Source organism: Solirubrum puertoriconensis, from assembly GCF_001483135.1.
Taxonomy (GTDB): Bacteria; Bacteroidota; Bacteroidia; order Cytophagales; family Hymenobacteraceae; genus Solirubrum; species Solirubrum puertoriconensis.
Window position 1 is genome coordinate 1 of the sequence record NZ_LNAL01000007.1, and the last position, 57,671, is coordinate 57,671.

Sequence of the window (57,671 nt, forward strand, 5' to 3'; positions counted from 1 at the left end):
GTATAAGGCCTGACACCTGCCCGGTGCCGGAAGGTTAAGAGGGGGACTTAGCCGCAAGGCGAAGGTCTGAATCGAAGCCCCGGTAAACGGCGGCCGTAACTATAACGGTCCTAAGGTAGCGAAATTCCTTGTCGGGTAAGTTCCGACCTGCACGAATGGTGTAACGATCTGGGCGCTGTCTCAGCCGTGAGCTCGGTGAAATTGTAGTCTCGGTGAAGATGCCGAGTACCCGCCACGGGACGGAAAGACCCCGTGCACCTTTACTACAGCTTGACATTGACCCTGGGCACCGCATGTGTAGCATAGGTGGGAGGCGTTGAACCGGGGCCGCTAGGTCTCGGGGAGCCGACGTTGAAATACCACCCTTGCGTTGCTTGGGGCCTAATCTCGGACGACGGGAAACAGTGTCTGGTGGGTAGTTTGACTGGGGTGGTCGCCTCCAAAAGTGTATCGGAGGCTTTCAAAGGTCCGCTCAATCCGCTTGGTAACCGGATGCAGAGCGCAATAGCAGAAGCGGGCTTGACTGTGAGGCGTACAGGCCGAGCAGGGTCGAAAGACGGATATAGTGATCCGGTGGTTCCGCATGGAAGGGCCATCGCTCAAAGGATAAAAGGTACGCCGGGGATAACAGGCTGATCTCCCCCAAGAGCTCATATCGACGGGGAGGTTTGGCACCTCGATGTCGGCTCGTCACGTCCTGGGGCTGGAGAAGGTCCCAAGGGTTCGGCTGTTCGCCGATTAAAGTGGCACGCGAGCTGGGTTCAGAACGTCGTGAGACAGTTCGGTCCCTATCTGTGGCGGGCGTTGGAATGTTGACAGGACCTGACCTTAGTACGAGAGGACCGGGTTGGACCAGCCGCTGGTGTACCAGTTGTGCCGCCAGGTGCAGCGCTGGGTAGCTACGCTGGGTCGAGATAAGCGCTGAAAGCATCTAAGTGCGAAACTCACCTGAAGATGAGCATTCCGTTCAAGAAGGTCCGTGGTAGATCACCACGTCGATAGGCCGCAGGTCTTAAGCCGGAGACGGCCAGCCGAGCGGTACTAATGAACCGAACGCTTCCGAATACCGCCTCGTAATTTTTCCGCTGCGTTTGCTGGCCGTGCGTCACAAGCCCACGGCGCCCGCCGCTTCACCAGCCGGGATGTCCGCTACGACAATGGTGGCTTTAGCCCGGGTGTTCACCTCTTCCCATTCCGAACAGAGCCGTTAAGCCCCGGAGCGCCCATGGTACTGCCTTCGCCGGCGGGAGAGTCGGTCGCCGCCAACCTTGTCCCTTGCCCGAGGCCCCCCGCGGGTTCCTGCCCTCCAGGAACCGCCGCGGCGGGGCCTCGGCTGTTTGTACCGCCCCACCGCCCCCGCCCCGGGGCACCAAGACGGGGCGTCATATAATTACTTAGCTAAAAGAGAAATATTTAAGTGTGCAGGTGGGTGAACACAATTTGCTTCGCTCAAGCTGAGTGTTGGTCTATACTAAATGTTTGCGTCCTAATGCTTAAAATAAACTACTTATCTACGTCCCCAAAAGCTGCACAGATTTAAAGTAGGATGACACTTTGCAATGATTGGACGGTTAAGCACCAGCTTACGCCAACGTGTCCTTTCGATGTCGCGGCGCATATTACCAAAGCTTAGTAGGATACAGCTAGTGAAATCAGTGGATGATAGCAAAGTACTATCGAGTCGGTTTATCAGTACTGGGTATTATTTTGCCCATCAATCTAGAAAGTACTGTTGATTCTAAGATTATATATCATTTTAATTACTTCGGTTAATCAAGTTCTTTCCGCATTTCTACTAGAGTAAGTTCTCGATTAGCCACGCCAAACCGATCTTCAACAGGCAATGCTTGCGTATGGCCAGTTGCGCGGAAGCCATGCCGCTCGTACCAAGCAGCCAGTTCGGGGCGGGCTGAAAGCACTGTGATGGTAATGCTCAGGCAAGCATATCGTTTGGCATGCACTTCGGCGAAAGCTAGTAACTTTTTGCCGATGCCAGCGGCTTGGGCGGCGGGTTGCACTGCTAGTAAGCCTAAGTATAATGTACCCCGTTGGGGTTGTAAAAATATGCAGCCTTTTAGCTCTTGCGTTTCATCTCGATAGGTGAAGATGGTAGCAGCAGGTTTGGTAATCAATTCTTGCAAAGCAGCCGCATCGGTGCGCGGACCGCTAAGCAAGTGACCTTCGCTCGTCCAGCCGGCTTGTTCAGGAGAGCTGCGGTAAGCGCCATTAATTAGCTGCACAAGGTCTGGTATATCAGCGCTTGCGGCAGCGGCTATGACGTATGCTATATTCATCTCCAAATATAGCCGAGCGCTTGAAGTGAGGCTATGCCGAAGCACCGAATGGACCTTGACGGCTTAGGTTACGGACAAGCATAGATTCGTTTCCCACACTCTATTAGCTACGAGCCAGGACGTGCTTGGTTCAATGGTGTTGGGCAGCAACGAGAACAGCTCTTTGAGGTCAGTTCATGCTAGACAACCTGAACAAGCAAGAGAGGGGCAGTGCAGTTCGAGATTCTTTCGGTACAGAGAAAAATCGACACTCCCTTCTATATAACTCAACCACTATCGGAAAGCTTGGGACGTCGATTCAACTGCTTTTCGTGGCTATGAACACTTGGAAAGTAGGTTAGTGACAAAACGCCTGCCCCTCAGGGTTTTAGTTATTAGGTGTACTTAAAAACAGGTCCGGGGGAGCACTATTCATGAGTAGGCAAGCTCGGCAGTACCGCATACATTACTAAGCTCAAGTGTGGCACTTAATCTAGATGTATGTTACTTATCATAAAATAAGTAATAATTATTAAACGTTAAGTAATATCCTTTCCTTAAATTGCCCGTACTGAGGCCTAGTTAAGGACTCTGGCACCTCCTGATCCTTACGTCGCAACCACCTGCACCCGTAATTATGGAACGGTACCGCCACTACACCGATGCATCACGTCTAATCCTGCCAATTACCGATGTACTGCTCATATTTGGCGCCTTCCGTTGCGCCGGATATATAACGTCGGGCACTTGGGCTTTTGAGGGTATCTACCCCGCTTTGTTTGTAGTATTCGCACTGTTGTGGTGGATACTATCGGGGCAGTACGCCAACATTTACCGCGTCGATAAGCTCATTACGTACCCTGAAAAGCTGATGTACGTGGTGCGTACATTTTTACTGCACGCGGTGCTGCTACTTACCGGTGCCGTTTTGATGAAGCAATACTGGGTACCGGCGCGCTTCTTGTTTGCAGCCTACAGCTTGTCGCTGATGGCCGTGGTAACAGGGCGCTTTCTCCTCACTTTTGGTTACCGTCATTACCTCAAGCATGTGGCGCGCCCAATCAGCCGCTACGTAATTGTAGGTGCGGGAGAAAGTGGGCAAAGCCTTTACCGCTTCTTGGCCTCGCATGACCCAATTGCGAATGAATTCGCCGGGTTTTTCGCCGACGAGCCCGTGCCAGGCGGTCTGCGCAACCTTGTGCGCGGCAACGTAGCCGATCTGAAAACCTTTTGTGAACAAAACCGCATAGACGAAATCTACTTTGCCCTGCCTCTCGACCGCCGCGAATTGATCGAAGAGCTATCGGAGTTTGCCGACCAGCACTTCCTCTCGTTCCGTATCGTGCCCGATTTCCGAGGCACCGTGCGCAAGGATGTAAATGTGTACTTCTACGACCACATGCCCATCCTCACTATTCGGCACGAGCCCCTAGGTATTCGCACAAACCAAATGCTAAAACGCATCTTTGATATTGCCTTCTCGCTGGCAGTTATCCTGCTGGTGTTTCCGGTAATCATGCCCATTCTGGCACTGCTGATTAAGCTCGATTCTTCGGGGCCCATCTTCTTCAAGCAAATGCGCCCCGGCAAGCATAACCAATTGTTTCCGTGCTTCAAGCTACGTACCATGAGCGCCAATCATGGGCGTACGGAGCTGCAGGCTACCAAAAACGATCCGCGGGTAACTCGTGTGGGTGCTTACCTACGCAAGTACAACCTCGATGAGCTGCCGCAGTTCTTCAATGTGCTGCTGGGGCATATGTCGGTTGTGGGGCCGCGCCCCAACATGGTTTCGCAGCTCGAGGAGTACTCTAAACATATTACGCAATACCAGTTGCGGCATGCTGTAACGCCAGGAATTACGGGCTATGCCCAGGTAAATGGCTACCGCGGCGAAACCCGCGAACAAGGCACCATGGAAAAGCGGGTGGAGTACGACCTTAAGTACGTTGAGAACTGGTCGTTTGGCCTCGACATGAAGATCATTGGCCAGACCGTGTGGAACATGGTGCGCGGCGAGAAAAACGCTTACTAGCTAGCTGCCGTATTAGCACCGCCTACACCTAAGCTGCGCAGTAGTTTACTTCTGCTTACCCACTCATCCACCGCTTCTGTGCTACCACGTTACCCTGTCTTGAACACCTGGATTTCTACTGGTACGCCTACCGCCATGGTAGACACCATTCTGAAGCTGGGTGCGGCCCGTACATCCTCCTATGTGTGCTTCGCCAACGTGCACATGGTTGTAGAGGCCTACCGCCATCCTACGTTTCGCTCCGTTGTAAATAGAGCTGCGGTAGTAGCCCCCGATGGCAGCCCCGTGGCTGCGGCCGTGCGCTGGTTTGGCGGCCCCCGCCAACCGCGCGTTGCGGGCATGGATACCTTGCCAATGTTGCTCGAAGAAGCAGCGCGCCGCGGCCAATCGGTTTATTTCTACGGCACTACGGGCCAGGTTCTGCAAGCCATCGAGGACCGTATACGCCGCGAGCTGCCTTCGCTGCGTATTGCCGGAATGCATGCGCCGCCTTTCCGCCAACTCACGCAAGCGGAAGACGATGCAGATGTAGCTCGTATCAACGAGGCTAACCCCGATCTGGTGTTTGTAGCCCTAGGTTGCCCCCGACAAGAGCAGTGGATGGCCACGCACCAAGGCCGCGTTAAAGCATGCATGCTCGGCGTGGGGCAAGCCTTCATGACGTATGCTGGCCTGGAGCGCCGCTTGCCGGCTTGGGCGCGTAAGCTTTGGCTCGAGTGGGCTTACCGACTGTACTTGGAGCCACGCCGTTTGTGGCGCCGCTACCTCGTCACCAATTCTCGCTTTGTGTGGCTAATAACCAAAAAAGGAGTGCAACAAATTGTAGGGCGGCCCGCAGAGGCAGCCCCTTGGTAGGCAGTTGCTTACGTTGTCAGCGCTAGGTAGCGCCATTGGATATTTTGAAGCTATTTTATACTTTATAAAATTTATTGTTGTACCGGTAAGTGATAATTTATAATAAAAAATATCTTTAATCATATCGATTACGTTATTCTGCCTGCGCGTCACCTTGGGTAGGCGTGCGTAGCAGCTCAACCGCTACTCTCCACCAAACTTCACCTAATAATGAAAGCAGTTATCCTGGCGGGCGGCTACGGCACCCGCATCAGCGAGGAAAGCGGCGTCCGGCCTAAACCCATGGTTGAGGTTGGCGGCCGGCCCATTTTGTGGCACATCATGAAAATTTACGCCCACCACGGCATCACCGACTTTGTGGTGTGCTGCGGTTACAAGGGGCACATGATCAAGCAGTACTTTGCTGATTATTTTCTGCACAACGCTGATATCACCTTCCGCGTCGACCGCAACGAAATGCAGGTACACCGCCACAACGCCGAGCCCTGGACGGTAACGCTTGTTGATACGGGCCAAGAAACCATGACTGGCGGCCGCCTACGCCGCGTGCGCGAGTACCTCGGCAACGAAACGTTTTGCATGACCTACGGCGACGGCGTTGGCGATATTAATATCCGGGAGGCCGTGCGCTTCCACCGCGAGCAGGGTGCTACGGCTACCCTAACGGCTGTGCGCCAGCCCGGCCGCTTTGGAGTGTTCAACCTCAGCGAGAGCTCGGGCCGCATCGAAGCCTTCACCGAGAAGCCCGAAGGCGCCGAAACGCCCTGGATTAACGGCGGCTTCTTTGTACTGGAGCCGGGCGTGTTCGACTACATCGAAAACGACAGCACCGTGTGGGAAAAAGCGCCGCTGGAGCACCTTGCTGCGGAAGGCAAGCTGGCCGCGTACCGCCACACCGGTTTCTGGCAGCCCATGGACACGCTCCGCGATAAAAACCTGCTCGAAGATTTGTGGCAGCGCGGCACCGCCGCCTGGAAAGTATGGGGCGATGAACCCACCAAGGTTGCCGATCCGGTGATGGAAGAAATTTTGTCGGCGCCGGTCCAAGCCCCCATTGGCGAGCGAATTGCCGTGCCCACGATTCTGCCCATCGACTAACGCTTTACTGTTGCAATCGGCCAGCGCGCTACGCTGGGCCGGCGTTACTTCTTGTGCTGTGCTGGCCTTGTACCTGCCTAGGTGACGAGGCAGCGCCAGCACTACCCCAGCCCCAACAGCTGGTTTCTGATTTCGCCCGCTGCCTGCTGCCTAGCCTGTTGCAATACCCACTGTTATGATTTTCACCGAGACCGAGCTTCCCGGCGCTTTCATCATCGATGTGGAGCGTATAGCCGATGAGCGGGGCTTTTTCGCCCGCTCTTGGTGCGAAGACGAGTTTGCCGCGCACGGCATTGTCACGCCTCCTCTGCAAGCCAACCTTTCTTCCAATCCTCGCAAAGGCACATTGCGCGGGTTGCACTACCAAGCAGAGCCTTGCGCCGAAACGAAGCTGGTGCGCTGCACCCGCGGCGCGCTGTACGATGTCATCGTGGATTTGCGACCCGATTCGCCTACCTACGGCCAGTGGCTAGGTGTGGAGCTAACGGCCGAATCGTACCGGATGCTGTACGTACCGGCCGGTTTTGCCCACGGTTTCCTGACGCTCAAGGACGATACCGATATCAGCTACCAAGTGTCGGCTAAGTACTCGCCGGCCCACGAGCGGGGCATTCGCTGGAACGACCCGGCCTTTGGTATTGAGTGGCCGTTTGAGCCCGTGGTGGTATCTGCCCGCGACCAACAACAACCCAATTTCAATTTGCTCCGCACCAACAAGGCTGTGGTGGCTACTACCCTCTGAAGTACCGGCTGCAGGCTTGCCCTTCAGCATTATAAATACTGAGTAGGCCACCGTTCGCTAGCTACTATCAGTAATCGCACTCAATACACATTATTAGCCGCCTAGCAAGGTAGCAAGCCAAAGCCGGGGAGCTTTGGGCCGCTCAACCACTTCCACCTGATACGCCACAGCCTTTTCTTGAGCCATGAACTGCCGTCACTGTGAAACAGAACTACACCACGTTTTCGCTGACCTAGGCCACTGCCCGCCTTCCAACTCCATGCTGAATGCACAGCAGCTGGAAGAGCCAGAGCTGAATTATCCGCTCAAAACCTACGTCTGCCACAACTGCTTTTTGGTGCAAATAGGAGAGGTGAAAAAAGCCGTCGAGATTTTCGGCTCCGAATACACCTACTTCTCCTCGTACTCCACCAGCTGGCTCAACCACGCCAGGCGCTACGTGGACATGATGATGGAGCGCTTCGGCTACAACCAAGATTCGCTGGTTATCGAAGCGGCCTCCAACGACGGCTACCTGCTGCAGTACTTCCGCGAGCACGGTGTACCGGTGCTGGGTATCGACCCTACTGCCAACACCGCGCGCATTGCGGCCGGCAAGGGCATCCGCACGCTGGTCGACTTCTTCACCACCAAACTGGCCCGCGAGCTGGCCAGCTCCGATCAGAAAGCCGACCTTATCATCGGCAATAACGTGCTGGCCCACGTGCCCGACATCAACGACTTTGTGGGCGGCATGCACGTTGCCCTGAAACCCGGTGGCGTGGTAACGATGGAGTTTCCGCACTTGCTGAACCTGGTAGAGAAATGCCAGTTCGATACTATTTACCACGAGCACTACAGCTACCTGTCGCTGAGCACGGTAAATCGCATTTTTGCTTCGCAGGGCCTCACCGTGTTCGATGTGCAGGAGCTGCCGACGCACGGTGGTTCGTTGCGCATCTTTGCGCGTCACACCGCCGATACCACCAAGCCGGTGACCGAGGCAGTGCGCGATTTGCTGGCCCGCGAGCGGGAAGCCGGCATGCTCACGCTGGAGTACTACCAGGATTTTCAGCCCCGCATCGATACCGTGCGCACCGATTTCTTGGAGTTTTTGCTGGAGCAAAAGCGCCTAGGTAAGCGCGTGGCCGGCTACGGCGCGGCAGCTAAGGGCAATACCCTCATCAACTACTGCGGCATTCAGGGCACGGGGCTTATCGAGTTTGTAGCCGATGCCTCGCCCTACAAGCAGGATAAATACTTGCCAGGAAGCCACATTCCGGTACTTGCCCCGGAAATGATCCGGGAAGAAAAGCCCGACTACGTGGTGATTTTACCCTGGAATCTGCGCGAAGAAATTGCCGAGCACCTCGATTTCATCAACGAGTGGGGCGGACAGTTTGTAGTGGCTATTCCGCAGCTCGAGGTATTTAGCTATGCACCCAGCACCAACCGCGTCGCACAAGTCTGAGGAGGCTGCGGCCACCGCGTTGGCAGAGCCGCGTGCAACCGGCTCGGGCCGGGCTATGCACGCGCTGCTGCGCGAGCTGTATCCCATTTGCCGGAGCATCACCGGCGATGGGGTGCGCCAGACGCTGCACGTGCTGGAGCGGCACTTGCCGCCCGGCCTGCAGGTGCACGAGGTTGCCAGCGGCACGCCCGTTTTCGACTGGGCAGTACCCGCGGAGTGGAACATCCGCGACGCCTACATTGCCGACCGGCAGGGGAGGCGAGTGGTTGATTTTCGGGAGCACAGCCTGCACGTGGTAAGCTACAGCACGCCGGTGCACCGCTGGGTAAGCCGTGCCGAGCTTGAGGAGCACCTGCACTCTTTGCCCGAACAGCCCGATCTGATACCCTACCGCACAAGCTACTACAACCCCACGTGGGGCTTTTGCTTGGCGCACAACCAACGCCAGCAGTTGCTCGACGATGAGTACGAAGTGTGCATCGACTCGACGCTCGATGCCAATGGTTCGCTTACTTATGGGCAACTCGTGTTGCACGGCGAGTCGGAGGAAGAGGTGTTGTTTTCGTGCCACATCTGCCACCCCTCGCTTGCCAACGATAACCTGGCGAGCCTGGTAGTGGCAGCCGAGCTAGCGCAATGGCTGGCCGCCCGCCCCAGGCGGCGCTACACCTACCGCTTTGTGTTTGTGCCCGTAACCGTTGGAGCCATTACCTGGCTACACGAGCACCAGCACACGGCAGTACCGCGCATCCGGCACGGGTTGGTGTTGTCGCTCCTAGGTGGCCCAGGCAACTTCACCTACAAAAGCTCGCGGCAGGCGCAAACCACCATCGACCGAGCTGTGGCCGTGGCCTTGCGCGATGCCGACCTAGGCGGCTTCGAGCAGCGCGCGTTTTCGCCCTACGGCTACGACGAGCGGCAGTACTGTTCGCCGGGCTTCAACCTGCCGGTGGGCTGCCTTACCCGCACGCCCTTCGGCGAGTTTCCGGAGTATCACACCTCGGCCGACAACCCCGATTTTGTGCAGCCGCGCCAGCTGAAAGAATCGTGGCGGGTGCTGCGGCGGGTGTGCCAGGTGCTCGAACACAACTACGCCTACCAAAACCTAAGCCCTTTTGGCGAACCGCAGCTGGGCCGCCGCGGGCTGTATAAGCACCTAGGGGGCGGACTCGATGGCCAGCAATGGCAAATGGCTTTGCTCTGGGTGCTCAATCAATCCGATGGGCAGCACACGCTGCTCGACGTAGCCGAACGCTCGGGCCTCGAGTTTCGGCTGCTGAACAAGGCTGCTCGGGCCCTGCGCCAAGTCGGGCTGTTGACCAAAGCCTGATAAAACGCTTCTCTCCACCTACTTCTCTCTCCACTGGCATATGGAACCCCAAGTATTAACGGAAGCTCCCCCGCGAGTGGCTGCCAGCAAGCCCTGTATGGTTTGCGGCACCAACGATTGCGAGATATTCTACGAGGTGCACGGGGTGCCTACCCAAACGGGTATTCTGTGGCCCACACATGAGGCGGCCCTCCATGCCCCCTTTACCGACGTGCGGCTGTCGTTTTGCCCGCACTGCCACTTCATCGTAAACGAGGCGTACGAGCCGGCCAAAATCACCCACACCCGCAACGACTTTTCGCTGGAGTTTTCGCCTTCGTTTAAGGCCTTCACCGATGGGCTGGGGCAAGACCTAGTGCAGCGTTACGGCTTGGAAGAAAAGCGGGTGGTAGATATTGGCTGCGGCGACGGCGACTTCCTGCGCACGCTGCTGCGCGCGGGCATGAACTCGGGCCTGGGCATCGACCCTGGCTACGCACCTAGGGAAGGCCAAACCGACCCCCAAGGGCTGGAGTTTGTGAAGGAGTTTTTTGGTCCTGATAAAGCTGATAAGCTACGCGGCGCGGAGCTCATCAGCTGCCGCCACATGCTCGATATCATGGCCGGCAACCAAGCCGAGTTTGTGCGTATGCTGCGCCGGGCCATTCCGGAAGGCGAGCAGCCTTTGGTTTATTTTGAAGTGCCCAACGCCCTCTACAACATTGGCGAACAGGTGGTCTGGAACATCGTGAACGAGCACTCGGCGTGGTTTACGCCGCAATCGTTGGCGTACTTGTTCCGTAGCTGCGGGTTCGAGGTGCTGGAGGTACAACCGTGTTGGCACGGCGAATACATCAGCCTGGTAGCGCGTCCCGCTGGCATGCCCCTAGAGGACCCCGCCTCGTTGCCGCCCACCCACGACCCCACCACGCCCGTGGCGGTGCGGGCCTTTACCGCCGCCGCCGATAAAGTAATTGCGCAGTGGCAACTCCGCGTAGAGGAGCTGCGTAGCAGTGGCAAGCACGTGGTAATCTGGGCTGCCGGTTCGCGCGCCATCACCTTCCTGAACACGTTCGATCTGAACGACGCCGTTGTAGCGGTGGTGGATATCAACCCGCGCCGGCAAGGGCAGTTTATGCCCCGCACCGCGCACCCGGTGGTGGCTCCCGAACAGCTGATGACGTACCGCCCCGATGTGGTCTTTATCAGCAACCCAACCTACGCTCCCGAAATCCAGGAACAGGCCCGGCAGCTTGGCTTCCGGGGCGAATTCCTGATGCTCTGACCTAGGGCCGCACCGCTTACCTCTCTCAGCCTCCACCTCAACACCCTACTTCCGATATGACTCCCTCTGTACTTGCGGCTCCCTCGCCGCCCGTAGCCGATGCTCCGGCAAGTGCGGCTGCGGCCATGCCCACCGATGTGCCGGCGCTGCAGGAGCGCTTTCACGCCGTCATTCCGGGTGGTAGTCATACCTATGCCAAAGGCGACGACCAGTTTCCGGAGAGCATGGCGCCGTACCTCGTGCGCGGCAAGGGCTGCCGCGTGTGGGATACCGAGCAGAAGGAGTACATCGAATACGGCATGGGCTTGCGGGCCGTAACCCTAGGTCATGCTTACGCGCCGGTAATAAAGGCGGCCCAGCGCGAAATGCTGCGGGGTACCGCCAACGTAGGCCGCCCCACCATGCTGGAACTGCGTGCTGCAGAGGACTTTTTGGAAACCACCGGCGCCGGCGACATGGTGAAGTTCGCCAAAAACGGCTCCGACGTAACCACCGCCGCAATCAAGCTGGCCCGCGCTGCCACCGGCCGCGACCTGGTAGCTTGCTGCCAAGATCATCCGTTCTTTTCCACCGACGATTGGTTTATCGGTACTACCGCCATTCGGGCGGGTATTCCCGATTCCGTGCGGCAGCTCACGCTGGGTTTCCGCTACAACGACCTAGGCAGTGTGGAACGCTTGTTTGCCGGGCACCCCGGCCAAATTGCCTGCATCATTCTAGAAATCGAGAAGGAAACCCCGCCGGCTCCCGATTTTTTGCCCGGTTTGCGCCGCTTGTGCGACCAGCACGGCACGGTGCTCATCTTCGACGAAATCATTACTGGGTTACGCTGGCACGTTGGGGGCGCGCAGGCGCTCTACGGCGTAAAGCCCGACCTGAGCACCTGGGCCAAAGCCTTGGGCAACGGCTTTAGCATTGCGGCTCTCACGGGCAAGCGCGAGCTGATGGAGCTAGGCGGTTTGCACCACCAGAAGGAGCGCGTATTCCTGCTCTCCACCACCTACGGTGCCGAAAGTCACTCGCTGGCGGCTATGCGTGCGGTGTTGGCCACGTACCGCCGCGAGCCCGTGAACGAACACATGCAACAAGTCGGCGAGTATTTGCGTCGTTTAGTAGCGCAGTCTATTGCCGAATATCACCTCACGGAACATTTTGCGGTGCTGGGGCAACCGCAATGCATGGTGTACGCCACCCGCGACGCCGACCGTCAGCCCTCGCAACCGTTCCGCACCTTGGTGCTGCAAGAGGCCTTGCGCCGTGGCTTGCTGCTGCCTTCGCTGATTGTGAGCTACGCCCACCAGCCGGCCGATATCGAACTCACTGCCGAGCGCCTGCACGAGGTGCTTGGTGTATACCGCAAGGCCCTCGACGAAGGCCTCGATAAATACCTGCACGGCCGCTCCGTGCAACCCGTGTACCGGGCGCGAAACTGAAAGGTGGAGCAGTTTCGATGCCTTGTGCCGCCCCGTCGGACCCGAAAGGGACCGGCGGGGTTGTTATTTACAGCCAACCGAAGGTCGTCATTATATCTTCCGATTCAGGTAATTGATGACTCTTTAATTAGTATTATTTGTATCAATTAATAATCAATTAGATATGGATCAGTAACTGTGAATTAGACTAATTTGCAGTGAAAGTTTATATAATATTTTACTGTGAATAAATAGAAATATTGTTCTGCTTATCGCTATCTTAAATCAAAATCAGTATAAGCCTTTGCCAACCAAAACAGGTTATGATCATACTTGACAAATTTCTGCAAGCTCGCGAGCAAGAAGGACGGCCAATCCGCGTGGGACTGTGGGGCGCTGGTGAAATGGCAAAGGGCATGGTGAACCAAGTGATGCGCTACACGCCGGGTATGGTGGTGAGCGTAATTGCCAACCGCACCCTGAGCAAAGCGCACGAAGCCTACGAATACACCGGCAATACAGCCCTGGAGTGCAACGATTTAGAATCGTTGCAGGCGTGTATTTCGAGCGGGGGCTTGGTTGTAACCGAAAATGCCGAACTGCTGTGCGAAGTAGATGGGCTGGATTTGCTGGTGGAGTGCACCGGCACCATTCACTACGCCGCCAACTTGGTGATGAAAGCCATCCAGAACAAAAAGCACGTGCTGCTTTTCAATCCGGAGGTTGATGCCACCATTGGGCCCATCATGAAAGTGTACGCCGACAAAGCTGGCGTGATGCTGAGCGGTTGCGACGGCGACCAACCCGGCGTAATCATGAACCTGTACCGCTTTGTGAAAGGCCTGGGTCTGACACCGCTGATTTGCGGCAACATCAAAGGGCTGCAGGATTTTTACCGCAACCCCACCACCCAAAAAGGGTTTGCCGAACGCTGGCAGCTGACGCCCGAAATGGTGACCAGCTTTGCCGACGGCACCAAAATATCGATTGAGCAGGCCTGCGTAGCCAACGCCACCGGCATGGGCGTGGCCAAGCGCGGTATGCTTGGCTACCACCACGATGGCCACATCGATGACATGACCGGCATGTACGACGTGGAGGAACTGAAGCGCCTAGGTGGTATTGTGGATTACGTGGTGGGGCCTAAGCCCGGCCCGGGCGTGTTTGTGTACGCCACCACCGACGACCCCAAAACCAAGCATTACCTCGAGTATGGCAAGCTGGGCACGGGGCCGCTCTACAGCTTTTATACGCCGTACCACCTCATCTACGCCGAAATTCCAATTTCCATAGCCCGCATGGTGCTGTTTCAGGACATTGTGATGGCGCCCCTAGGTGGACCGGTGGTAGAGGTAATTACCCATGCCAAAACCCCGTTGCAAGCAGGCCACAAGCTCGATGGCCTAGGCGGCTACGACACCTACGGGCAGTGCGAAAACGCCGAAACCGCCCGCCTGGAAAACCTGCTGCCCGTGGGCCTGGCCGAAGGCTGCGTGCTGAAGCGCGACGTGCCTCGCGACCACCCCATTACGTTCGACGACGTGGAGCTGCCCGCCGACAACCTGGTGCAGCGCCTCTACCGCGAGCAAACGGCCATGTTCTTCCCGCATTTGCAACGTAAGCCCGAGCTGGTGTAAACACCGCTGCTCGGCATTTCGCTATTCGCTCCTCCACCTTTCACCTACACCTTACATGATCGACGCCTTACCTACCAAAACCGACAACCGCATTTTGCGGGAGGATATGGTGGCTATCTATGAAAAGCTTAGCGACCAAGAGAAGGATAAACTACGCGACTCTACCATTTTGCTGACCGGCTGCGGCGGCTTTTTGGGCTACTACTTCATGCACTTCTTCGCGCACTTTGCCGAGGAGCTGCAGATCAAGCGCATCATCGCCCTCGAGAACTTCCTCACCGGTACCAAAGACTGGCTCGACAACTTGGTGGCCAGCAACCCCGAGGTAATTAAGCTGCACGAGTTCAATGTGATTACCGACTCGGTAGCCGATGTGCCGGGCGCTGAAGAGGCCGATCTGGTCATTCACATGGCCTCCATTGCCTCGCCCACTTTTTACCGCATTTACCCCATCGAGACGGTGGATGCGAACATCACGGGCCTGCGCCGCTTGCTCGATTTTTACGCCGAGAAGCAACTGCGCGGCTTCCTGTTTTTCTCGAGCAGCGAGGTTTACGGCGACCCGTTCCCCGAATTTATCCCGACCAAGGAGGACTACCGCGGCAACGTAGCCACCATCGGGCCGCGCGCCTGCTACGACGAGGCCAAGCGCTTCGGCGAAACGCTGTGCTACCTGTTTTCGCAGAAGTACAACATGCCCATCGGCATGGCCCGGCCCTTCAACAACTACGGGCCCGGCATGAACATCAACGACAAGCGCCTGCCCGCCGACTTTGCCAAAGCCGTGGTAGAAGGCCGCGACCTGGAGATTCTGTCGGACGGCACGCCCACGCGCACCTTCTGCTACATTTCCGATGCCATTACCGGTTACCTGAAAGTGCTGCTGCACGGCAAGTTCGACGTGTTCAACATCGGCATGGACAACCCCGAGCTGTCGGTGCGCGAGTTTGCCGAAATCTTTGAGCGCAACGGCCGCGAGATTTTTGGGTACACGGGCAAAATCTCCTTCAGCGTGTCGCAGGATAAGGAGTACATGACCGACAACCCCAACCGCCGCTGCCCCGACCTCACTAAGGCGCGCACCATCCTGGGGTACGACCCGCAGGTGCGTATTGAGGAGGGCATTCAGCGCTACCTCCAATTCCTTCACCTCAACAACGGCCAGCTATAATGATAACGGTACTCGGACTTGGGTTCGTGGGGCTTACCACGGCCCTAGGGTTCAGCAAGAAAGGCTTCAAGGTGTACGGCATCGACGTAAACCAGGAGCGCGTCGGTAAAATCAAAAACTACGAGGTGCCCTTTTACGAGCCGCACCTCGACGAAGCACTGCGCGAAGAGCTGGGCCAGAACTTCATCATTGATGCTTCGCTGCAGGAAGCTGTGAACGACAGCAAGGCCATCATCATTTGCGTGGGCACCCCCGGCAACCCCGACGGCAGCGCCAACCTTACGTACCTGCTCAGCGCCGTAAAGGACGTATTCGAAGCCAGCGAAGGCGACTTCAAGGTTATCGTGACGAAAAGCACAGTGCCGCCCTCCACGGTGTCGAAGAAGGTGAAGCCCTACGTCGATCAGCTGAATCAGGAGTACAACAAGCCCATCGGGCTGGCCTCGAACCCCGAGTTTCTGCGCGAAGGCTACGCCTGGGACGACTTTATGCACCCCGACCGCATCGTGATTGGGGTAGAGGATGAGCGCTCCAAGCAGGTGCTAAATCAGATTTATCTGCCCTTCAACGCGCCGGTGCACTACGTCACGTACAACTCGGCGGAATTCATTAAGTACCTCTCGAACACGCTGCTTTCCACGCTGATCAGCTTCTCGAACGAAATGTCGATGATTGCTGAGCACATCGGCGACATCGACGTGCCTTCGGCGTTCAAGATTCTGCACCAGGACAAGCGCTGGAGTGGGGCCCCAGCCAACATGGCGAGCTACGTGTTTCCGGGTTGCGGCTACGGCGGTTACTGCCTGCCCAAGGATACGGCCGCGCTGGCCAGCATTGCCAAGGAGAACGGTTTTGAGGCCAAAATCCTGGAAAGCAACCTGCGGATCAACGAGGAAATCATGGATTTCATGGCCAACAAGATTGCCGCGGCGGTGCCCAACAAAGAGGCTACCATTGGCATTTTGGGGCTGGCGTTCAAAAGCGGTTCCGACGACGTGCGCCTGAGCCCGAGCAAATTCATCATCGAGAAGCTGCTGGCGCAGGGCTACAACCGCATCGTGGCTTACGACCCCATGGCCAACGAAGTATTCGCCAAGGAGTTCAACCTGCCGATTGCCTACGCAGACTCGCTTGAGAGCGTGGTGGAGCAAGCCGACGAGCTGGTGCTGCTCACCAGCTGGGCCGAGTTCAAGCAAAACAAGGAGCTGGTTACGAGCAAGCGCCTGTTCGATTTCCGCTACGCGTTGGCCGAACTGCCCAAGCCGCCCGTGGCCGAGGAAAGCGTAGCGTAAAGCTAACTGACATGGCAAACGCCTTAGGTGCCCGTAGCACCTAGGGCGTTTGCCATTTGCAGCGGAAGCTAGAACCGCCGCGGTAGTGAAACTCAAAAAACAAAGCCCCGCAGCACCTGTCCGGGCTGCGGGGCTTGGGGGTTAAACGGCTTGTAATGCTACTACACCGACGGCAGCAGCGGCCGGACCATGCGGCCATCGAGGCGCGACAAGAACGTGAAAGCCGTACGAACGGGCATCCAGCGCAGGGGCACTTGCAGGTCGCGCAGCTCGGGTAAACCTAGGAGGTTCAGGATTTGGCGGGCTTCGGCTACATCGCCGCGCTGCAAAGCCCGGTAGGCGCCAGCCAGCACAAATTGGTAGAAGAAATGCGCTTGCGCCTGATCAAGCACGTCAGCGGACAGATGCTTCGCGGTCCGCACTTTGTCGAACATGCGCAGCAACTGGTTGATGGTGGTTTGGTTGAACATTTGCGCCGTAACGGCACCTTGGTGAATGCTGTAGGCTGCCGGCGTTTCGGGTACGCGCAGCACGCCGTGGATAGCAAACAAACGGGCCCACAGGTCGGTGTCGCCGCTGCTGCCTTGCTGCTCATCGAGGCAGCCAACTTGCATGTAGGCTTCGCGGCTGACGATGATAGCCGGAATGCGCACCATGGAGGAGTCGGTGAGTACCTGCTTCAGGGCTTCGGTGGGCTTCAGGAATTGTTCCTGCTTCACGCCCTGGTGACGAATGAAGCGTTCTTCCATATCCACCAGATCGACGCCGAACAGCACAGTGGGGTGGTTGCGACGGGTGCGCCGCAAGCGGTTCACTATTAGCATCAGCCCGCCCGGAAAGAAGTAATCGTCGTCGTGCAGGTGCATTACGTAGTGCCCTGTGGCCCGCAAAATGCACAGGTTGAAGTTGCCGGCGCCGGTGCCGCCGGGCGGGTTGTGGTAGTAGCGCCACTGCGAGGCGGGCACATCGGCAAGCAGGCGGTGCACCAACTCCTCGCTGCGGGTGTCATCGGGCGGCGAGTTGTCGGAAATTACCAGCTCCACATCGGGCGGCAGGGTGCCAATGGAGCGCAGGGTGCGCTCGAGCAGCTCGGGCCGTTTGTAGGTGGGCACGCAAAGGCTCAGCAAGGGCGCCTCCGCATTGGTGGTGCTGTTAGGCAGCGGCGCACCTAGGCGTGCCCGTGCTTGTACCAACCGGCGGCTAGCCAACACCTCGCGCCGGTTGCGCCAGATGTAAGAGTAAGCCGATAACGAGGGCCGCTCCATTAGCAGCGTGTAGGCCAGCACGGCCGCTTGGCGCGGCAAAGAGCGCAGCCAAAAACCAGGCTTTGCCGGTGCGTTCTTGGCCAGCAGCAACAGTTGGTTCTTTACCGCATCGGCCTTGATGGCTGCCCCTAGGCGGCGGCGCAAGGTTAAGTCGCCGGGGCGGAACACACGCGGGTGCACCGCGCGGCACTCCGGGTCGAACCAGGTGCGCCACCCGTACAATTGCCCGCGCCAAGCAATGTCCCAGTCCTCTTTGTGGGCGAAGAAACGTTCGTCGAAGAACTGACCGGCTACGCGCAAATCGTCGATGAAGCGGCGGCGGTACAAGGGCAATGCGCCATCGGCGCCATCGACCCAACCGGCTTGTGGCCGAGCCTCCGATACCCGCTGGCCGTGCAGCCGCAGCCGGTAGCGCCCGTCGGGGTGGCGGTCCATACCGGCCGAGTCGATGACGGGGTCGGCGTCGGGGCTTTGCACCAGCAACCCGCACACCGTACCAATACGTTCGTCGTGGTGCATGGCCAGCATGGCGCGACTCAGGTAATCGGGCGGCAGCACCACATCGGGGTTCACGAGCAGAACAAAATCGGTGTGGGTGCGGTCGAGGGAGTAGTTGTGGCCGCCGCAAAAACCAGTGTTTTTCGGAAGGGCATGCAACTGCACCCGCGCGTCGCCTTCGATGAGGCGTTGCACGCGGGCGCAGGTGTCGTCGGCGGAGGCGTTATCGACCACCCAAACCTCAAAGTTGGGGTAGTCTTGGGCCAGCACCGAGGCCAGGCATTGCTCAATGGAGTCGGCGCTGTTCCAGGTTACGATGGAGAGCAGCGCCGAAGGGGTAGAGGTAGAAGTAGCCATGAGGTGGAGAGGCTAGCTAAGCAGGAGGAAATGCGGCCAGTAGCCGCAAGCAGGAGCGAAGGGCAGAAGCCGCCTAGGCTAACTGCTGCTTGGTAGCGGCAACTAGGGGCTCAACTTTGGCGCGCAAGGCGTCAACGTCAATCAGCAAATCCTCTTCCCAAGCTTCCCACCGGTTTTTCACGGTGGCACCTAGGGTTGAGAGCTGAAAGTGGTAGTGCATTCCGGCTTTGGTAGCGAGGTCGAGGTAGTCGGCCACCACAAAGTGCTCCGGAAACAGCTCGACCAAATCGGAGCCGTTGGGGCAGAACACCAGGTTGGTGAGGCCAGCGCCCACGGGGCTCACGATGATGCGCGCGCCCGCAAACAGCGCTACCTTTTCGGCAAAGGAGTAGGGACTGAGCACATGGGTTTCGAAGCCGTAGCCGTGCAATAGCTTCTCAACCTCGGCTTCGTTGCGCGTTTGGCGCACCGAGGCATCGCGCCGGCTGATGTACACCAACGGCCCGAAGCGGCTCGCCAGCGCTGCATCGGCGGGTAAGAAAGCCTGGCGCAGGTAGTTGGCAGCCCACTGCGGCACGTGGTTGCCCGAGCCGCGCACCGAGGTGGTGGCAATCAGCTGGGTAGCCTGCACGTGGCGGTGCGTTTCTACGTCGATGATGCGCTCGGGGCCAATGCCTAGGTGGGCGAGGCTCTCGCGCACAAAGCCGTGGTTGCGGTTGTACACCAGGAAGTAGTCGACGGAGCTGAGCAGCCCGGCCTCCTGCAGCAGGTGCAGCCGCGGCAACGAGTCGATCAGCCAATGGTAGTAGTTGCCCGAGGCCGCGCCGCCGCCCGAGAGCAGGCTGCATACCGTGCCCTCGATGCGAGTAGGCTCCAGAAACCACTGCTGCCGGAAGATGTTGTTGTGCTCGGGTTGCGTGAGGTCCCAGGAGCCGCCGTACTGAAACGACACGTCGCCCACCAGCCGATTATCATGGCTGATGATAGCCACGCTGTTGGGGTTATCGGCGTACACCCGGCCGTTGCGCAGCGTAACTACAAAGGCCGTAGGCAGTTGCTCGGTAGTGTTGGGCTTGCCGTGCAAGCCCGAGAAATCGGCCGCACACTCATAAAACCCGATTGGCAGGACCAGGGTAGAGGTGTGGGCCGGCTCAATCTCGTAATACGTGGCACCGCTGCCAGCCTGCTGGGCCAGCTGCGCGCTGCTTGCATGCACCCCAACCGGGCGGTACTGGCGGTGGTACGGAACCCACTCGCGCAGCAGGCGCCCGGCCTTGCGCTGCACCCTACTTAGTACTGCGTGCATAAATAGCAGGTAAGGCTATGAAACATTACTGCCTAGGTAGCCAGCGCTTGTAGCGCATGCTTGGCCACTTCGCCCGCATCGGATTGCCACTCGGCGGCCTCAAGTACGCGCCGGATGCCTTCGCGTAGCTCAATCTGATGTCGCCATCCCAGGCCGTGCAGTCGGCTTACATCGAGTAGCTTGCGCGGGGTGCCATCGGGGCGCGAGGTATTGAACACCAGCTCGCCGCGGAAGCCCGTCAGCTCGGCAATGGTTTCGGCCAGTTCGCGAATGGTCAGGTCTTCACCCGTGCCCACGTTGATTGGTTCGCGCCCATCGTAGTGCAGCAGCAGGTGCAAGCAAGCATCGGCCAAGTCATCGACGTGCAAAAACTCGCGGTACGGTTTGCCCGTGCCCCACACCTCAACCTGCGGCAAACCCAGGGCGGCCGCTTCGCTGATTTTGCGCAGCAGCGCAGCCATCACGTGCGAGTTCTCGGGGTGGTAATTGTCGCCGGTGCCGTACAGGTTGGTAGGCATCACCGTGATGAACTGGCACCCGTGTTGGTCGCGGTAAGCCTCGCACAACTTCAGGCCCGCAATTTTGGCAATGGCGTACGGCTCGTTGGTTTGCTCAAGCGGCCCGGTCAGCAGGTATTCCTCTTTAATAGGCTGAGGTGCCATCTTGGGATAGATGCACGACGAACCCAGGTACAATAGCTTCTTTACGCCGTGCACGCGGGCTTGCTCCAGCACATTGGCCTCAATCATGAGGTTGTCGTACAGAAAATCGGCACGGTAGGTATTGTTGGCTACGATGCCGCCCACTTTAGCAGCGGCCAGCAGCACGTACTCCGGTTTTTCTTCCGCAAAGAAAGCGGCCACGGCGGCTTGGTTGCGCAGGTCGAGCTCTTTGGAAGTTCGCAGCACCAGGTTGTTGTAACCCGCGCGCTGCAGGCGGCGCACCAGTGCCGAGCCCGCCATTCCGCGGTGCCCGGCAACGTAAATCTTGGCGTTCTGATCCATAGGTAGGGAGGTGGAAAGCAACTCGGGCGCAGCCTACGATTCGTAGTAGTTCAGCACCTTGTGGCCGGCCTCGCGCAAGGTGGCGTCGCGGCGGAACAGCTCCAAGTCGGCGTGCATCATGTCCTGCACCAGTGCGGGCAGGTCGTACTGCGGTTTCCAGCCCAGCTTTTCCTGTGCTTTCGTAGGGTCGCCGATGAGCAGTTCCACCTCGGTGGGGCGGAAGTACTCCGGGTCGACGGCTACAATCTCCTTACCTAGGGGCAACTGGAACTCGGGGTTGTGGCAAGCCACCACGTGGCCGGTTTCGTCGGCGCCTTCGCCAAAGAACGTTAGCTCAATACCCACTTCGCGGAAAGCCAGGCGCACGAACTCGCGCACGGTGGTCGTCACGCCGGTGGCAATCACGAAATCCTCGGGCTGGTCCTGCTGCAGGATGCGCCACATGGCTTCCACGTAGTCCTTGGCGTGGCCCCAGTCGCGCTTGGCGTCGAGGTTGCCCAGGTACAGCTTGTCTTGCAGACCTAGGGCGATGCGGGCGGCGGCGCGGGTGATTTTGCGCGTCACGAACGTTTCGCCGCGCAAGGGCGACTCGTGGTTGAACAGGATGCCGTTGCAGGCGTACATGTTGTAGGCCTCGCGGTAGTTCACCGTAATCCAGTAGGCGTAGAGCTTGGCCACGGCGTAGGGCGAGCGGGGGTAGAAGGGCGTGGTCTCGCGCTGCGGCACCTCCTGCACCAAGCCGTAGAGCTCCGAGGTGCTGGCTTGGTAAATGCGCGTCTTCTCCGTCAGGCCCAGGATGCGGATGGCCTCGAGCAGGCGCAAGGTACCCACACCGTCCACGTCGGCCGTGTACTCGGGCGTGTCGAACGACACCTTCACGTGCGACATGGCGCCCAGGTTGTAAATCTCGTCGGGCTGCACCTCCTGCACAATGCGGATCAGGTTCGTCGAGTCCGACAGGTCGCCGTAGTGCAGCTTAAAGCGAATGTCTTGTTCGTGGGGGTCTTGGTAGAGATGGTCAATACGTTCGGTGTTGAAGAGCGAGGAGCGGCGCTTGATGCCGTGAACTTCGTAGCCTTTGCTGAGCAGCAGTTCGGCCAAGTACGAGCCGTCTTGGCCCGTGATGCCGGTGATGAGGGCACGCTTCATGGTAGAGGAGCAAAAGAGAGGTGGTGGAGATACGACAAAGTCTTTGCTAGAACTTTGACGGCAAATAATTGGATTACTTATCTTCTAAACAATGGTTTCAATAAATAAAATTATTTTTTAATTCAAAAAAGTACCATTGCGCCCCGTTGAATGCAAAAAGCCCGGCCATGCGTATGGTCGGGCTTTGCTAACTGCTTGTAAAACAACAAAGCCCGACAGTTGCCGGGCTTTGTTGAGTGGATTTTGAAACGAACCGAGGGAAGCTTACTGCGTGATGCGGAAGATTTCCAGGCCGGATACGTTGATGGCACCGCCGGTGCTGCGCAGTTCGATGATGCCGTTGGTAACGGTTACTTTCTGCGGAGCCGTCTTCTGCCATTTGCCGGCTGCACCGCTGGTGTAGTTCGTCAGCGAAGGCTGGCCGTTCAGCGTGGTGCTGTAGGTTTGCGAATAGTTGTCCTCGAACACGAAGTACGATACTTCGTAGGTGCCGTTCGGTACGTTGTTCACCGTCAGACGCAGGTTGTTGCTCCATACGAACGAGCGGATCATCTGAGCGCGGGCAGCATCGGTAGCGGGATTCAGCGTAACCGATTGTGCCGAAAGCTTGCCACCGTTGGTGGTGATGTCCTTGAAGGTAGTGCCGTCTTCGTATTTGATGCCGTCGATGGTTTGAGCCGGGCCATTCAGGTTGATAGCGCGGAACAGAGTGCGGGTTTCAACCGGAGTAGTCGGAGCCGTGGTGGTGTTGTGCTTCCATACTTCCACGCCCGAGAGGTTGGGGTGGCCGCCCGAAGTGCTCAGGGCAATGCTGCCGTTGCTCACGTCAACCTTGAAGGGGCCTACACGCTCCCACTGGCCAGCACCGCCGGTGTTGTGGTTCGATTTCACCGTCTGGCCGTTTACCAGAATGTTGGTGGTTTCAGCGTTGTTGTCTTCCCAGATGTAAGCGTACACCGAGTAGCTGCCAGCGGGCACGCCCGTCAGCGTTGCGCCTACTGTGCTACCGCCCACAGCGGTGTTCAGCATGCCAGCGCGGGTAGCATCGGTAGCGGGGCTCAGGGTGGTAGCAGCGTTCGAGAAGTTGGTGCCGGTTACCTGTAAGTTAGCAGCGCCAGCCGAAGCTTCCCACTTGTTGCCGTCGAGGGTTACAGCGGTACCGTTGATGTCGATGCCGCGGTAGAAGGTGGCGTTAGCCGGGCCAGCCATGGGCGTGTTGCCGGTAGTCGGAACTGCTTGTACTGATACGCTTACAGCAGCCGAGTTGGTGGTTGCACCAGCGTTGTCGGTAGCGCGCGCCGTGAGGCTCAGCGAGCCGGCAGCAGCCGGAGTAAAGCTAAACGCATAAGGAGCAGAGGTGTCTTCGCCAAGCTTAGTGGTGCCGTTGAAGAATTCGACTTTAGCAACAGTGCCATCAGCATCAGCAGCCGTTGCCGACAGCGACAAGGCCTGACCTAGGGTGAGGCTAGTTGCAGCCGAGAGGGTAACAGTAGGAGCTTGGTTTGCAGCAGCAGCGTGCTTCCATACTTCCACGCCCGAGAGGTTGGGGTGGCCACCCGTGGTGCTCAGGGCAATGCTGCCGTTGCTCACATCGACCTTGAAGGGACCTACGCGCTGCCAGTTGCCAGCCGAGCCGGTGTTTAGGCCCGCCTTAACGGTTTGGCCGTTGAGTACGATGTCGGTGGTTTCAGCGGCGTTGTCTTCCCAGATGTAAGCGTACACCGAGTAAGTGCCAGCCGGAACGCTCGTGAAGGTAGCACCCACCGACGAGCCACCTACAGCGGTGCGCAGCATGGTGGCGCGCTCGGGCTCGGTATTAGGCGTAAGAGTTACCGAAGGATTGCTAAAGTTGGTGCCAGTTACCTGGAAGTTGGCAGCGCCCGTAGCCGCTTCCCACTTGTGGCCATCGAGGGTCACAGCGGTGCCGTTAATGTCGACGCCGCGGTAGAAAGTAGCACCCGTGGGGCCGCTCATGGGCGTGCTGCCGGTGTTGCCGCCGCCTTCAGTAGGAGCGGGAGCGGGTGTAGGCGCGGGGGCCGGAGCAGGAGAGGTAGGAGTGGTAGGGGTAGGCGAGCTACCCGTACCCGAACCACCTACACCGAGGCTGATGCTGTTCTGCTGTAGCTTCTGCTGCCACAGAGTCCATTCGTTCTTTTCCGTGTCAACCGTAATGGGGTTGGGCATGTGGTTGGTGCTCGTGCAGTTGTTGCAAGCACCGGTGCTCAAGTCATGACGGTTGGCGAAAGGCACATTGTAGCCTTCGCGGTAATAACCAATGGTGTTGTTGTCCGTCTGGTTATTGTAGAATACGTTGCCCGGTTGCTGGTAGGCGTTGAAGATAGCCGTAGCAGCCCAAGCCGAGGGCAGTTTGGTACCGTCGGGCAAGTAGCCGGCCGTTACCATGCGGTTGTGGTGGAAGCGTACATCGTGGCCCGAGGCAATGTTCATCGCCGCGTTACACGTCGAGATGAACTGGTTGTTGTAGGCATCGATAAACGCAGCGGTAGTCGAGGCCGACGAACCATCGCCGTCGGTGGTCATGCCGGTACCGGTAAACTTGCTGGCGTTGGCCGGAATGGGGTAAGCACCTTGCACGTAGTTGTCGTGCACACGCGCCGGGCTACCCGAAACACCGCCCGAATTGTAGAAGTTGATGTTGTCTTCTACCAGCGAGTTATTGGGTTCGTTTACAACCTGGTTCCAGGCAACTTCGATGTTGCCTACGTTGCGAACCTGGTTCAGACCTAGGAACTGTACGTACTCGCCACCGCCGTTGCGGAAGCGGCCGTCAATGTTCTTGGCCACGTTGCGGCGCACCGTCAGCGTTTGCGAAGGCGAACCATCGCCGCTCCACTGGTAAGCTGCAATACCCGAGGTGTGTTCGAAGTAGTTGTTCTCAACAAGTACCGAACGACCCGAGTTTACCTCCACGAAACGACCGTGGCGGCGATTATCCACGCTCTGGTTCAGGCCGTAACCTTTGTTGTTGCGGATGATCAGCGTGCCACCGCCGTTCTTCGCATCAATCAGGTCGCCGGCGCCTGCCAGGATACAGTTCTCAATAGTAACTGGTTGGGTGGTCTGGATTCGAATACACGGGGTGTTAGAGTCCGTGCTCTTGAAGTTGCCAGAGTAGGTACCACCTTGCGTAATTACGAGGGGTGCCGAATACGTCACGTTAGGGGCTTGGCCCTGCGCTAGCGATACGCTAGGCTGCAGTCCAATCATCGACAGCACGAGCACCACTGAGGGCAGAAAGCGTGCACCAGAGTTTTCACGGTCAAACCGCGGCCGGAATCCAGAGGTTTTTTGCATTCTGTTTTTGTTAAGAAAAAGGTCCTTTACAGGAATTGTTGCGGCTTCAACCTGGGTCGGTAACAATTCGTTCCGATGGCCAGATGTTTAATGTGCAATTGTGGGCTTCTGGAATAATTATCCTCGGAGGAGAACAGAATTAAATCAGAAAATCCATTTTTGACCGCAATGCCAACCAAGCTATTTGTTCCGGGCCCAGAAGCTAGCCTCGGTTGGCTTTGTGTCGTTACCAAGCTAAGTAAGCTTATATTAAGCTTTTTAACCCAACTTCACTATTCTCCGTACTTAGCAGGCAACCACTTATTACCTACTCCTCTCATCACCTAATTCCCAGCTGTACAATCCTGCTGATGCACGGTGTACGCCGTTTAATCAGGTTCATTACTCAGCTATTGACTAGTAAAAGTGCAATTGCTGATGCCGGTGTTCACTGCAAATGTATAAAAGTTTTGGAAACACCAAGGGGTGCCTAAAATAAAGTTTAATTGCATTATTTATGTGCCTGTTGTGAATGCATAAATACCGAATAGGCCTTTAGGCTAGTTACAGCGCAGTTTCCAATAGACACTTTCTAAGTAAGCTCGGCCATAAAAAAAGCACCCCGAGGCAGGGTGCTGCTGAAAAAAAGTTTTCTGCGAGCAAAAAAAGGAGCTTACTAAGGTGTTTTCGAAGCCATTAGCTGCGTTTGCTCGGGGCCGACCTTAATGCGGGATTTGGTAATTTTCTGCTGCCAGCGGCGCCACTCGTGGGCCTCCGATTGCAGGGTTATTGGATTGGGCAAATGAATGTTGGCGACGCAAGTGCTGCAATGGCCCGTGCTCAGGTCGTGCCGATTGGCCATGGGTACCTTGTAACCGTTCTTGGCAAACCCGATGACGTTTTTCTCAATTTTGTTGGCGAAGAACACGCTGCGGGGCTTATCGTAAGCATTGAACACCGAGGTAGCGGCGTAGGTAGCTTTTAGCTCGCGGCCGTCGCGGAGGCGGCTGCTGCTTACCATGCGGTTGTTGGAGTAGCGAATGTGGTGCCCAGCAGCAATGTTCATGGCCGCGTTACAAGTTGATACCACTTGGTTGTCGTACGCCTCGACGTAGGCCGTGCAGGTAAGCGGGGTGCTGCCGTCGCCATCGGTGGTGATGCCGCTGCCAGTAAACGAATCGGCAGTGGCAGGCACGGGGTAAGCGCCCTGGATGTAATTGTTGTGGATGCGAATGGGGCTCTTGGCCGTGCCCGACGAGTTGTAAATGTTGATGTTGTCTTCGACCATCGAACGATCGGGCTCGTTGATGACCTGGTTCCAGGCAATTTCCACGTTGGGCACTGCCCGCACCTGATTCAGCAGCACAAAATGCGTTTTGCTACCGCCGCCATTTCGGTATCGGCCCGTAATGTTGAAGGTGCGGTTGCGCAGGATGCGGAGGGTTTGGTTGGCTGAGCCATTGCCTTGCCACTTATACACCACAATTCCGCCGGTTTGGCGAAGCTCGCAGTTGGCCACGGTAACAGAGTTGCCGTCGTTTACTTCCAGAAACCGACCGGGCGCCTGGTTCTCCTCGGTAGGCGCCAAGGCTACACCTACGCAGTTTTGCACCGTAAGCCGGGCGCCGCCGTTGCGTGCATCAATCAGCAGGCCGGCCCCCTCGAGGCGGCAGCGGCGCAATACCACCGGCTCGTCGGTATCGATGCGGATGCAGGGTTTGTTGGGGTTGTTGCTACGATACGTACCGGTGTAAATGCCACCACGTTTTATGATAAGTGTTTCGGTGCCGGGGGTACCGGCCTGCTCCGAAGCAGGCACTACCAAGCAAGTGCCAAATAATGACCAGCAGATAAGGCGAAATGGTAGCATAGAGGTGTGTTGGGGTAGGAAGTACAAGCAGCGGGTAACAGCAGTATCAACGGCACCCTTAAATGCGCCACAGCAGGCGTACCGCACAATGGCTTGGTACGCCTGCTTGTTACCAGCACCCGCTTGCCCTAGGTGCCACACCATCTCTGAGGCTAGTGCAGGAAGTAGCCCACCAGCCTGCGGGCATAGCCATTCATCAGGAACAGCGGTACCAGAGGCGTGGGGCAGTTTTTAAGGGCAAAGTGAGTGAAGTTGCGCAGGTTGCCGCCGCCACGAATACCAAACAGGTGCTCGTAGTAGCCGCGGATGCTTCTTTGTTTACGGGTTATTTCTTGGCCGCTCTCCTCGGGGTAGGTGAGCAGGTGTGCATCGTAGTTGATGTAGACGGGAAAGCCGTGCCGCCGGGCCACGCTCGTGAAGTCGTAATCGGCGAGGTAATGGGGCAGGCGCTTTTCATCAAACAAGCCAATGCTGGCAAACACCTGTGCCGGAATAAGCAGGCCCCGGCCGGGTAGGTACGTTACCGGGTGCAAGCCACGTTGCTGCTCGGGTTTCAGCACCTCCAGCAAGTCGCTGCGGCGGTGCGTCAGCCAACTGAATACTTCGCCGCCGTAAATGGGCTTGGTGGTGGAGGCATCGAGTTCCAATGCACCTAGGAGTGCATCGGGGTGTTTTTGGGCCCACTGCAGCATGCGCTCCACAAAAGCGGCGTCGCAGATAACATCGTTGTTGAGCGTCATTACACGGTTGGCGCCGTGCTCCAGCGCCCGCCGAATGCCCATGTTCACGCCAGCCGTCCAGAAGAGGTTGCCGTCGCCCTGCAGTACCTCCACTTCCGGAAATTCCTTGGCCAGCACTTCGCTGGTGCCGTCAGTGGAGCCATCGTCGACCACAATGGTGCGGAAACGGGTGTTGGTTTGCTGCCGCAGCGACTGCAGGCACGCACGGGTATAGGCCAGGCGGTTGAATACCGGAATGACGATGTACAACATATGCCTTGGTAGAGTAGAGGTGGAGAAGCTTAGGTGGAGGTTGTGTGGCGGGCGCTACGCTACGGCAGCGCTGGAGTACTCGGGGGTAGTGGCCGGCGTGGCGGGCTCGGCAACTTGCTGCACGTGGGGCGTGTGCACCGGCTCGGCCAACTCGGCAAAAGCGGGGTCGAGGGCAGCTAGGCGCCCTAGGTGGTGGGCCACCAGCTTGGGCCAAGTATGCTCGCAGGCGTAGGCATAGCTGGCACGGCCCATACGCTCCAGTTCCGCGGGGTGGTCGTAGAGGTATTCTACCTGGCGGGCTAGGGCCTCAGCAGTAGCTTCGGGCGTGCTTACGGGCACTTTGATGCCTGCATCATCGGGTATAAAATCGGTGGCGCCGTGGTGGTCGAGGGTGAGGATGGGCAGACCTAGGGCCATCGACTCGAGGTATTGCGAGGCGAAGGTGTCGCGCAGGCTGCAGAGCATAAATAAGTCATGCTCGAGGTAGGCCTGCCGCACGGCGCTGAAGGGTACGGCGCCGTGCCAGGTTACTTTATCCTCGATGCCAGCTGCGGCAATCCAGCCGGGTACCAGCGGACCCACGGGCCCATCACCCAAGATGTCCAGGTGAAACTTTACGCGCGGATTGACCTTGCCTAAGGCTTCAATAACCAAGTGCAGGCCTTTGCGCGGAAACAGGCGGGCCAGCCACAAAATGCGTAGCTCGCCGTTGGCGCGTTGCGGCCGTACGGGGTACTCGGCGGGGTAAAAGGCCGGAAACTGCCCCGTGCTCATGGCCAGCTCCACGCGCTTGGCACCTAGGCTACGGGCCAGCTCGGCGGTTTCGCGGTTGGCCGTGAGTACTAGCTTGGCGTGGCGCAACGATTGCCGCACGTTAGGATCGAAGGTGATGAGCAACTTGCTGATGATGTTGCGCATCGTTTCGGTTTTAAACCAATCGGGCAGGTAGCGGCGCAGCGAGGCCGGGGCTTTCATGCCGCCTCCCAAGGGGCCCAGCAACAAGGGCTTACCCAGGCGCCACATCCACGAGGCCATTTGCAGGCTGTTATAGGTAATGTGGTGCACCAAATCGAAGTCAACTTGCTTATCGATTTCCTGCGCCTTGCGCCACGCCCGGTACTGCCAGCAGATGTAGTGCGCGTACACCCCAAACTGCCAGCGGTAGATGTAGTCGAAGAACTTAGGAACGTGCACGTTTACTACCCGAATGCGCTGGGCAACGGGGTTGTCGGCGTGTTCTTGTAGGTGCTTCTCGATGGAGCCGTTTTTACCTAGGGGCGTGGTAAAGCACCACACCTGGTGGCCCAGCGCGGCGGTTTCCCAAAGGGTATTGAAGCCGTGGCTGTCTTCGCCACCCGAGTTCGGCTGGCAACCGTAGGCAGAGAGCAGAATTTTCATGGTACTAAGCTTGGGGAGCCGGAGATAAAACCTGGGCGTCGGGTGGAGCCAAGACGGAAGTAGGAGCGGGATTGGGAGCAGGCGCTGCGGCTGGGCGCTTAAACACGCGGCGCAGCTTGGCCGTGATGCGGCTTTGCAGAAACTCGCGGAAGCGCTGCTGGTCGCGGCGGCGGTCAATCAGTACAAAGCGGGGGTGCTGCAGCGGAAACGGCAGCTCCAGGGTAGGCACATCGGCCTGGCTGTCGGTGGCATCCATGGTGTGGGTGCCTTGCTCGCCAAAGCCAATATTGCCCACTAGGTTAACGGCCGGCACAATGCACAAACCCGAGTTAGCCGCAATGGCAAAGTGCCACTGGTAGTCCCATACATCGGGCGGCTGCGGCAAGCTGAGCACGCTGCGGATTTTGCTGAGGCGGTAGCGCTCCTCCAGCCACGAGCTGTAAATGCCTTTCAGCTTGCCCTGGGCTTCGAGCTCGGGCAAGTGCTGCATCCGGAAATCGAAGTGCTGCCAGGCGCGGCGCCACGTAGCCCAACCCCAGCTGTTTACCTGGTTGGAGAAGTAGTACGAAGCGGCGCCCGAACCAGGCACTTGTGCGGCCTCCGCGGCAAAGTTGTTGCCGCCAATGTGCATTACGCGGGTATCGTGGCGGTAGCGGGCCAGCAGCTCGGCGCAGTAGGGAAAGAACGATTTGGCCGGAACACAGTCGTCTTCGAGGATGATGCCTTCTTCCTCGTGCTGAAAAAACCAGTCGATGGCGGTAGCCGGTGCCACGCCGCAATTGAGGTTGCTGGGCCGAAACAGCGTTTGCACCGCACAGGGCCAATCAACCAGCTCGTGCACCAGGGCGCGGGTTTCGGCGCACAGGGCTTCGTCGGTGGGGCGGTGCGGGCGGGGGCCGTCGGCGGCTACGTACAGGCGAGTAGGCCGCACGCGCCGGATGGCTTCGAGCACGCGCCGGGTGGTATCGGGTCGGTTAAAAATGAGGAGCAGCACCGGCGTATCAAAGCCCGCGCTGGGAGAGTAATGTTCAGGCATCTGCATGAGCTACGGCGGTGGAGGAAATGGCCTCTTCGGTGCGGCGCGTACGGCGCGGCACCCGAGGCTGGTAGACGGCTGGCGCTGCAACCGGCAGCGGGTCCATTATGGCGAGTGCGAACCCGTAAACGGAGTACATGTAGTAGGGCCAGTCGTAGGAGAAGCTGTAGAGCAGGCTACTACCCAGGAAGGCCAGAAAAGCGGCCGAGTTGGCATCGAGGGGCTCGGGACTGCGTAGGCGGCGGATTACCAGCTTGATGGGCACCACCAGCACCAGCAGCACGCCAATTATCCCGAAGTAAAACAGACGGTCGACGTACCAGCTGTGGAAGTGGTGGCCGGTACCGTCCTTCCACACTTTCAGCTTCGACTCGGTAGAGTAAAACTGAATGGGCAGCTCAAAACCTTTCAGGCGCATACCCGCCACGGGGTGCTCCTGAATAAACGGCTCGTACGAGCGGAACTGCTGCAGGCGCCAGCTGCCGGTGCCTTGCTTGTCGGGGTTTTGGATATCCTCGATGCTGGTTTCGAGGCGGGCCAGCACCTCGGGGTTGTTCAACACCACGCCAATGCCGCCACCTAGGGCCACCACAATCGGCAGCACGAACAAGGGCATGAACCGCTGAAACGAGAGCGTAACACCCTTGGTGCGGCGCAGCATAAACACATTGAGCGTGAGGGCCAGCAAGGTGCACAGCCACACCGTGCGGTGCTGCAGAAACACAATCATGCCCAGGGCTACAAAAAACACCAGCAACCTAGGCAGCCCGCCCTTGGCCATGTACTGGTTGAAGTAGTACAATGCTAGCAGCAGCAGCAGGTACGTCGACTCCACGTTGAAGCCGCGTTCGTTGTCCACGAAAGAAGCCAAACTTAGGGCTTCGGGAAAATTGATGACCAAGCTGGCCGCCAGCCCCACCAGCAAAAAGCCCATCAGCAAACTTAGGGGCGGCATGCCGTAACGGCGGTAAAAACCGTACACCGCAAACAACGGCATAATTACCAGCAGCTTGTTGAACACGTGCGGGTACACCATCCAAGTATCCCAGCCAATGCGCGATTCCAAAGCCAACGCAGCCAAGCAAGCCAGCATCACAAAATACCACTTGCGCATGGTGGGGCTGAAGCAGCGCAAGTACAGCACACTCAACCCGAGCATGCCGGCCGTGAGCAGCTGCATACACATCCAGAGCACCGGGTCGTCGGCATCCTCGAACGCAAATGCCGTAAAGGCCCGGTCGGTGAGCAGCACAACCAGCAGTACAATCAGAAAGCGGAACCGCAGGCTGATGATCATGGCGGGTAAGCGGAGAGTAGGTGGAGGTTAAGTAAGCTCGAGCACGAGCGGTTCGGTTACGGCATCTTTGTAGAGTTGGCGCGTGAGGGCGGCGGTACGCTCCCAGGTAAAATCCCGGCTGCGTAGCCGGCCGGCCTCGCTCAGGCGGCGGCGCAGCGCCTTATCGGCCAATATCTGCGCCAGTTGTTCGGCTAGCTGCTGCGGGGCATCGGGCCGGAAGTAAAGCGCGGCATCTTGGGCAACCTCCGGAAAGCACGAGGCCGTGCTAAGCACCACCGGGCAGCCGTGGGCGAAGGCCTCCAGAATGGGCAGGCCAAACCCCTCGTAATGCGAAGGAAATACGAAGGCCTCGGCGTCGCGGTAGAGGTAAGCCAGCTCGGCATCGGTAAGCGGGCCGAGCTGCACCACCCGATCGGTGAGCCGCAAGGTGCGCATCTGCTCCTGCTCTGGCAAGCTGAACGGGCCACCGCCTGCGCATACGAAATACAGTTCCGGATGTTGGCGTTGTAGTAGGCTGGCAGCTTCTAAAAAGCAACCAAAGTTTTTGTACATGCCGCGCGTGCCGGTGTACAGCACGTAGCGTCCCGGCACCCTAGGTGCCGGGCCCGTAGCCTCGGTAGTGGTAGTGCCGTGCGGAATTACCACCACGCGCTCGGGCGGCAGGTTAAGCAAGCGCAGCGCATCGGCACGGGTATTTTCCGATACGGTAATGATGCGGCTAGCCCGGTCGGCCACGCGCTTCAGATGACTCAGTTCCCGATCGGGGTAGTACTCCGGGTACAGGTACGGAATCATATCGTGGATAGTGATGACGAAGGGCTTGCCCGCTGGCATCCGTTCCAGGAAATAATCGTCGTCGAAGAGCGTGGGATGAAACACATCAAAATCGGCGCGCTGCAGGGCTTGGCGAGCCGCCCAGTCGTTGCAGGCTTTGATGAAGCGCCACCCGCCCGGTAGGTTGGTGTTCGGGAAAAACGTACGGTGGTTGGTATACTGCCGGTCGCGCAGATACAAGTTGTTGCTTAGCACAACCGGCAGCTCGTACTGCAGCTTTGAGCCAGCGTGGCGCATTAGCTCCCAGAAGTACCGCGACACACCACCGTAGTTCTGGATGGTGAAGATCTGATGGTCGTATAGAACTTTGGTAGTCATACCAATTCAGCTTCGGGGTCGGGAGAAAGGGCAGGCTGGTGCCGCAACTCGGGTGCGGCCACGGCCGCACCCGGCGCTACCGGAGCTGCAGGCGGTGTTGCCTGGCTCTCCGGGTGGTGGGAGGGGGCGGCACCTAGGCGGCGCATCAGCCACGCCGAGGGGGCCGCTGCCCAGCCTGTGGTGGGCAACGAAAGCTTTGCCATGATGCGTACCAGTACAGCGCGCAGTGCCTCGGGCGGCCAGAACAGTAGCAACCCACCGGCCGTGGTGGCACCGGTGAGCAACGCCAGCCCAAAGCGCACGGGCAAGGGAGCACCCGCCGAGCGCAAACCGTACATTACCAGGCCCAGCACCACAGCTACCACGGTAGCCATGGTAAGGCCGGGCACGTAGGAGCGCAGCACCGCCACCGGCGACACGGCCAGCACGCGGTTCATCAAGCTCATGTACAGAATGGTGCGCACTACCTCGCCCATTACCACAGCCGAGGCCACGCCTACCAGGCCGTACGGCGCCATAATCACAAACAGCAGCGGCAGCAGAGCCGTGTAGCCGATGTTCAGCACCAGTTTGGGCGTGAGGGTGGCGGTGGCATCGCACACTACGCCGGCAAACATGGTAACCATGCTCATCGAAAAGGCCACACACACCATTTGCAGAATGGGAGCCGCCTCCAGCCATTTGGGGCCCAGCATTACCAGCACAATTTCGGGGGCAGCCATAGCCGCGCCGGCGCAAGTAGGCATTACAATGGCCCCCACCAGCATAATGCTGCTCAGGTACACTTCGCGCAGCTTGGGGCGGTCGTCTTGCAGTTGGCTGAACGAGGGAAAAATGACCTTGGCGATGCTGCTCGTGAGCAGGTAAATCGGCAGGCCAATTAGCATCCAGGCGCGGCTGTACAAGCCCAAAGCGGCCGCGTTAAGCAAGCGGCCAATCAGCAGCGTATCGAGCGAGCCGGTAAGGAACTCCAGAAAGCTGATGGCTGACATGCGCGAGCCGTACGCCACCAGCGGCCGGTACACTTCCCACCGAAAAATGAGCATTACGGAGTGGCGCGCGGCCACAAAAGCCATGATGGTGAGCAGCAGCAACTGGCCCACTTGCGCGCCTACCAGCGCCCACACGCCAAAGCCTGCCCACGCCATACCAATGCCAATGCCACCGTAGCTGAGTACATAGGCGGCTACCTCAATAATGGCCAGAGTTTGAAAGCGCATTTGCCGCCGAAGCAGGCTCAGTGCAGTGGCGTTCAGGCCCGTCAGAAACAAACCTAGGGCGAGCACCCGCACCACCGGCACCACTTTGGGCTCGTGGAAAAAGGTAACAGCCAGCGGAGCGCCAACCACCAGAATGGCCGAAAACAGCGCCCCCAGCAGAGCCGAAGAAGTGAAAGCTGCCCGAACATCCTCGGTGGTGATATCGGGCTTTTGGATGATGGCCTGCTCCATGCCCATTTGGGCGAAGTAGCTGCCGAAGCGCAGGATTACACCGGCCAAGGCAACCAAGCCAAACTCGGCGGGCGTAAGCAGGCGCGCCATTACGGCGGTGTACCCTACCTGCAGCAGTGCTGTGGTAATGGAAGCGCCGGTGGTCCACTTCACACCGTGAACCGTGGCGGCAGTAAGACTGCGCGCCGGGGCAGCGGACGAGGCCATACAGAAAGCAGTAAAAAGGTGGAGGCGGAGGAGCAGCCGCGGCCGGCCGGCCGCGGCACTACCTAGTTGCTATACCCGTAGGTATAGGCTTTCTTCTTGTAGCGGTACTCGTAGGTTTTGTTGAAGTGCATGTCGTTGATAATGATGTAGACATGCTTGATCTTGCCTTCGTCGTAGAGCTCGTTGATCTGGCTGATGTACGAAGGGTCGGTGTAGTTCTGGCGCACCACGTAGATGTTGGCATCGAGGTAGCGCAGCAGCACGAAGTACTCCGATACATACCCCACGGGCGGGGTGTCGAGCAGCACGTAATCGTACTCTTCGCGCAGTTGCTCCATCAGGGCCGTCATGCGCGTCGATTCGAGCAGCTCCATGGGGTTCGGCGGAATGTCGCCGCACATCAGCACATCGAGGTTCGGCACCGACGAGGAGCGCAAACAGTCGCCCAGGGGGCGTTGGTTGGCTAAGTAAGCGGCCAAGCCCGGCGCCTGCGGGTCGTAGTTGAAGTAGTTGGCTACCGTGGGGCGGCGTAAGTCCGTTTCAACCAGCACCACGCGGCGGCCCGAGTGGGCCAACTCGGCGGCCAGGTTCACGGCGCAAAAGCTTTTGCCTTCGCCCGGTACCGAGGAGGTTACCCCGATTACCTTCTTGTCGAGCCCGGCCGAGAGGTACTGCAGGTTTACGCGAATCGAGCGGAACGACTCCGCAATCGGACCTTTAGGATTATGCAGCATCTCCATGCGCTCCGATTTGTTGCCGTGGGCTACCACACCCAACATCGGAATATCAGTGATGCGCGAGAGGTCCTCTTTGCTCTGGATGCGACGGTTGGCCTTATCCATCAGCAGCACAATACCTAGGGGGCCGAGCAAGCCGGCCAGCAGGGCCATAAAACCAACGAACAAAGGCTGCGGAGCCGAGGGGCCGTTGCCACTCATAGCTGCCCGGTCGATGATTCGTTTATCGGTGGTGTTCGTAGCCAGTTCGATAGCCGCCTCGGCGCGCTTATCAACCAAGAAGCTGTAGTTCTTGTCGTTGAAATCGGACTTGCTCTTGAGCACGGCCAGCTGACGCTCGTTTTCAGGCATGCGGCTCATCTCAGCGCGCACCTTGTTCAGCTGGGTGGTCAGGTCGGCCAGCTGAATGTCGGTCGACCGAATCATGCTGCTCAGGTTTTGCTCCAGCGAAGCCCGCGTGTTGCGAATGCGCTCGTCGAGCACCTCCACCAAGGGGTTGTTGCTGCTGGCATTCACTACCAGGCCCGAGCGCTCTTTGTACAGCTCGGCCATTTGCAGAATCAGGCTGCTCAGCACCGGGTCGTTCACGCCCGAGGCCGAGGCGGCAGTAATGGCGCGGTCGTCGCGCAGTTGGCGCAGCATGCCTTGGTAAAAGCTGCGCTGCGATGCCAGGCGGGTGCGCTCGATTTCAATGTTTGAGGTCTGCTGAATGCCCGAGGCCGATTGGGCGTTGACATCCACCACGCCGCGCTCGGCCCGGAAGGTGCTAAGCTCTTCGGCCGACTTCTGGCGGGCCTGGGCCAGTTTGGCAATTTCGTTGTCCAGAAACTCCACGGTTTTTTGGCCCGTTTCGTTTTTCTCGCGCAGGTCGGCCGCAATGAACACGCTCATTAGCGTATCCAAAAATTGCTGCTCTTTTACGGGCACGGTGCCTTTGGTGCGCAGCTCAATAATGCGCGACTCTTGGTCAATGGTGCGCACCTTCAGCCGATCCTGGTAGGCGCCCGTGAGGCTGCCTAGGTCGTTGAGCGTGAAGAAGTATTTCTCGCCGGCAATGGCCGATGCGTTCGGCTCGGGCTGAATGGTGATGTTGAGCAGCGCATGGCGCAGGGTTTCGCCGGCGCGCATGGTATGATCGAATTCGGTATCAATTACTTCGCGTACCAGCGAGCCGCTTTGCAGGTTGGTCAGCTGGCCCTTGTCTACTTTAGCTTGCACGCGGTAGCGCCCATCGGGCAGTATCTCCACGCTAACCTTGGTGCCGGTTAGTTGTGGGGCCCCTAGGTCGGGCACTACCCGGAACGGTACAGAACCAGCGGGTCGCTCGCGCACCTGCAAGGTCTTCACCGAGTTCAGCCAGTTATCGGGGGCGGCGTAGTAACTCACCTTAAATTCGGGCAGCTTCTCGATGGCCTGGCGCACCATGCCAGCCGAGCTAATCAGCCCGATTTCGTCTTCCATCTGAATGCCGCGTTCCTTTACCTCAAGCAGGTTCAGGAGTTCTTGGGCTTGCTTAGAGCCGGTGCTCTGGTTGCCCAGCAGCATGGTGGCGCGGTAGTCGTATACCGGCGATTTTACTTTGAGGTAAAAAAACGCCGCCGCACCAGCGAGCAGCAAACCCAGCAGGAAAAAAGTCCAGCGGGCCCGAAGCTTGAAGAATAATTGGTGAAGATCTAAGTCGTCGGAGGTGGTAGCGCGTGATTCCATGCCGGTTGGGCTAGGTGTTTGGACGTGTGGTGGAGCAAGCCGGTGCGGACGCAGGTACTCGCAGGCTTAATTCACCCTCAGGTAATTCAGGATCAGGGCCAAGGCCGAGATGCCCGAGAATACCAGGGCGAGGTTGGCGATGTTGGCGCGGTTTGTACGGGCAGCCATGGGCTCTACGTACAGCGCGTCGTTGGGCAGCAGAAAGAAGTTGGGCGACTCAAGCAGCTTCGGGTCGGTGAGGTCGAGCAAGATTACTTCGTTGCCTTTGGGAGTCGGGCGAATGAGTTTGATGTTCTCGCGGTTGCCAAACTCGGTAAGGTCGCCAGCCAAGCCCAGCGCTTCGAGCACCGTAACTTGGCCGTTATACACGAAATGGCGCCCAGGGTTTCTTACTTCGCCCAGCACCGTGATTTTAAATGAGAGCAGCTTCACCAGCACGTTGGCATCGCGCACGTAATTGCCTACCTCGCGCTGTATGCGCGCTTGGGCTTCTTCGATGGTGAGACCCTGCAATTTGACCTTCCCCACGGTTGGTAGGTTAATGTTGCCGTTGGTGTCGACGTTGTAGCCGGCCAAAAACATGTTGCCGGGGTCGCCCTGAAACACCGCCCGCGCATCCGTCACGTTAAAAATCTCATTCAGCGAGGGTTGCACACTTTGCACCCGCACCGATAATACATCGTTGGGTTGAATGCGGTAAGGCTGGAGCGTGTTGGGCGCCAATACTGCCGTCGACTTATTGTATTTGCCTTGAAAATAAGGGAGTTTGCGTTGGGGCACACAGGCCGCAAACAACAACGGCAGCACAAAAAGGCACAGCCGCACGCGGTGCAGTAAAAAGAGCATGGTGGTGGAGGAGTTATGCTTCGGTGTGGCCGTATACGCTACATGTCGAAAGCTGGTGGCGCAGCTTTAGCCAAAACGTACACAACAACGAAGGAAGCAGTTGGAGAGCCTAGTGTATAGAATTTTTCCATAAACGTATAGGACATAAATTTATTTGTCAAGTTAATCTTAAATTATTCTGATAATAATTTGTAATAAGTTTTGCTGCAATAATTCGACCAAACCTTTTCGTGTGGATACATATATGCTGTAGGAAAGCCATAACCGCCTACCTTCGGTTAGGTATTCGAATTGCTTATGAAGATTCTGTTAGTTGAAGACGAGCCGAAAGTCGCGGCGTTCCTTCAAAAAGGGCTGAGCGAACAAACGCATTTGGTTGATATAGCGGCCGACGGGCTGTTGGGGTTGCGCCAGGCTCTTACCACTTCATACGACCTGATTATCCTCGATCAGCTGCTGCCGGGCTTAAGCGGGTTGGAGGTGTGCCGGCAGGTGCGGGCCCACAACACCGCTGTGCCCATTCTGATGCTAACAGCCCTAGGTGAAACCGATGATAAGATCAGGGGCCTGGACGCCGGGGCCGACGATTACCTCGTGAAACCCTTTGCTTTTCAGGAGTTGCTGGCGCGCATCCGGGCGCTTTCGCGCCGCCGCCAAGAGGCTCCCAGCCAACCCGTGCTGCGCCTCGCCGACCTTACCCTCGACCCCATGAGCAAGCAGGTTACGCGTGCGGGGCAAACCATTCAGCTTACGGCGCGCGAGTTTGCTTTGCTGCACTACTTGCTGCGCAACCAAGGCCGGGTAGTATCGCGGGTAGATATACTGGAGCACGTTTGGGAAACCAGCTTCGATACCGGTTCCAACGTGATTGATGTGTACATCAACTTCCTGCGCAAAAAGCTCGACAAGGATTTTTCGCCCAAACTCATTCACACCCTTGTTGGGATGGGCTACGTGGCCAAAGTCAACGAAAGCTGAGGCGTTTGGGCGTTAATGAGCTTGGGAGTTGCGGGTAGGGCGTTGAGGCTTTCGGCCCATGAGCGGGCCAACCGGTAAGGGCCTTCGCTGCCATTGCCGACCCCTAGGCCCCAGCGCACGGCTGTTCACCTAGGGCACTAGCCAGCTTGTATCCTCGTCAACTCCTAAACGCAATACCGCTAAAGCCCCTCAACTCACTAACTGCCCCATGTCGATCCGCCTGCGCTTGGCGCTGCAGTTTGCGGCCATTGTGGCCTTCACGCTGCTGCTGTTTTCGGCGCTTATTTACTTGTTCACGTACCTCTCGCGCAGTCAATCGTTCGAGGAAAGCCTGCGCAACCGAGCCCAGGTTGTGGCGCACGTGTATTTCGATGGAAGCCAAGCCAAAACCGACCGGCGTAGCCGCGCCGGCTACAGCCGCTACCTCCGTCAGTTTTATCGCACCCTGCCCGACGAAGAGGTGCGCATCTACGGCATGAACGGGCGCGTGGTGTTTCGGGAGGGCGTGGCCACTTCGCGGGCGTTGCCGGCCGAGTGGCTGCACGAAATCGACGAGCCCATGGTGCAAAAGCAGTCTAACTGGCACTACACCGTGGGTATGTTTTACTCGGTGCCGGAGCGCGGCCGCTTCTTGGTGGTGGCTTGGTCGAAAGATGCTGACAGCGAGCAGAAGCTGGGTACACTGCGCACGGTACTCATCACTGGGCTGCTGATTTCGCTAGTGGTAACCGGCATTGGCGGTTGGGTATTTGCCGGGCAGGCCTTGCGCCCCATGCGCTTGGCCGTGCAGGAAATGAGCAGCATCACCGCTTCGGACATGCACCGCCGCCTTTCCGGGGCCGATGGGCAAGACGAAGTATCGCAGCTGGCCAGCACGTTCAACAGCCTGCTCGATCGGTTGCAAACGGCTTTTGTGGGGCAGCGCACTTTCGTGCGCGACGCCTCGCACGAGTTGCGTACGCCCCTAACAGTGCTTATTGGTGAGCTGGAGGTAGCCTTGCTCCAACCGCGTACGTCGGAAGAATACCAGCAGGTGCTGCGCAACACCCTCGATGCGGCCCGTTTGCTGAAGGACCTTGCCAACGGGCTGCTGCAAATAGCCCGCGCCTCCGACGACCCCTCGCAAGTGCCGCTCGTTCCCATGCGCCTCGATGAGTTGCTGCTGCAAGCCCACGAGGAGGTGCAGCGCCGGCACCAAACCTGTCGCATCGACCTCGACTTTCAGGTGCCGCCCAACATTGAGCCCATCGTGAACGGCAACGAAGCGCTGTTACTTTCGGCGGCGCTCAACGTGCTCGAAAATGCCTGCAAGTTTTCGCGCGGGGCCGAGCGCCCGGTGCTGGCTACCCTAAGTGCCTCGGGCCGCACGGTGAAGTTGCAGGTGCAGGATTGGGGGGTTGGCATGCACGAAGCCGACCGGCAACAGGTATTTGTGCCCTTTTTCAGAGCCGACAATGCCCGCGGCGTACCTGGGCACGGCATTGGCTTGCCACTTACGCACCAGATTATGCTGCTGCACGGTGGCAGTATTGGTGTAGCGAGTAAACTAGGCGAAGGCACCCAGGTGACGTTGGAGTTGCCGAGGTTAATTTAGGAGGGTATTTAATCCTGCTTTAATTCAGTTTTAACCGCAGATTAAGACGAGGAAAGAAAATTGCAGAGTATTGTGGTGCCTGCGTAGTTGCCCCGTGGTTGTCCATAAGACTGGTACTTTTTTCTCTTTCTCAATGGATTCGACAACTGTTTCGACACCGACTGCGCCGGTGGCCCCTACTGCCTCTGCGCCCCCAAATGGCCCCTCGCCGTCGTATAAGAACACCTTGGTTAAGGACCTGCCAGCAGGTTTGGTGGTGTTTCTGGTAGCATTGCCATTGTGCCTAGGAATTTCCCTTGCCTCCGGAGCACCGCTACTTGCCGGTCTGATAGCAGGTATTGTAGGCGGCTTGGTCGTAAGCTGGGTAAGCGGTTCGCAGCTTAGCGTAAGCGGCCCGGCAGCTGGTCTCACTACCATTGTGCTGGCTGGTATTCAGCAAGCCGGGAGCTACGAGGCATTTCTGGTGGCCGTGGTTATGGCCGGGGCATTGCAAATCATCTTAGGTTCGCTGAAGGCTGGGGTAATCGGCATGTACTTTCCAACTTCGGTTATCCGGGGCATGCTGGCTGCCATTGGCCTGATCCTGATCCTCAAGCAAATTCCGCACTTTTTGGGTGGCGACGAGGACTTCTTCGAAGACCTGAATTTCTTCCAGCCCGATGGCATGAACACGTTCTCGTCTATCGGGCGGGCACTGGGCGAGCTGCAGCCGGGCGCGCTGCTGATTGGCATTTTCTCGCTGGTAGTACTGCTATCGTGGGAGCGACCCTTCATCAAGCGCAACAAGGTGCTTGGCTTGGTACCCGGTGCGCTTATTGTGGTGGTGTGCTCCATCATTATCAACGTGGTTTTGGGTAGCGTTCGGCCCGAGTGGCAGGTGAAAACCACGCACCTCGTAAAGCTGCCCGTTATCAGCTCGGTAAATGATGTATTGGGCTCGTTGCGCTTCCCCGATTGGAGCGTACTCACCAACGGCAACATCTACATCCTGGCCCTTACCATCGGCATTGTAGCCTCGCTCGAGTCGCTGCTGAGCGTAGAAGCTGTAGATAAGCTCGACCCCCTGAAACGCAACACGCCCACAAGCCGCGAACTGATTGCTCAAGGCACGGGCAACATTATCTCAGGTTTGCTAGGTGGTTTGCCGCTTACGGCCGTAATCGTGCGTTCTTCGGCCAACATCCACGCCGGTGCCGCTTCGCGCATTTCGGCGTTCTTCCACGGCATATTGCTGCTGATGGCGGTTTTGTTCTTGGAGGATGTGCTGAACCTGATTCCGCTGTCGGCGCTGGCTGCCGTACTGCTGATGGTGGGTTACAAACTCACGAAACCGACGCTATACCTCACGCAGTGGCGACTAGGCTGGGCGCAGTTCCTGCCCTTCGTGGTAACCGTGGGTGTAATTCTGTTTACCGACCTGCTCAAAGGCGTGGGCGTAGGCTTGGCCGTGGCTGCTTTCTATATTCTGAAAGCCAACGCCGAATCGGCATACTTCTTCCACTACGAGCCTGATCATCAACCGGGCACGGTGCACCTAAAGCTGGCCGAGCACGTGTCGTTTCTCAACAAAGCGGCCATCACTACTACCCTCGACCGCTTTAAGCCGGGCACCCGCGTAATCCTCGACGGCTCTGATTCCGTATCGATTGATTACGATGTGCTTGAAGCCATCGAGAACTACCGCCAGAGTGCCAAGGATCGGGGCGTGGAGCTCATTCTCCGCGACATTCCGCAGGTACAGGTGTTAGGCCACTAAGCCCGGATAACCACCGGCGGCCAATCCCACATTGTTAGGCACCAACTCAGTTTCCCATTCCCGTTTATGCAACACATTCTTGAAGGCAACCGCCGTTGGGTGGAGTCTCGCCTTGCCGAAGACCCAGAATACTTCCATAAACTCTCGCAAGGCCAAAAGCCACGTTACCTGTTCATCGGCTGCTCCGATTCGCGGGTTCCTGGTTCGGCCATCACCGGCACCAAGCCGGGCGAAATGTTTACCCATCGCAACATCGCCAACCTGGTTGTGCCCACCGACATGAACATGCTGTCGGTGCTGCAGTACGCGGTTGAGGTGCTCAAGGTGGAGGTGATTTTGGTAGTAGGCCACTACGGCTGCGGCGGTGTGGCAGCGGCAGCTTCCAACAAGCAGCACGGTCTCATCGACAGCTGGCTCACCAACATCCGCGACGTAATTCGCTTGCACGAAACCGAGCTGTTGCGCATCCACGACGAGGACCAGCGTCTGCGCCGCCTCGTGGAGCTGAACGTGATGGAGCAGGTGCGCAACCTGGCCAAAACCAACATCATTCAGAACGCCCGTACCAAGCCCAACCCGCCGCAGCTGCACGGCTTGGTATACGACATCAGCGAGGGTATTCTGCACGACCTAGAAGTAGACACCCGCGACCTCGACGAGTTCAGCCACATCTACAGCACTATTTCCAAGCCGGCCGCGCCGCTCGATCCGCAGGTGCAGGCCGAGGTGCAGCAGCAACTGCAACAGCAGCACAGCAAAGGCAAAAAGCAGGAGGCAGCACAAGCCACTGAGCAAAACGAGGCCAAGCAAACCGCTTAGGTTTCGGCTTCGTCTTGTGGGTGCGGTTGATAGCTCGCCGACGCCATCGCAAAACCTTCGGGCCCTTCGCCCGGAGGTTTTTGCGTTTCGGAGGGGAGCGTACTAGGTGCTTACCCTCACATGATTATGTGAGGGCTGCCGTTGCAACGGCCGGGCGCAGGGTTGGTCTTGTAAGCCGAACTTAATGGCTTTGCCTTATGCCAACCTTTAGCCGTATCGTGCCCGTGCTGGCCGCCTGCTGGCTTGCCGCTTCAGCCTTTCAGCCACCTAGGGCCGATACCTCCGCCACGCCCTCCGACGACCTAGGGGCACTCAGCGACGACTTCAACGACGCGGCTAGTTTGGGCAACTGGAAGCAATTTCATCAGGCCGAAGGCTGGCCCAGCATGGTGGCCCGGGCAGAGGTAGGAGGCATAGCCAAAGGGCTATTGTACCTCGAGCCCACCACCAGCGGCTGGTACGCCGATTTCCACGGCGCCTTCATGTACAAGGAGGTAACCGGCGACTTTTTCGTGACTTCGCGGCTGAAGATAACAGGCAAAACCGCCGAGCTGCCTGCCACTACATGGTCGTTGGCGGGGCTGATGGTGCGCGAAGCCCGGCCCACCGCCACGCCGGCCAACTGGAAGCCCAACGGCGAGAACTGGCTGTTCCTGACGGCGGGTATAGCGGAGCCGGTTGGCCAGCCCGTGTTCGAATCGAAGACCACCGTAAACAGCCGCTCCAACCTAAAGCTGCGCCCCGCCAAAACCGGTTGGGTGGAGCTGGGCATTATGCGCGTACGGGCCGCTTTTGTGCTGCTTTACCGCTACGATGGCGAAACCCAGTGGCACGTGCACGAGCGGTTTTACCGGCGCGATATGCCCCGCACCGTGCAAGTGGGCCTCAACGCCTACACCGATTGGTACTCGGCCCAGCAGTACCACAACGACCCCATGCGCTTCAACACCACCATCGTCAGCAACGGAAAGCCCGACCTAGGGCTGCACGTCGACTACGTACGTTTTCAGCGCCCCGGGTACCAGGCAAGCAGCCCTATGGCCGATGCCAGCGAGCTTACCGACTACACCCTCAGCAACGCCGAACTGCTGAAAACCTTGCGGCTCTGAGGGTAACGGTACTTGCCCTAGGTGCCCAGCACCCCAAGGAGCAGGAGGGGCCACATTGCCGCCTTTCCCGCTCCTTGGGGCACTGGGCATTAATACGGAGCCGGATTTCAGTATTTAAAAGGCCAACGGGCCTGCCGGGCGGGCGTACCATACCCTCGGGCCCTGCTAAGGCAGCGGCATGGTCGAATCAATAGTATGAGCCCCTCCGTGATTAAACACCCCAACACCAATACGCAAGCCATCAGCTGGAACCAGATTCGCGAACAGTTTAATCTCAACCCAGAGTACACCCACCTAGGCGCCTCGCAGTTTATCTGTTCGCACCCCAAAGTGGTGCGCGAGGCCATTCAGCACTACGCGCAGTTGCTCGACGCCAACCCGGTTATGAACACCCTGGCGCTGGAAAACGACGAGATGCAGAAGGTGCGCGAAGCAGCAGCTCGCTACTTGCAAATCGATAACCCCGATAACATTGCCCTGACGGACAGCACCACCATGGGCATGGGCCTGACCTACACGGCCCTGAACCTGCAGCCTGGCCAGGAAATCCTGACTACCGAGCACGACCACTACTCGCAGCACGAAGCCATACGGCAAGCCATTAAGCGCACCGGGGCCAGCTGCCGCACGATTCGGATGTACGAGCGCATCAACCACGTTACCGAGGAGGAAATTGTGGAATCGGTGGTGCGCGGCATTGGGCCGAATACCCGCGTGCTTGGCATTACGTGGGTGCACTCCAGCACCGGCCTCAAAACGCCCGTGGCTCAAATTGCGCAGGCCGTTGCCGCAGTAAACCGCCACCGCAACGAGGCCGACCGCGTGCTGCTGCTGGTAGATGGCGTGCACGGCTTTGGCATCGAGCGCGAAACGTTTGCCGACCTAGGCTGCGACTTCTTCATCACGAGCGGGCACAAGTGGCTCTACGGCCCGCGCGGTACCGGCTTGGTGGCCGCCACCAGCGCCGCATGGCAGCGGGTGTCGCCCATTATCCCAAGCTACACCGAGGCCATGGACGTCATCATCGAAGAAGACGAGCGGCCCGAGCACATGGATGGCAAGCAGATGACACCGGGCGGCTTTCACTCCCTGGAGCACCGCTGGGCGCTGCGGGCAGCGTTTGAGTTTATGGAAGGCCTAGGGCGCGAACGGGTGTGCGAGCGGGTGCACCAGCTAAACCGGCAGTGTAAAGAGGGGCTGGCCGCCATGCCGCACGTAACCTTGCACACCCCCCTGAGCGACGCGTTGTCGTCGGGGATTACCTCGTTTGAGGTGCGCGGCTACAACACCGATGAGGTAATTGAGCGGCTGAAGGAGCAAAAGGTGGTTGCTACCAAAGCCCCATACCGGCACTACAACTATGCACGCTTTACGCCGGGTATCTTCAACACCGAAGAGGAGGTGGAGCGGGGCTTAGCGGCCGTGCGCTCGTTGGCCTAACGAATGCCCAAGGCAGCTGCCCGATGGTGTTTGCAGCTTGCGTACCTAGGGCAATTGCCAGCGCAGCAGCGACTTTTTTCGGGCGTATCTTTGTTGATTCCAATGCCGCTGACGCATGCCACGCAGCGGTAGCCTACCGAATCAGCGAGAATCTGCGATAGTGAAAGTCTGCATTGCCGAAAAACCCAGCGTAGCCCGCGAAATAGCCAACGTGCTAGGTGCCAACCGGCGCATGGACGGCTACTACGAGGGCAACGGTTACCAAGTCACCTGGACGTTCGGGCACTTCTGCACCCTGAAGGAGCCCGAGGATTACCGCCCCGAGTGGAAGCGCTGGAGCATTCACGACCTGCCCATGATGCCCGACAACTTCGGCATCAAGCTGATGCAGGACGACGGCGTGCGCAAGCAGTTTGCCATCATCAAAGGTTTGCTGAACAGTGCCGAAGAGGTAATCAACTGCGGCGACGCCGGCCAGGAAGGCGAGGTAATCCAACGCTGGGTGCTCACCGAAGCCAAATACCGCAAGCCTTTCAAGCGCCTCTGGATTTCGTCGCTCACCGAAGAAGCCATTCGGCAGGGCTTTGCCAACCTGCGCGAGGGCAAAGAGTTCGACCGCCTGTACATGGCCGGCAAGAGCCGCGCCATCGGCGACTGGCTGCTGGGCCTGAACGCCACCCGATTGTTTACGCTGAAGTACGCCTCGGGCCGCGGGCAGGTGCTAAGCCTGGGCCGCGTGCAAACGCCCACGCTGGCCCTGCTTGTCGACCGCTACCACGAGATTCGCAACTTCAAGCCCGAGCCCTATTGGGTGCTGCGCACCGAGTACCGCGGCACCCTGTTCAGCCACGTAGCGCCGCCCAAAAAAGGCAAAGCCGACGACGACGAGCCCGATGAGAAGGCTCGCCTGAAAGCGCGCGGCTACTTCGTGAGCCAGGAAGAAGCCGATGCCGCCATGGCCGCCGTGAAGGATGCACCGCTGACGGTTACGGGCGTTGAAATTAAGAAGGCGCTGGAGTCGCCGCCTGCCTTGTTCGACCTTACCTCGCTGCAGGTGCAGTGCAACAACCAGCTGGGCCTCTCGGCCGAGGATACGCTGAAGACGGTGCAAAGCCTCTACGAGAAGAAGGTAGTCAGCTATCCGCGTGTGGATACCACCTTCCTGCCCGACGACCAGTACGCCAAAATTCCCGGCATTCTGCAGGGCATTAGCGGGCCGTACCGCACCCTGGTGCAGCCGCTGTTGGGCGAAAAGATTCGCAAGTCGAGCAAGGTCTTCAACAACAACAAGGTAACCGACCACCACGCCATCATCCCGACGGGCAACGCACCCGGTGGCCTGAGCCAAGCCGAGCACAACGTGTACGATATCATCGTGCGCCGATTTCTGGCTGCGTTCTACCCCGACTGCGAGGTCTCGAACACTACCGTAACGGCGGAGGCGGCAGGCCACCCGTTCCGGGTGCGTGGCCGACAGATTCTCAACCCGGGGTGGCGCATCGTGTACGGCGACCCTACGCAGCAACAGGCGCCTAGCACGGCGAAGGCTGGCGAGGGCGACGACGACGTGGTGAACACCGTGCTGCCGTCGTTCACGAAAGGCGAGTCGGGCCCGCACAAGCCGCGCCTCGACCAAAAAGTAACCCAGCCCCCACGCGAGTACACCGAGGCTATGTTGCTGCGCGGCATGGAAACCGCCGGCCGCAACGTGGAGGACGAGGAGCTGCGCCAGGCCATGAAGGAAAACGGCATCGGCCGGCCCTCTACGCGCGCCGCCATCATCGAAACGCTGTTTAAGCGCGGCTACATTCAGCGCGAGAAAAAGCGCATTGTGCCCACGCCTACGGGGGTGGAGCTGATTGGCCTGATCAGAAACCCCACGCTGAAATCGGCGGAGCTGACGGGCCAGTGGGAGCGGAAGCTGCGCCAGATTGAAGGCGGCAACCTCGAGCCCGATCAGTTTTTGGCCGAGCTGAAAGGCCTGGTGCAGGAGATGGTGCAGGAGGTAAAGCAAGACCGCGCCCGCATGGTGGCCCCGCCGCCCACCGCCACCGAAGCCGCTGCCTCGGCGGCCAAAAACGGCGGCAGCAAGCCCACCCCCGCAAAGCCCGCTGCCCCCACCACGCCCGGTCCCGAGGGTGCCCTAGGTGGATGCCCGGCCTGCGGCCAGGGCCACGTGCTGAAGGGTAAAACCGCTTTTGGTTGCTCGCGCTTCCGCGAGGGGTGCCAGTTCCGATTGCCGCTGATGTTCGAGGGCAAGAAGTTCACCGACAAGCAAGTGCAGGCGCTGCTGGCCAAAGGCCGCACTCCCGTCATCAAAGGCTTCATCGACGACCTAGGACAGAAGTTCGACGCGGCCATCGGCCTCAACGCCAAGCACCAACCCGAGCTGCAACGCGCAGCCGAAAGCAAGCCCGCCGCCGACGATAAGCCGCAGCAGATACCTTGCCCGGTGTGCCGCCTAGGTACCATGCTCAAGGGCAAAACGGCCTGGGGCTGCTCACGCTTCCGCGAAGACTGCCAGTTCCGGGTGCCGCTCGAGCTGTGCGGCCGCCAACTTACCGATGCGCAAGTGGCCAAGCTGCTGCGCCGGGGCAAGTCGGATGTGATACGCGGCTTTACCTCGCAGCGCACCGGCGCTAAGTTCGAGGCAGCCTTAGAAGTGACAGCCGAGGGCGAGGTGAAGTTTGTGTTCGAGAAGAAGTAAAAGACCGCTGAACCGGCTGCTACTCTCGTGGCAGCCGGTTTTCTTTTGCGGCAACAAGTCAGTAATACACAAAATGGCAGCAAAGCCGAAAAAATCAGCACCGCGTGCACCCAAGCCAGCAGCGAAGCAGGCAGTTGCTCCGGCCATACAACCGGCCCAACTCTACAAGGCGCGGCTGTTGGGCTACCTCATAGGCTTGGTGCCGCTAGTGGCCTTATTGCTGATGTTTCGGCAGATACTACCGAGCAACATAGCATTGGGTATCGTGTTAGTTGGCTTCATGGCCTCGGTGATGGTGCAGCAGCGCATTCGGCAGCGCTACCCCTACAATTTCAAAGAACGAGCCGAGTGGTGGGCCCTAGGTACCTACACAGCGCTGGTAGTGCTGCTAACGGTGGTGCTTCTCAGTTTTTGGTCCTGATGCTGAAAAGTGTTAGAAACCACATATTCATGTGATAAGGCCCAGGCAACGCCTGCTAAATCACCGGCATCTAGGCGGTCATACAAACTCATTCCGACCGCTATGAAAACCTCTTTGCTACTCGGCCTACTGCTCACTTGCGGAACGGCAATTGCCCAAACTCCTACCTACCAAGGCTTGCCCGTGGTGAAGGCACATGCCGACCAGGCCGATTACCGCCTTGGTAATGCTTGGGTGAGAGGCAGCTGGCGCATTGCCCCCGAGGCCAGCCCCGATGTGCTGCTCTTACCGCTGCACGCCAGCAAAGAAACCCTCGTGTTCCGGACCGACCGCGACTCCATCCGATACACGCTGGCGCCCGGCGACAAAAAGCAGTTTTACGTGTTGCTCGACGATGGCCGTTACGCCCTCACGGAGCTGCGCGCCACGGCTTTTGGAGCGGAGCGGCTGCGCTACAACGGCCCGCGCGGAGCCGCCACGCACGCCATTCGCTACGAGAGTGGAAGTGACAACGCGTACTTGGCCCAGCTGCGTCAGCAATACAACCTCGACGCCGTGGTGCAGGGTGCTGCCAACGACACCGAGCGCGCCCAGCGCCTGCTGCACTGGGTGCACCAGCAGTGGCGCCACGATGGCGGCAACACCCCAACGAAGAACGACGCCCTAACAATTCTGGCCGAGGCCAAACAAGGCAAGCAGTTCCGCTGCGTGGAGTACGGCATTGTGGCCACCTCATGCCTCAACGCCTACGGGTTGAAGTCGCGGGTGCTGGGCCTGAAAACCAAGGATGTGGAAACCACGCAATCGGGTGCGGGGCACGTGTTGCTCGAAACCTGGTTGCCCGACCTGCAAAAGTGGGTGCTGCTCGATGGGCAGTGGGATGTAATGCCCGTGCTGCGCGGTAAGCCGCTGAACGCCGTGGAGTTTCAGCAAGCCATTGTGCGTAACTACAAGGAGCTGGAACTTCGCAGCCTATCGGGCACGGCCAAAAGGGGGTACGTTGACTGGATAACGCCCTACCTGTACTACCTCGATGTACGATTCGACAACCGCGAAGGCGTTGGCCTGCAGCGCGAAAAGGTAAACGGCAAGGGCAGCCTGATGTTGGTGCCGGTGGGCGCTAAGGAGCCGACGGTGTTCCAGGCTAGCTCGCCCATTAACTACTGCGTGTATACCCGCTCGTTGGCCGATTTCTACGCCAAGCCAGAGTAAGGGCCGCCGATTTCAATTGCCGGTATCTGCTTGCATTGCACCCGTTCGGAGCGACTTACGTAACGAACGGGTGTACTTTTTCCCACATTGATGCCTCCCCAACTCGGCAAGTTACTCGTCATTATCGGCCTCGGCATTGTGGTACTGGGCGCCATCATCTGGCTAGGTGGCGGCAGCCTGTTCAGCTGGTTTGGGCGCCTGCCCGGCGACATTCGCATCGAACGGCCCAACTTCCGATTCTACGCGCCCATCGTATCGATGCTGCTGCTGAGTTTGGTGCTGAGCGCTATTATGTGGTTGGTGCGCAGGCTGTAGGCCCTAGGTTAGAAACTGCGCGCCAGCTGCAAGGTGCCCTGCGTGGGCGACTGACCTATGCGAAACGGCGGTTGGTAATAAGCGCTTATGCTCCAAGCATCGCCCAGGGCTACGTACGCCTGCCCAAATAACTGGGCGGCTTCGCTATCGTAGGATGAAGTTGGAAAGGCCACGCCCACTAACAGCCGAAATTGCCCTTCGGAGCCGAAGCCCCGTCCTGCACCTAGGCGCGCCGAGGGGTTGCCCAGGCCGGTCAGGTCGTGGGCGTAGTCGAGCTGTGCGTGCCAGCTGTCGAGGCGGCCGCCGCGCACGCGAAGTTGCGGTACAAACCGTACGGCCTGCAGCTCGCGGTAATAGCCCAGCTTGCCCACCCATATCCCAAACGAACCGCCAAAGTAGCGGCCGTCGGCGGCGGCGTAGGGGTTGAGGCCCCACAGGCGCGTGTTGCCCAGAATGGGGTAGCGGAAGTCGCCGGTAAGGTTACCAAAGCCGCCGCGCAAACCTACCGTAAAGGTGGTGCTGTAGTCGGCATCGGATTCCTGCCACAGGTTGCGGTGCGCCACGTGCAGCCCAGTGGCCCAATAACCCGGGTTACCCATCGCCAAATTGGGCTGCCGGCCCAGCAGTGCCTCAGTACCTACCAGCCAGCTGTTGATTACCTGGCGGCTCGGTGGGGTAGGGGTTTGGGCCTGCAGCGGCTGAGCGGCGGCCACGCAACCTAGGGCTGCGGCGAGGAGCACGTGTTTCACAAGGCAAAGAAACGGACTGCTCCCGCACGTAGTATGCCCTAGGTAGCCGACGGCACCGCAGACGATGGTGACCTAGGGGCGCTGCCGTACTGCACAATATTTTCGATCATGCCCTTGAAAATGACGAAATGGAAGGGCACTAGCGAATACCAGTACAAGCGCCCCGCCAAGCCGCGCGGCCGGAAAGCGGCCAATTGCTCGAGCGTGTGGGTGCCATCGGCGTTATCGAGAATGCGGAATTGCAGCCACGCCTCGCCGGGCAGCTTCATTTCGGCATAGAGCAGCAGGCGACGACTGACGCGGTCGGCTACCAGCACGCGCCAGAAATCGAGCGGGTCGCCGGGGCGCAGCGATGAGGCGGAGCGGCGTCCGCGCCGCAAGCCCACACCGCCCACTAGTTTATCGAGCAAGCCACGCACGCGCCACAGCCAATCAACCTTGTACCACCCGCGTTTGCCGCCAATGCGCCAGATGTTATCGAGCACCTCTTCGGGCGGGCGGGCAAAGTGCATTACTTGGCGGTCGAAGAACATGCCGTGCTGCGGTATCTGCACGTAGTCCATGTAGTTTTTGTCGGCCACGCCGCTGCTGGCGGCATCCTTCCAGCTGCTGATGACCTCGTTTTGCTCGATGCGCTGAAACGCCAGCTCCAGGGCTTCGGTGTAGCTCATGCACTGGTGCGGCACGGCTTTGCGGATGCTGCGACGCAGATCGGCCACGGTGTCGTTCTTCAGCGAATCAACCAAGCTTTGCGCCAGCGAAAACGAGGTGCGCGTTACCAGAAACAACCACCACGACGACAACCGGGGCGTGAGCACCGGCACCGTGAGTATGGGCCGACGAAAGCCGCGCAGCCGCGCAAAGCCCTGCAGCATCTGCTTGTACGTGAGCACATCGGGCCCACCGATATCGAAGGTTTTGCCCAGGCAAGCGGGGTTGTCGAGCACGGCTGTGAGGTAGTGCATCACGTCGCGCACGCCAATGGGTTGGCAGCGCGAGTTCAGCCACTTGGGGCCTACCATCACAGGCAATTTCTCGACTAGGTCGCGAATGATTTCGAACGAAGCCGAGCCCGACCCGATAATGATGCTGGCACGCAGTACCGTGGCTTGCGCGTGGGCGGCTTTCTTCAGCTCGCGCTCCACACCTAAGCGCGAGCGGAGGTGGGTGGAGAGCTTCGGATCGTTGACGATGCCCGAGAGGTAAATCACCTGCCGGATGCGGGTGCCGTTGAGATACTGCACAAAGTTGCTGGCCGACTGCTGCTCGGCGCGGTAAAAATCGCGGCCGTTGGTGCTCATGGAGTGCACCAGGTAATACGCCGCGTCGAAATCCTGGGGCAAATGGCGTAGGGTGTCGGGTTGGCGCAAGTCGGCTTGCACCACCTGCACACGGTCGTGCAGCGGGGCCGGCAGTTCGTAGCGCCTAGGGTCGCGCACGAGGCAGGTTACGTCGTGGCCGGCTTCTACCAGCAGCGGCAGCAAGCGTTGGCCAATGTAGCCGTTGGCGCCGGTAAGCAGAATGCGCATAAGCCAAATGAGTTGCAAGCCAGAGTACTTAGGCTAACTCAAGTGCGCGGCAAAGGTTTGGGGCCGCAAGGCGGCGCAGAAAGCAATTGGCCTATATTGCCTCAATGAATAGCAATCCGCCCACAACTCGGTTGAAGTTGCGCCCGATGTTTTTTGCAGGCTTAGCATGGCTGGTGTTAGGCCTGTCGCAACAGAGTATGCGGGTGTTTGCAATCCTGGGCGTGATGTTTATGGTAATCAGCTTAAGGCCGCGCAAGGCTGCTCAACCGGCCGCGGACGCTGGGCCGGGTGATGATCAGGAGCCCGGGGCATAGCGAAATACCGCCTAGGTAGTTGGCAAGCGCTACTTTTGCCCGCGCTTCTTGTTTGCTTGCTTATGCCGTCTTTACCCATGTCGTCGCGTTGGTGGTTGTGGTTGCTGCTGCTAGCCCTAGGTGGGGCGTTCTTCGTCAACCTCAACGCTTGGGGCGTACTCGAGAGCAGCGAAGCCCGCTACGCCGAAATTGGCCGCGAAATGCTGGTGGGGCAGGATTGGCTGCACCCGCGCCTGCTGGGTATTCAGCACTTTCATAAGCCGCCCGTTACGTACTGGCTCACGGCCGCCGGGCTGGGGCTGTTTGGTAGCTCGGCCGGTGCCGTGCGCGTGCTGCCGGTGCTGGCGGTGCTAGGGCAAGTGGCGCTGATGTACGGTTTGGGCCTACTGCTGTTCAGCGGCGATAAGCGCCGCGCCATTGCCACGGCGGTGGTATACGGCACGCTGCCGGTGGTGCTCATTTCGGCGCTCAACGTAACTACCGATGCCTACTTGGCTACGCTGGAGCTGCTATCGGCTTATGCGTTTGTGCGTTACCACTACACGCCCGCTGGCAAGCCGGCCGCGGGTTGGCTTTACCTAGGCTGGGTAGCGTTGGGGCTAGGTTTCCTCACGAAAGGCCCAGTAGCAGTGGTGCTACCGCTGATGGCCGTTATCAGCCTGCACACCAACCGCGCCGCGCCGCGCCGCCCCTGGAGTGCGCACCACCTGCTGGCCGTTCTGCTGTTTGTGCTGGCGGGCCTGAGCTGGTACCTGCTGCTACTGCTCGACGACCCGAAGTTTCTGCGCTACTTCCTGTTCGAACACACGGTGCAGCGCTTTGCCAATGCGGCCACGTTTAACCGGGCTAAGCCGTGGTGGTTTTATGTGGTGCTGGCCCCACTAGGCAGCTTGCCATGGTCGGCGGTGCTGATTACCGAAGTAGTACGCAACGGTTGGCGCGGCCTGTGTACTCGGTGGCAGCAAGTACTGCTGTGGTGGGTGCTGGTGCCGCTGGTGTTCTTCTCGCTCTCCAAATCGAAGCTGCTGCTCTACGTGCTGCCCATTTTTCCGGGGGTGGCGCTGCTGACGGTAGAGCTGCTCGGCCGCCGCACCGATGCCGTGCTATTTCGCTGGTATGTGGGCTTTATGTCGTTGTTCGGGTTGTTGCTCGGGGCCATGTGCTTGCTGCCCATCTTCGGTCCGGGCTTTGGCCTCACCATCAGCCCAGTTACGGCCATGTGGCCCGCAGGAGGTGTAGTGGTGCTACTGCTCACGCACTTGTTTTGGGATGAAGTGCGCATTGCCCCCAAGCTACTGGTGCTCACGGTGGTATTCACGATGGGCTTGCTGGTTTCGGCCAAGGCGTTCCTAGGTCAGGTAGAGGGGCAGGCCAACGGCAGCCGCCCAGTGGCCGAGCGCCTTGAGCAACTGAAACTGGCGCAACGCCCAGTGCTAGTGTACAACGAGTTGCTGCCTTCGTTGGCGTTCGAGCAGCACAAGCTGCCAATTTCGCTCTACGATGGCAACCACAGCCTGCAGCGCGAAACCCAGTTCGAGCGCGACGAGCAATGGCGCCGCCACCTCATCAACCTGCAAGACCCCGCCGATACCGTGGCCCTAGGTGCCTGGCTCCGCCAACGCCCCGTGGTGCTGACCAAAAAGGAATTGCCCACCGAGCGGCAGTACCTGGTGAAAGGTCTCAGTAAGCACGAGCAAGTAGGCCCCTGGACTATTTACTACTAAGCACAACTTGCTGATGGCCGAGCCAAACCCGCAGATACGCCCCGAAATGCCGGCCGATAAAGAAGCCGTTTTCGAGGTAAACAAGCATGCCTTTAACCGCCCCGACGAGGCTCTTTTGGTTGATGCGCTGCGTCAGAGCCCTGCTTTTGTGCCAGGTTTGTCGTTGGTGGCCGAAGCGGCCGGGCAAGTGGTCGGCCATATCTTGTTTACCATTATCAAGATCGAGCAGCCGGGCCGGGAGCCAATTACGAGCCTAGCACTTGCGCCCATGGCTGTGCTGCCGGAGTGGCAAGGCGAAGGCCTAGGTACCCAGTTGGTGCAACGTGGTTTGGAGCAGGCCCGCGCGTTGGGGTACCGCTCAGTAATCGTGCTTGGCCACGAGCGTTACTACCCTAGGTTCGGTTTCAGGCCTGCGCAGGAGTGGGGCCTCAGCGCTCCTTTTGCGGTGCCAGCCGCCGCATTTATGGCCTTGGAGCTGGTAACCGGTGGGTTGGCTGGTGTGCAAGGTGTGGTGCGCTATGCGCCCGAGTTCGGCCTCTAACCACCGCGGCCCGGCATCCTAAGTGGTTACCGGGCCGCGGTGGTTTTGGTAGGGCGAGTACTACACGTACACCGCCGGGGCTTTGTCGCGCAGGTTGTAGTTCGAGGCCATTACCTCGCCGTAGGCGCCGGCCGTGCGCAGCACTACCACGTCGCCGCGGCGGGTTTCGGGCAGGGCAATGCGCCGCCCAAACGAGTCCGACGATTCGCAGATGGGGCCAACCACGTCGTAAAGCTGCTCCTCGCCTTTGCTGGTCAGGTTCTCGATGCGGTGGTAGCTCTGGTACAAGGCCGGGCGGATCAGCTCCGTCATGCCCGCATCGAGAATTGCGAAGCGCGTCTGCTGGCTTTCCTTCACGTAGAGCACGCGGCTTACCAGCGTGCCACACTGGGCCACCAGGGCGCGGCCAAGCTCTACGTGCACCTGCTGCTCGGGGCGGCGGCGCAGGTACTGGTCGATGGTGCTGAAGTAGGCCTCGAAGTCCGGAATCAGCTGCTCGTCGGGCTGCTCGTAGTTCACACCTAGGCCGCCGCCTACGTTGAGGTGGGGCAGCACAATGCCACGGTGCTCAAACCACTGCTGCAGCTCGTTTACGCGGTGGCACAAGGTTTCAAATACCGATATGTCGGTAATCTGCGAACCGATGTGCACGTGCAAACCCACCAGTTCCACGTGTGGCAGCGTTGCCAGCATATCTACCACGCCCGGCAACTCGGCCATGCCAATGCCGAACTTGTTGGCTTTCAGGCCCGTGGTAATATAGTGGTGCGTGCGAGCATCCACGTTGGGATTGAGGCGCAGCGCCACGCGGGCTTTTTTACCTAGGGCGCCGGCTAGCTCGCTGAGCACCTCCAGCTCGGGGCCCGACTCCACGTTGAAGCACCAGATATCGGCAGCCAGCGCACGGTTGATTTCCGCATCCGATTTGCCTACGCCGGCAAACACCACGTGGTCGGGCGCGAAGCCGGCCTCGAGGGCGCGCTGCACTTCGTTGCCGCTTACGCAGTCGGCTCCAAAACCATGCTCCCGCATCAACTGCAGCACGGGGTCGTTGGTGTTGGCTTTGAGCGCGTAATGCACCTGAATGTTGCGCGACTCGGCGGCGCGCTGGGCGGCCTGCAAGGTCTGGCGCAGCAGGCCTAGGTCGTAGAGGTAAAAGGGTGTGGGCCGGGTGGCTAAGTCCGACGGAAGTTGAAGAGACATGGTATACGTGGGCTTACCCTTGGCCGCCCCTGGGTAGGAAAGCGGCCAGGCGGCCAGGCCGCGGTAGGGTAAGTGGTTGAAAGCGAAGTGTAAATCAGAAAGCTAAGACCCGAAAGCAGCCGGGCTTAGTTCCCTTGGATAGGAGCGTTAGCCAAGGCTTGCTCGCGCCGAAACAGGCCATCGTTGAGGGCATGCAGGGCGCGGGCCTTGTCGGTGGTGTTGATGAGGATGCTGATGTTGTTGGGCGAGCCGCCGTAGCTAATCATGCGCAACGGCACATCGCGCAAGGTATCGAACACTTGCCCGGCCGCGCCGTGTTGCTCCTGCACCAGGTTGCCCACCAAGCAAATGATGGTGAGGTCGGTATCGATTTCGACGGTGCCAAAGCGGCGCAGCTCTTCCAGAATAGCAGGCAGGTTGCTCGAGTCATCGATGGTGAGGGACACGGCCACCTCCGAGGTAGTTACCATATCGATGGGCGTGCGGTAACGCTCGAATACATCGAAAATGCTGCGCAAGAAACCGAAAGCCAGCAGCATGCGGCTGCTTTTGATGCGAATGGCCGTGAGGCCGTCTTTAGCGGCTACTGCCTTAATTGCCTCCGAACCGGTTTTCGACGAAATGAGCGTACCAGGCGCTTCGGGCTGCATGGTGTTCAGCAGGCGCACCGGAATACCGTGCTCGCGTGCGGGCAGCACCGAGCTGGGGTGCAGAATTTTAGCTCCAAAATAGGCCAGCTCGGCCGCTTCATCAAACGACAACTCGCGGATGGGGTAGGTGCCCTCTACCACGCGCGGGTCGTTGTTGTGCAGGCCGTCGATGTCGGTCCAAATCTGGATTTCCTCGGCATTGGCGGCCGCCCCAATCAGCGAAGCTGAGTAATCGGAGCCGCCGCGCTTCAGGTTATCGATATAGCCCTCGGCACTGCGGCAGATGTAGCCTTGCGTGATGAACAGGTGGTGCCCTAGGTTTGCCGCCAACTGCGAAGCCAGATGCTCGCGGATGTAGGCCGCATCGGGTTCGTCGTCGTGGTCGAGGCGCATGAACTCCAGCGCCGGCAGCAAGGCCGCTTGCTCGCCCAACACGCGCGTGAGGTACAAATGAAACAGCTGCGTGCTTAGCAGCTCGCCTTGGG

General features: G+C 58.8%; 42 protein-coding genes and 2 rRNA genes (1 of these 44 running past the window's edge). 25 read left to right on the forward strand and 19 right to left on the reverse strand.

The genetic code is table 11. The features are described 5' to 3' along the window. Together ASU33_RS10380 and rrf are read left to right on the forward strand one after the other, a co-directional pair. Positions 1-1,066 (forward strand): 23S ribosomal RNA (locus tag ASU33_RS10380); the annotation flags it as partial. Between the two features lie 90 nt (positions 1,067-1,156). Continuing rightward, a 5S ribosomal RNA gene (gene rrf / locus ASU33_RS10385) occupies positions 1,157-1,268 on the forward strand. A gap of 501 nt (positions 1,269-1,769) precedes the next feature. Here the strand turns inward: rrf and ASU33_RS10390 are convergent. Beyond that, entirely contained in the window at positions 1,770-2,294 is a 525-nt protein-coding gene (locus tag ASU33_RS10390) for a GNAT family N-acetyltransferase (RefSeq protein ID WP_078063048.1), read from the reverse strand. A 616-nt stretch (positions 2,295-2,910) separates the two neighbouring features. Here ASU33_RS10390 and ASU33_RS10395 point away from each other — a divergent pair. The 11 genes from ASU33_RS10395 (at position 2,911) to ASU33_RS10445 (ending at position 16,559) form a co-directional block, all read left to right on the forward strand. Next, the gene (locus tag ASU33_RS10395; RefSeq protein WP_078063049.1) at positions 2,911-4,308 is read left to right on the forward strand and encodes an undecaprenyl-phosphate glucose phosphotransferase; all 1,398 of its coding nucleotides are present in this window, start codon (positions 2,911-2,913) and stop codon (positions 4,306-4,308) included. A 99-nt stretch (positions 4,309-4,407) separates the two neighbouring features. Continuing rightward, positions 4,408-5,163 carry a WecB/TagA/CpsF family glycosyltransferase gene (locus tag ASU33_RS10400; protein WP_286130479.1) on the forward strand — a complete coding sequence of 252 codons (756 nt, stop codon included), beginning with the start codon at positions 4,408-4,410 and terminating at the stop codon, positions 5,161-5,163. 210 nt (positions 5,164-5,373) lie between these two features. Then, positions 5,374-6,261, forward strand: a complete 888-nt coding sequence (gene rfbF, locus ASU33_RS10405; protein ID WP_078063050.1) for a glucose-1-phosphate cytidylyltransferase — start codon at positions 5,374-5,376, stop codon at positions 6,259-6,261. A 175-nt stretch (positions 6,262-6,436) separates the two neighbouring features. Further along, positions 6,437-7,003, forward strand: a complete 567-nt coding sequence (gene rfbC, locus ASU33_RS10410; protein WP_059070800.1) for a dTDP-4-dehydrorhamnose 3,5-epimerase — start codon at positions 6,437-6,439, stop codon at positions 7,001-7,003. A 184-nt stretch (positions 7,004-7,187) separates the two neighbouring features. After that, positions 7,188-8,453, forward strand: coding sequence for a class I SAM-dependent methyltransferase (locus tag ASU33_RS10415; RefSeq protein WP_059070801.1), 1,266 nt, complete (start codon positions 7,188-7,190; stop codon positions 8,451-8,453). After that, complete coding sequence (locus ASU33_RS10420) at positions 8,419-9,783, forward strand: DUF4910 domain-containing protein (protein ID WP_078063051.1); 1,365 nt, start codon at positions 8,419-8,421, stop codon at positions 9,781-9,783. Before ASU33_RS10415 ends, ASU33_RS10420 begins: the two co-directional genes overlap by 35 nt. A 40-nt stretch (positions 9,784-9,823) precedes the next feature. After that, positions 9,824-11,047 (forward strand): class I SAM-dependent methyltransferase, encoded by a 1,224-nt coding sequence (locus tag ASU33_RS10425; RefSeq protein ID WP_078063052.1) that lies wholly within the window; start codon positions 9,824-9,826, stop codon positions 11,045-11,047. Between the two features lie 56 nt (positions 11,048-11,103). Continuing rightward, positions 11,104-12,480, forward strand: coding sequence for a glutamate-1-semialdehyde 2,1-aminomutase (locus ASU33_RS10430; RefSeq protein WP_216818561.1), 1,377 nt, complete (start codon positions 11,104-11,106; stop codon positions 12,478-12,480). Positions 12,481-12,782: 302 nt separating this feature from the next. Beyond that, positions 12,783-14,096, forward strand: a complete 1,314-nt coding sequence (locus ASU33_RS10435) for an NAD(P)H-dependent oxidoreductase (RefSeq protein WP_059070803.1) — start codon at positions 12,783-12,785, stop codon at positions 14,094-14,096. Positions 14,097-14,151: 55 nt separating this feature from the next. Beyond that, positions 14,152-15,267, forward strand: coding sequence for an NAD-dependent epimerase/dehydratase family protein (locus ASU33_RS10440; protein WP_059070804.1), 1,116 nt, complete (start codon positions 14,152-14,154; stop codon positions 15,265-15,267). Continuing rightward, on the forward strand, positions 15,267-16,559 hold the full coding sequence (locus tag ASU33_RS10445) for a UDP-glucose dehydrogenase family protein (RefSeq protein ID WP_173664838.1): 1,293 nt from the start codon (positions 15,267-15,269) through the stop codon (positions 16,557-16,559). The genes ASU33_RS10440 and ASU33_RS10445 overlap by 1 nt, the downstream gene beginning before the upstream one ends. A gap of 161 nt (positions 16,560-16,720) precedes the next feature. Here the strand turns inward: ASU33_RS10445 and ASU33_RS10450 are convergent, their stop codons facing one another. The 14 genes from ASU33_RS10450 to ASU33_RS10515 all read right to left on the reverse strand — a co-directional run bounded on the left by ASU33_RS10450 (position 16,721) and on the right by ASU33_RS10515 (position 38,125). After that, a complete protein-coding gene (locus ASU33_RS10450) occupies positions 16,721-18,679 on the reverse strand; it encodes a glycosyltransferase family 2 protein (RefSeq protein WP_059070806.1) in 1,959 nt (652 codons plus the stop codon). A 73-nt stretch (positions 18,680-18,752) separates the two neighbouring features. Next, a complete protein-coding gene (locus ASU33_RS10455; protein WP_078063053.1) occupies positions 18,753-19,985 on the reverse strand; it encodes a glycosyltransferase family 61 protein in 1,233 nt (410 codons plus the stop codon). Positions 19,986-20,017: 32 nt separating this feature from the next. Next, the gene (locus ASU33_RS10460; protein WP_059070808.1) at positions 20,018-20,989 is read right to left on the reverse strand and encodes a GDP-L-fucose synthase family protein; all 972 of its coding nucleotides are present in this window, start codon (positions 20,987-20,989) and stop codon (positions 20,018-20,020) included. A gap of 33 nt (positions 20,990-21,022) precedes the next feature. Continuing rightward, positions 21,023-22,138, reverse strand: a complete 1,116-nt coding sequence (gmd, locus tag ASU33_RS10465; protein ID WP_059070809.1) for a GDP-mannose 4,6-dehydratase — start codon at positions 22,136-22,138, stop codon at positions 21,023-21,025. Between the two features lie 264 nt (positions 22,139-22,402). After that, positions 22,403-25,453, reverse strand: a complete 3,051-nt coding sequence (locus tag ASU33_RS21650; protein WP_149867158.1) for an Ig-like domain-containing protein — start codon at positions 25,451-25,453, stop codon at positions 22,403-22,405. Between the two features lie 655 nt (positions 25,454-26,108). Beyond that, entirely contained in the window at positions 26,109-27,302 is a 1,194-nt protein-coding gene (locus ASU33_RS10475) for a hypothetical protein (RefSeq protein WP_149867159.1), read from the reverse strand. 152 nt (positions 27,303-27,454) lie between these two features. Next, positions 27,455-28,294, reverse strand: coding sequence for a glycosyltransferase family 2 protein (locus ASU33_RS10480; RefSeq protein WP_059070812.1), 840 nt, complete (start codon positions 28,292-28,294; stop codon positions 27,455-27,457). Between the two features lie 54 nt (positions 28,295-28,348). Further along, a complete protein-coding gene (locus tag ASU33_RS10485; protein WP_059070813.1) occupies positions 28,349-29,692 on the reverse strand; it encodes a glycosyltransferase family 4 protein in 1,344 nt (447 codons plus the stop codon). 4 nt (positions 29,693-29,696) lie between these two features. Next, the gene (locus ASU33_RS10490; RefSeq protein WP_216818562.1) at positions 29,697-30,728 is read right to left on the reverse strand and encodes a nucleotide-diphospho-sugar transferase; all 1,032 of its coding nucleotides are present in this window, start codon (positions 30,726-30,728) and stop codon (positions 29,697-29,699) included. Further along, positions 30,721-32,025 (reverse strand): O-antigen ligase family protein, encoded by a 1,305-nt coding sequence (locus ASU33_RS10495; protein WP_059070814.1) that lies wholly within the window; start codon positions 32,023-32,025, stop codon positions 30,721-30,723. Before ASU33_RS10495 ends, ASU33_RS10490 begins: the two co-directional genes overlap by 8 nt. A gap of 27 nt (positions 32,026-32,052) precedes the next feature. Further along, positions 32,053-33,177, reverse strand: coding sequence for a glycosyltransferase family 4 protein (locus ASU33_RS10500; protein WP_059070815.1), 1,125 nt, complete (start codon positions 33,175-33,177; stop codon positions 32,053-32,055). Then, positions 33,174-34,835 carry a lipopolysaccharide biosynthesis protein gene (locus ASU33_RS10505; RefSeq protein WP_059070816.1) on the reverse strand — a complete coding sequence of 554 codons (1,662 nt, stop codon included), beginning with the start codon at positions 34,833-34,835 and terminating at the stop codon, positions 33,174-33,176. Before ASU33_RS10505 ends, ASU33_RS10500 begins: the two co-directional genes overlap by 4 nt. Before the next feature lie 62 nt (positions 34,836-34,897). Continuing rightward, complete coding sequence (locus ASU33_RS10510; RefSeq protein WP_059070817.1) at positions 34,898-37,279, reverse strand: polysaccharide biosynthesis tyrosine autokinase; 2,382 nt, start codon at positions 37,277-37,279, stop codon at positions 34,898-34,900. A gap of 66 nt (positions 37,280-37,345) precedes the next feature. Next, on the reverse strand, positions 37,346-38,125 hold the full coding sequence (locus ASU33_RS10515; RefSeq protein WP_078063054.1) for a polysaccharide biosynthesis/export family protein: 780 nt from the start codon (positions 38,123-38,125) through the stop codon (positions 37,346-37,348). Between the two features lie 297 nt (positions 38,126-38,422). Between ASU33_RS10515 and ASU33_RS10520 the strand changes: the two genes are divergently transcribed. From ASU33_RS10520 to ASU33_RS10570, 10 genes are all read left to right on the forward strand, one after another. Beyond that, on the forward strand, positions 38,423-39,103 hold the full coding sequence (locus ASU33_RS10520; RefSeq protein ID WP_059070818.1) for a response regulator: 681 nt from the start codon (positions 38,423-38,425) through the stop codon (positions 39,101-39,103). A gap of 208 nt (positions 39,104-39,311) precedes the next feature. Then, positions 39,312-40,697, forward strand: coding sequence for a sensor histidine kinase (locus ASU33_RS10525; RefSeq protein ID WP_059070819.1), 1,386 nt, complete (start codon positions 39,312-39,314; stop codon positions 40,695-40,697). Positions 40,698-40,830: 133 nt separating this feature from the next. Further along, positions 40,831-42,453, forward strand: coding sequence for a SulP family inorganic anion transporter (locus tag ASU33_RS10535; RefSeq protein ID WP_078063055.1), 1,623 nt, complete (start codon positions 40,831-40,833; stop codon positions 42,451-42,453). A 66-nt stretch (positions 42,454-42,519) separates the two neighbouring features. After that, complete coding sequence (locus tag ASU33_RS10540; RefSeq protein ID WP_078063056.1) at positions 42,520-43,272, forward strand: carbonic anhydrase; 753 nt, start codon at positions 42,520-42,522, stop codon at positions 43,270-43,272. A gap of 197 nt (positions 43,273-43,469) precedes the next feature. Then, entirely contained in the window at positions 43,470-44,381 is a 912-nt protein-coding gene (locus ASU33_RS10545) for a hypothetical protein (RefSeq protein WP_059070822.1), read from the forward strand. A 195-nt stretch (positions 44,382-44,576) separates the two neighbouring features. Next, positions 44,577-45,821: an aminotransferase class V-fold PLP-dependent enzyme gene (locus tag ASU33_RS10550; RefSeq protein ID WP_059070823.1), complete on the forward strand. Its 1,245-nt coding sequence runs from the start codon at positions 44,577-44,579 to the stop codon at positions 45,819-45,821. 160 nt (positions 45,822-45,981) lie between these two features. Further along, entirely contained in the window at positions 45,982-48,528 is a 2,547-nt protein-coding gene (locus tag ASU33_RS10555; RefSeq protein ID WP_059070824.1) for a type IA DNA topoisomerase, read from the forward strand. A 178-nt stretch (positions 48,529-48,706) separates the two neighbouring features. After that, entirely contained in the window at positions 48,707-48,949 is a 243-nt protein-coding gene (locus tag ASU33_RS10560) for a hypothetical protein (RefSeq protein WP_149867160.1), read from the forward strand. Between the two features lie 102 nt (positions 48,950-49,051). After that, positions 49,052-50,161, forward strand: coding sequence for a transglutaminase-like domain-containing protein (locus ASU33_RS10565; protein WP_059070826.1), 1,110 nt, complete (start codon positions 49,052-49,054; stop codon positions 50,159-50,161). A gap of 90 nt (positions 50,162-50,251) precedes the next feature. After that, positions 50,252-50,476, forward strand: coding sequence for a DUF2905 domain-containing protein (locus tag ASU33_RS10570; protein ID WP_059070827.1), 225 nt, complete (start codon positions 50,252-50,254; stop codon positions 50,474-50,476). A gap of 8 nt (positions 50,477-50,484) precedes the next feature. Here ASU33_RS10570 and ASU33_RS10575 read toward each other — a convergent pair whose 3' ends face one another. Both ASU33_RS10575 and ASU33_RS10580 read right to left on the reverse strand, forming a co-directional pair. Then, positions 50,485-51,225: a hypothetical protein gene (locus ASU33_RS10575; protein WP_059070828.1), complete on the reverse strand. Its 741-nt coding sequence runs from the start codon at positions 51,223-51,225 to the stop codon at positions 50,485-50,487. A 38-nt stretch (positions 51,226-51,263) separates the two neighbouring features. Beyond that, positions 51,264-52,754, reverse strand: a complete 1,491-nt coding sequence (locus ASU33_RS10580) for an SDR family oxidoreductase (protein WP_059071446.1) — start codon at positions 52,752-52,754, stop codon at positions 51,264-51,266. Positions 52,755-53,130: 376 nt separating this feature from the next. Here ASU33_RS10580 and ASU33_RS10590 point away from each other — a divergent pair, with 376 nt between their 5' ends. Next, positions 53,131-54,792 carry a glycosyltransferase family 39 protein gene (locus tag ASU33_RS10590; RefSeq protein WP_078063057.1) on the forward strand — a complete coding sequence of 554 codons (1,662 nt, stop codon included), beginning with the start codon at positions 53,131-53,133 and terminating at the stop codon, positions 54,790-54,792. Between the two features lie 13 nt (positions 54,793-54,805). After that, a complete protein-coding gene (locus tag ASU33_RS10595) occupies positions 54,806-55,333 on the forward strand; it encodes a GNAT family N-acetyltransferase (RefSeq protein ID WP_059070831.1) in 528 nt (175 codons plus the stop codon). A 60-nt stretch (positions 55,334-55,393) separates the two neighbouring features. On the opposite strand, the gene lysA is transcribed toward ASU33_RS10595, so the two are convergent. Together lysA and ASU33_RS10605 are read right to left on the reverse strand one after the other, a co-directional pair. Beyond that, the gene (gene lysA / locus ASU33_RS10600; RefSeq protein ID WP_059070832.1) at positions 55,394-56,536 is read right to left on the reverse strand and encodes a diaminopimelate decarboxylase; all 1,143 of its coding nucleotides are present in this window, start codon (positions 56,534-56,536) and stop codon (positions 55,394-55,396) included. A 125-nt stretch (positions 56,537-56,661) separates the two neighbouring features. Continuing rightward, positions 56,662-57,671, reverse strand: partial view of an aspartate kinase gene (locus tag ASU33_RS10605; RefSeq protein ID WP_059070833.1) — the 3' portion only. Its footprint extends 346 nt past the window's final position; only the last 1,010 of its 1,356 coding nucleotides appear in the window; the start codon falls outside the window, past its right edge; it ends in the stop codon at positions 56,662-56,664.

Bases quoted from the DNA above. Each gene is read 5' to 3' on its own strand.
- ASU33_RS10475 (WP_149867159.1), bottom strand. From the start codon at position 27,302: ATGCTACCATTTCGCCTTATCTGCTGGTCATTATTTGGCACTTGCTTG.
- lysA (WP_059070832.1), bottom strand. From the start codon at position 56,536: ATGTCTCTTCAACTTCCGTCGGACTTAGCCACCCGGCCCACACCCTTT.
- ASU33_RS10485 (WP_059070813.1), bottom strand. From the start codon at position 29,692: ATGAAAATTCTGCTCTCTGCCTACGGTTGCCAGCCGAACTCGGGTGGC.
- ASU33_RS10545 (WP_059070822.1), top strand. From the start codon at position 43,470: ATGCCAACCTTTAGCCGTATCGTGCCCGTGCTGGCCGCCTGCTGGCTT.
- ASU33_RS10515 (WP_078063054.1), bottom strand. From the start codon at position 38,125: ATGCTCTTTTTACTGCACCGCGTGCGGCTGTGCCTTTTTGTGCTGCCG.
- ASU33_RS10580 (WP_059071446.1), bottom strand. From the start codon at position 52,754: ATGCGCATTCTGCTTACCGGCGCCAACGGCTACATTGGCCAACGCTTG.
- ASU33_RS10420 (WP_078063051.1), top strand. From the start codon at position 8,419: ATGCACCCAGCACCAACCGCGTCGCACAAGTCTGAGGAGGCTGCGGCC.
- ASU33_RS10505 (WP_059070816.1), bottom strand. From the start codon at position 34,835: ATGGCCTCGTCCGCTGCCCCGGCGCGCAGTCTTACTGCCGCCACGGTT.
- ASU33_RS10520 (WP_059070818.1), top strand. From the start codon at position 38,423: ATGAAGATTCTGTTAGTTGAAGACGAGCCGAAAGTCGCGGCGTTCCTT.
- ASU33_RS10455 (WP_078063053.1), bottom strand. From the start codon at position 19,985: ATGCACGCAGTACTAAGTAGGGTGCAGCGCAAGGCCGGGCGCCTGCTG.
- ASU33_RS10500 (WP_059070815.1), bottom strand. From the start codon at position 33,177: ATGACTACCAAAGTTCTATACGACCATCAGATCTTCACCATCCAGAAC.
- ASU33_RS10460 (WP_059070808.1), bottom strand. From the start codon at position 20,989: ATGGATCAGAACGCCAAGATTTACGTTGCCGGGCACCGCGGAATGGCG.
- ASU33_RS10570 (WP_059070827.1), top strand. From the start codon at position 50,252: ATGCCTCCCCAACTCGGCAAGTTACTCGTCATTATCGGCCTCGGCATT.
- ASU33_RS10415 (WP_059070801.1), top strand. From the start codon at position 7,188: ATGAACTGCCGTCACTGTGAAACAGAACTACACCACGTTTTCGCTGAC.
- ASU33_RS10565 (WP_059070826.1), top strand. From the start codon at position 49,052: ATGAAAACCTCTTTGCTACTCGGCCTACTGCTCACTTGCGGAACGGCA.
- ASU33_RS10395 (WP_078063049.1), top strand. From the start codon at position 2,911: ATGGAACGGTACCGCCACTACACCGATGCATCACGTCTAATCCTGCCA.
- ASU33_RS10595 (WP_059070831.1), top strand. From the start codon at position 54,806: ATGGCCGAGCCAAACCCGCAGATACGCCCCGAAATGCCGGCCGATAAA.
- ASU33_RS10490 (WP_216818562.1), bottom strand. From the start codon at position 30,728: ATGCCTGAACATTACTCTCCCAGCGCGGGCTTTGATACGCCGGTGCTG.
- ASU33_RS10510 (WP_059070817.1), bottom strand. From the start codon at position 37,279: ATGGAATCACGCGCTACCACCTCCGACGACTTAGATCTTCACCAATTA.
- ASU33_RS10425 (WP_078063052.1), top strand. From the start codon at position 9,824: ATGGAACCCCAAGTATTAACGGAAGCTCCCCCGCGAGTGGCTGCCAGC.
- ASU33_RS10540 (WP_078063056.1), top strand. From the start codon at position 42,520: ATGCAACACATTCTTGAAGGCAACCGCCGTTGGGTGGAGTCTCGCCTT.
- rfbF (WP_078063050.1), top strand. From the start codon at position 5,374: ATGAAAGCAGTTATCCTGGCGGGCGGCTACGGCACCCGCATCAGCGAG.
- ASU33_RS10450 (WP_059070806.1), bottom strand. From the start codon at position 18,679: ATGGCTACTTCTACCTCTACCCCTTCGGCGCTGCTCTCCATCGTAACC.
- ASU33_RS10525 (WP_059070819.1), top strand. From the start codon at position 39,312: ATGTCGATCCGCCTGCGCTTGGCGCTGCAGTTTGCGGCCATTGTGGCC.
- gmd (WP_059070809.1), bottom strand. From the start codon at position 22,138: ATGAAGCGTGCCCTCATCACCGGCATCACGGGCCAAGACGGCTCGTAC.
- ASU33_RS10535 (WP_078063055.1), top strand. From the start codon at position 40,831: ATGGATTCGACAACTGTTTCGACACCGACTGCGCCGGTGGCCCCTACT.
- ASU33_RS10550 (WP_059070823.1), top strand. From the start codon at position 44,577: ATGAGCCCCTCCGTGATTAAACACCCCAACACCAATACGCAAGCCATC.
- ASU33_RS10480 (WP_059070812.1), bottom strand. From the start codon at position 28,294: ATGTTGTACATCGTCATTCCGGTATTCAACCGCCTGGCCTATACCCGT.
- ASU33_RS10440 (WP_059070804.1), top strand. From the start codon at position 14,152: ATGATCGACGCCTTACCTACCAAAACCGACAACCGCATTTTGCGGGAG.
- ASU33_RS10435 (WP_059070803.1), top strand. From the start codon at position 12,783: ATGATCATACTTGACAAATTTCTGCAAGCTCGCGAGCAAGAAGGACGG.
- ASU33_RS21650 (WP_149867158.1), bottom strand. From the start codon at position 25,453: ATGCAAAAAACCTCTGGATTCCGGCCGCGGTTTGACCGTGAAAACTCT.
- ASU33_RS10590 (WP_078063057.1), top strand. From the start codon at position 53,131: ATGCCGTCTTTACCCATGTCGTCGCGTTGGTGGTTGTGGTTGCTGCTG.
- ASU33_RS10495 (WP_059070814.1), bottom strand. From the start codon at position 32,025: ATGATCATCAGCCTGCGGTTCCGCTTTCTGATTGTACTGCTGGTTGTG.
- rfbC (WP_059070800.1), top strand. From the start codon at position 6,437: ATGATTTTCACCGAGACCGAGCTTCCCGGCGCTTTCATCATCGATGTG.
- ASU33_RS10430 (WP_216818561.1), top strand. From the start codon at position 11,104: ATGACTCCCTCTGTACTTGCGGCTCCCTCGCCGCCCGTAGCCGATGCT.
- ASU33_RS10445 (WP_173664838.1), top strand. From the start codon at position 15,267: ATGATAACGGTACTCGGACTTGGGTTCGTGGGGCTTACCACGGCCCTA.
- ASU33_RS10390 (WP_078063048.1), bottom strand. From the start codon at position 2,294: ATGAATATAGCATACGTCATAGCCGCTGCCGCAAGCGCTGATATACCA.